Genomic DNA, 55,431 nt, shown 5'->3' with positions numbered 1-55,431 from the left:
AGGTGCTGCAGCTCCGAAGCCGGGCGCCGCTGCTCCGAAGCCAGGTGCTGGCGCCCCCAAGCCAGGTGCTGCAGCTCCGAAGCCGGGCGCCGCAGCGCCGAAGCCAGGTGCTGGAGCCCCTAAGCCGGGCGCACAGCAGAAGAGCTCTGCTAAAGGTGGCGAGCGTGGTGCTACGCCGCGCTCCATGCCGAAGCCGGGTGGCACCCGCCGTGTAGCTAATAACCCGTTCTCTACGGGTGGCTCTAGCGGTGACCGTCCAACCCCTGGGCCGCGTCCGGGTGGCTCGAAGGGCCAGCGTTCCGGCGCTAAGCCGGGCGATAACCGCGGCGGCAAGGGTGGCGGTCGCCCGCAGGGTGACGGAAACAAGGGCGGCGGCGGTCGTCGTCCATCGCCGGCCATGATGCCGTCCCACCCGAACCCGGCGAGCATGCCGTCCAAGTCTTCCGGTGGCGGAGGAGGCGGCGGCCGTGGCCGTGGCGGCCGTGGTGGCCCGGGCCACGGTGGCCCCGGTGGCGGACCCGGCGGTTTCCGCGGTGGTCGCGGCGGTCGTCGCGGTGGCACCGCTGGTGCATTCGGCCGCCCAGGCGGCGCTCCGCGTCGCGGCAAGAAGTCGAAGCGTCAGAAGCGCCACGAGTTTGAAGAGCAGCAGAAGCACGAGGTAGGCGGCGTACGCCTGCCTGACGGCGGCGGCAAGACCGTTCGCCTGCGTCGCGGTGCTTCCTTGGCTGACTTCGCTGAGAAGATCGGCGCAGATCCAGCAGCTTTGGTTCAGGCACTCTTCAACCTTGGTGAAATGGTGACCGCAACGGCCTCCGTTTCTGAGGACACCCTGCAGCTGCTGGGCTCTGAGATTAACTACGACGTTCAGGTCGTTTCCCCAGAGGACGAGGACCGTGAGCTGCTTGAGTCCTTTGACCTTCAGTTCGGCCAGGACGAGGGTGGCGAAGAGGCTCTGGAGAAGCGCCCGCCAGTTGTCACCGTGATGGGTCACGTCGACCACGGTAAGACTCGCCTGTTGGATACCATTCGTAAGACCAACGAAGGTGCGGGTGAGGCCGGCGGTATTACCCAGGGTATCGGTGCCTACCAGACCGTCGTTGACCTTGAGGACGGCCCGCGCACCATCACCTTCCTGGATACCCCGGGTCACGAGGCCTTCACCGCTATGCGTGCGCGTGGTGCGAAGTCCACGGACTTGGCTATCCTCGTCGTCGCTGCTGACGACGGTGTGATGCCGCAGACCGTGGAGGCTATTAACCACGCCAAGGCCGCAGATATCCCGGTCGTGGTGGCAGTCAACAAGATTGATAAGCCGGAGGCTCAGCCGGATAAGATTCGTGGTCAGCTCACTGAGTACGGCTTGATTCCGGAAGAATACGGCGGCGACACGATGTTCGTGGACATCTCCGCTAAGAACAACATCAACATCGATGAGCTGCTTGAGGCAGTTATTCTGACTGCTGATGCGGCTCTTGAGCTCACCGCGAACCCGGACATGGACGCTCAGGGTGCTGCCATCGAAGCACACCTCGACCGCGGCCGTGGTCCGGTGGCTACCGTCATCATCCAGCGCGGTACGCTGCGCATCGGTGATTCCATCGTTGTTGGCGATTCGCATGGTCGTGTTCGTCGCATGCTTGATGAATTCGGCCAAGACGTCGAAGAGGCAGGCCCGTCCCGTCCGGTACAGGTCCAAGGTCTCAACGGTGTTCCTGGTGCTGGTGACAACCTGCTCGTGGTCGAGGATGACCGCGTTGCACGCCAGATTGCCGCACAGCGTGACGCCCGCAAGCGTTCCGCTCTGCAGGCCAAGGCCCGCAAGCGTGTGTCCCTCGAGGATCTGGATGCAGTGCTCAAGGAGACCTCGACGCTCAACCTCATCCTCAAGGGCGACAACGCCGGTTCGGTCGAGGCCCTCGAGGATGCCCTGCTGGACATCGAGGTCGACGACGAGGTACAGCTCAACATCATCGACCGTGGTGTTGGTGCAGTGACCCAGACCAACGTTTCCCTGGCCGCGGCTTCCGACGCCGTCATCATCGCCTTCAACGTTCGTGCTGAGGGCAAGGCCACCGAGGAAGCTAACGCTGAGGGCGTCGATGTGCGCTACTACACCGTGATCTACCGCGCCATCGAAGAGGTGGAGGCTGCTCTCAAGGGCATGCTCAAGCCCATCTACGAGGAGCGCGACACCGGTGCAGCTGAAATTCGTGCGCTGTTCAAGTCCTCCGCTGTCGGCACCATCGCTGGTTGTATGGTCACCGAGGGCAAGGTCAAGCGCAATGGCAAGGTTCGCCTCGTGCGTGACGGCAACGTCATCACGACCGATGCAAAGATCGAGTCGCTGCGTCACGAGAAGGACGATGCCAACGAGATCAACGCCGGCTACGAGTGCGGTATGGTTCTGTCCTACCCGGACATCCAGGTAGGCGATATCATCCAGGCCTACGAAGAGGTCGAGGTTCCGCGCGACTAATCGCGTGTGACACTTACACTCGTTAGCAAAGCCCAGCCAGGATTCCTGGCTGGGCTTCAGCATTCTTTCCCCGCGGTTTTCGCAGGCCGAGGGGGATCGGTATCCTAGACTAGTTATCACGAGTAGAAGCTAAAGGAGCATCACCATGGTTGATCACGCACGCGCCGCACGCATGGCCAAGCGCATCCAGGCCATTGTGGCCAGTGCTATTGAACGCCAGATCAAGGATCGCCGCCTCGAACTGGTAACCATTACGGACGCCCGAGTCACCGGTGATCTGCATGATGCCACTGTGTTCTACACAGTTCGCGGTAAAGATATTGACGCTGAGCCTGACTTCGAGCAGGCGGCGGAAGCTCTGCACCGTGCCAAAGGGCAGCTGCGCAAGATCGTGGGTGATCAGCTCTCCGTGCGATTCACACCGACGCTGTCCTTCGAACTCGATACTGTCCCGGAAGCCTCCGCACACATGGAGGATCTGCTCGCCCGCGCCCGCGCGCGCGATGAGGAGCTGGCAAAACTCAAGGAAGGCGCGAAGCCAGCAGGTGACGCTAACCCGTACAAAACCTCGGAGAGAGAAGAGGATTAAGTGTCACGAACCAACTACCAAAGCGCAGTGGATGCTCTGGTCCAGGCCAGCAGCATCTGTATCATCACGCACCTGCGCCCCGATGCTGACGCTGTGGGATCCGCAGCTGCGTTGACGCTTGCATTGCGTCAGCGCGGCAAGGAGACCCGTACGGTGATTGGTCAACGCCGTGATATTTCCGCCAACCTCTTTTCCATTCCAACCGTGGATGAAATTGAGCTGGTCGATGATCTCCCTAAGGGCTATGACCTGTACGTCACCGTGGACTGCGGATCGCTGGATCGCACAGGCTCAGTAGCCGCCGAGATTGCTGAGATGGCGGCTGCCGGCCGAGTCTTGTGCATTGACCATCACGCGTCCAATGAAGGCTTCGGCTCCATCAACGTGGTAGACCCCGTGTGCGAGTCCACAACGGTGGTGCTTCTGGACATCCTCGACAGAGTCTCCATTCAGATCGATCGCGTCATCGCTCACTGCCTCTACGCAGGTCTCGTGACCGATACTGGTAATTTCCGCTGGGGTCGTCCTGCGATGCATGACATTGCGGCACGCCTCATGCTCTATGGGCTTGATACCAAACAAATTGCGCTCGAGCTTATGGACTCGAACACTGCCGATGATCTGCAGATGATCGGGCGAGTGCTCTCCGGACTCAGCATCGAAGAGGCAGGGGAGCACCGCCTTGCCGTCCTCTTTGTGCCTTATGAGGAGGTTGCATCCCACGCGGATTCCGCGATTGAATCTTTCGTGGATTACGTCCGTGCCCTCAAAGGCACGGATATTGGTGTCGTGTTCAAGGAGCAGGCTCCTCAGGTGTGGGCGGTGTCCCTGCGCTCTTCTGTTGTGAACTGCGCGGACGTGGCTCTTACATTCGGTGGCGGCGGGCATGTCCCGGCGGCCGGTTACACCGCACACGGCACGCCCGAGGAGGTCACCGCACAGCTAGTAGGTGCACTGACCTAAATGACCTCGGAGCAACCAGTCAAGGTCACAGCCGGTGAAGTCTTTCGGCTTGCTGTGCCTGCGCTCGGCGTTTTGGCGGCAATGCCGCTGTACCTTCTACTTGATACTGCTGTGGTGGGCCGTCTGGGCGCTTCCCAGTTGGCATCTCTAGGAGCGGCTGCCACGCTGCATTCCGTTGTGACTACCCAGCTCACCTTCCTGTCCTATGGCACCACGGCTCGCGCGTCGCGTCTGTTTGGAGCGGGCAAACGTGAGGAAGCAGTAGCTGAAGGTGTGCAGGCAACATGGGTCGCGGTAGGCGTGGGGCTGGTGCTGGCAACCATCATGTGGCTGTTTGCCGGTGTCTTTGCCATGTGGCTGACCGGTAGCCCAGAGACTGCTGAGGGCACCGCCCAGTGGCTGCGCATCGCCGCTTTCGCCATTCCTCTCACGCTGGTGGAAATGGCCGGAAATGGTTGGATGCGTGGTGTTCACAACACGCGGAAGCCTTTGTATTTCACCTTGGCTGGCATGATCCCAGGTGCCATCGCTGTTCCCATCTTCGTGCATGTGTGGGGGCTGCCAGGTTCAGCCGTCGCTACTGTCCTCGGCATGGGGATCATCGCGGCTTTTTTCGTGCGGGAGCTGCGCCGAGAGCACACAGGCTCCTGGGAAGTGAAGTGGGATGTTGTCCGTCGCCAGCTGGTGTTGGGCCGTGATCTTATTGTGCGGTCGATGAGTTTTCAGGTGGCCTTCCTCTCCGCGGCGGCAGTCGCCTCCCGTATCGGAACTGCCCAGCTAGCGGCACACCAGATCATGATGCAGATGTGGAACTTCCTCGCCTTGGTGCTCGATTCGCTTGCTATTGCTGCTCAAGCCCTCACTGGAGCTGCGCTCGGTGCTGGTTCCGCGCGTTATGCACGAACGGTGGGAACCAAGGTCACTCTGTACTCCACGACGTTCTCCGTGGCCTTGGCCGCTGTTTTGGCTCTCGGCGCTGGAGCGATCCCACGCATCTTCACCACGAGCCCGGAGGTCCTTGACGTGATCTCGGGGCCATGGTGGGTCATGACCTTCCTTGTGGTCATTGGAGGTGTGCTCTTCGCCCTCGATGGCGTGCTTTTGGGAGCGGGGGACGCTGCCTTTCTTCGCACGTTGACGCTGGCATCTGTGTTGCTGGGCTTCCTGCCTGGTGTGTGGCTGGCCTACGCCCTGGGTGCCGGCCTTGTTGGGGTCTGGGGAGGCATTGCAGCCTTCATCGTGATCCGCATGGTAGGCGTGGTGTGGCGCTTTTACTCCATGCAGTGGGCGCGAATCTAACCCTGTGGTAAAAGTAGAGGGAATGTTCGTGTGAAGGAGGCGCCATGACCACCCTGTGGGCCGTCTCTGATCTTCACGCCGCGGTGCGCGTCAATGGTGAGCGTATTGACGAGCTCGTCCCCCCAGACCCCAGCGATTGGTTGATTGTGGCGGGGGATGTTGCCGAGCGAATCGACCTCGTGCTCAGCACCTTGGCTCGACTGAAAAACCGCTACGCCACAGTCATCTGGGCCCCAGGCAACCATGAGCTGTTCTCTCGCGGCCAAGACCTCTACCAAGGGCGCAACAAATACGATCGCCTCGTTGAGGGCTGCCGCGAAATCGGCGTCGTGACTCCGGAGGATCCATTTCCAGTCTTTGGTGGGGTCACCGTCGTACCTCTCTTTACCTTGTACGATTACAGCTTCCGCCCACCCGGAACGACGGTGGAACATGCACTCGCCAGTGCGAAGCAAAAGCAGATCGTCATGACGGATGAGTTTGCCATCGCACCGTTCGTTGATGTGCGCGCGTGGTGCTGGGACCGGCTGGCTTATTCCATCAAGCGCCTATCCCGCGTGGAAGGCGAGACCGTTCTGGTCAATCACTGGCCCTTAGTGCAGGAACCGACGCTCTATATGCGCTGGCCGGAAGTCGCACTGTGGTGTGGCACCCGCCATACAAGGTCGTGGCCGCGGCGCTATAACGCTAAGGCCGTTATCTACGGGCACCTGCACATGCCGAACCGCACCAACATTGACGGCGTGGACCACATCGAGGTGTCTCTTGGCTACCCACGTGAGTGGCAGGCCCACGGCGAAGTACAGCAGTGGCCGTATCCGGTGCTGACTATTGATGAGGAAACAGGGAGGGCAGATCATGCTTGAGCCCTTCCTATTCCCGGAGTCCGCACGCTATTGCTACGTGCGCACGGATGAGTCGATGACGGACCTGCTGAATTACAACCATCTTTCCCCAGAGGAGCGCTCGGTGGTTTCTCAAGCAGTGGATATCCGCAAAGCGGAGTTCGGTGATGCGCGCTGGTGCGCACATCGCGCCCTCGAAGAATTGAATTACACCCGCGGTGAGCCCATCTTGCGCGGCGAGCGTGGCATGCCGCTGTGGCCGGAGGGTTTCACAGGCTCGATGACCCATACAGATGGCTTGCGCGCCGCCGTGGCCGCGCCGACGACCCATGTGCGGTCAATGGGCCTTGACGCGGAGCCAGCCGAACCATTGCCGGAGCATGTGCTCACCATGATTGCCAGGGCAGGGGAGATGCCGCAGTTGTCTCGCTTGCAGGATGCCGGTATCACCTGTCCGGATCGTCTGCTGTTTTGTGCCAAAGAGGCGACGTACAAAACGTGGTTTCCCATGACGCGGCGCTGGCTCGATTTTGACCAGGCGGAAATTGATCTCCGCCTTGATGGCACGCTCATTTCGTACATCTTGGCCCGGCCCACACCCGTTCCTTTCATCACGGGTCGCTGGATTATCCGGGAAGGCTACGTCATCGTGTCTGCCTCGGTCCCGGCACTCAACTTTGACTCCTAACGCTGCAGGTGAGAGCCAACGCTACAGGTTAGCTCCATCTCTTCAAGCTAGAGCGTCGACGGGCGCGCTACGAAAACCGTGGCCAAACGCTTGCCCTTCTCTTTAACGAGGGCGATCGAGCGGCCGTTCGGGTCCACGGCGGCATGAATGCCCTTCAGCCCACGCGGTTCGAGCCACTTTCCCATGGCCAGTGCTTGGGCTTCCTCCTCGGTGACGTCCAAGACCGGGTAGCTGCGCGCGAGCGCCTCGTCGAGGCTCAACGAGAGCACGGGGGATTCCTCCAGGGAGGCGAGGGGGAGGGCGTCAGCAAGCGTAAAAGGCCCCACCTCCGTGCGCCGTAGCGCGGTGAGGTGCCCGCCCACGCCCAGAGCCTCGCCGAGATCACGGGCCAGGGAACGAATATACGTTCCTGAAGAACATGCCACCGACACATCCAGATCCACATAGTCGCCGTCACGTCGGGTGTCCAGTACCTCGAAGCGGCTCACCGTTACCGGACGCGCGGGAATGTCCACATCCTCGCCGACTCGTACCCTTTCGTGGGCGCGTTTGCCATCGATCTTGATGGCGGACACGGCGGCGGGGCGCTGCATGATGTCACCAGTGAGGTTCTGGATTTCGTGGGCAATGGAAGCATCGCCAAGTGCAGCGGCGGATTCTCCCCACGTGCGCTCGCCCTCAGCGTCATCGGTGTGGGTTGCCATGCCCAGACGAATAGTCGCATCATAAGCCTTCGTCGATGCCACCATGTGTGCCAGGAACTTCGTACCGCGTTCTAGTCCCACCACGAGCACTCCCGTTGCCATCGGGTCGAGCGTGCCGGCATGCCCCACCTTGCGCGTGTGGAAGTAGCGGCGGAGCTTGCCAACGACGTCGTGTGAGGTCATGCCTGCGGGCTTATCGACGACCACCAGGCCGGAACGTGCGAGCGGATCAGTCATGCACTGCAGTCTAGGGCAAACGTAGTTGTGGGATAGCATGGTGTCCGTGGATATTTGGTACGGAATCGATAACATCCCCACGGACCTCGGTCCGACGTCGGTGACCATCGGAGTTTTCGATGGCCTGCATCGCGGCCATCAACAGCTTGTGACTAGGGCTGTCGAGTATGCGCGCGACCATAAGGAACGTGCGGTAATGGTGACCTTCGATCCGCACCCGGTCTCGGTGTTCCTTCCGGAACGAGCACCTGTGGCCGTCCTCACCATGGAACGACGCCTGCAGCTAGCGGAGGAGATGGGTATCGATGCGGTGCTCGTTATCGACTTCACCCAAGAGTTACGCGGTGCCCAGCCCCGAGAATACGTCGAGGATTTGCTTGTGGGACGTCTCTGCGCCGAGCACGTCGTAGTGGGGGAGAACTTCACTTTTGGTGCAGGTGCTGCCGGAACCGCGCCTGCATTGGCAGAGTTTGGCGCGGAGCTTGGCTTTAGCGTGGACATCGTGCCGCTGCTCAACGACGATGGGGAGCGCATCTGTTCCACCAACATCCGCGCTGCTCTGGATAGGGGCGACATTGCGCGTGCAAATTGGGCCTTGGGGCGCCACTTCTCAGTAACCGGCCCCATCGTTCGCGGTGCTGGGCGGGGCGGCAAGGAGCTGGGCTTTCCGACGGCCAACCAGTACTTCCCGGAATCCGTAGCTATCCCAGCTGATGGCGTCTATGCCGGCTGGTTCGTCATAGAACCGACGGGCGCGCCCGTCGAGGGTGATATGGAGCCTGGCGTTCCGTACCCAGCGGCCATTTCCGTGGGTACGAATCCCACCTTTGGTGATGAGGAACGCTCAGTTGAATCTTTCGTCCTTGACCGCGACGCCGATCTCTATGGCCACGAGGCCACCGTGCGTTTCGTGGACCACGTGCGCGACATGGAAAAATTCAACTCCGTCGAGGAGTTGTTGAGCGCAATGGCACGTGATGTGGAGCGGGTGCGCGAGATTCTTGCCCTGGAGGCCTAAGTGAAACTCATCCTGGATCTCGATACCGGCATTGACGACGCCCTCGCTCTGGCCTATGCGCTGGCACACCCTGACCTCGAGTTGATCGGTGTCACCGGAACGTATGGCAATGTTCCCGTGGGCCTTGGAGTACGTAACGCACTCGCCCTCCTTGAGCTCCTCGGTGCCGAGGACGTTCCCGTTTTCACCGGGCCAACCCGCGAGGGATTTTCAGTGGCCCCCATTTCTGCCTTCATTCACGGCCGCAATGGGTTAGGCGACGTGCTGCTTCCGCCACCCCGTCGCGCTGCACAGGGCGACGCCGTAGATTTCCTCATTCGCTCCGTCCAAGAACATGGAGAAGAGCTAGTCATTGTGCCTACGGGGCCGTCGACAAGCATTGCCGCCGCCATGCAGAAGGACCCTGAGTTCGCACGCAACGCCCGCATCGTCATGATGGGTGGAGCCCTTACGGTGCCCGGCAACGTCACCCCCTACGCCGAGGCCAACGTGTACCAAGATCCGCGGGCCACGGATTATGTTTTCCGCCATGCTCACGACCTCACGATGGTGGGCCTCGACGTCACGCTGCGCACGCTACTCACCACTGAGAACACGACACAGTGGCGCAATTCCCGTGTCGGGCGAATCTACGCCGATATCGTGGATTACTACATCCGCGCATACGCGACGACCTCGCCACATCTGGGAGGATGCGGCCTTCACGACCCGCTCGCTGTTGCTGTAGCTGCAGACCCGTCCCTGGTGACCTGCATCGATCTCAACTTGCGCTGCGAGGACACTGGACGCACCATTGGTGACCCTGAGCGCTTGTCCGCGCCAGCTACCACCCGCGTGGCGGTGGGGGTAGACACCGAGCGATTCCTCGCTGATTTGATGTCGAAGCTCACCAGCCTCTATACTTCTTCTTCGGCTTGCTGACTGCGGTTCACAGTAGTCACGGGCAGCGCTGTACAGCGCACTATTTCATGTGGACTGAAATACAATAGGAGATTTTCCATGGCTTTGACCACCGAGAAGAAGGCAGAAATCCTCAAGGAGTTCGGCCTGCACGAGACCGACACCGGCTCCACCGAGGCACAGGTTGCCCTGCTAACCTCCCGCATCAACAACCTGACCGAGCACCTCAAGGGCCACAAGCACGATCACCACTCCCGCCGTGGTCTGCTGCTCATGGTTGGTCGCCGTCGCGGCCTCCTGAAGTACTTGGAGGCTAACGATGTTGATCGTTACCGTGATCTGATTTCTCGTCTGGGTCTGCGTCGCTAAGCACGCACCCCACCAACCCCCGCACTGTCTGTGCGGGGGTTTTCTCATGCCATCTGGTAAAATTCTTGGGCGTTGTCAGAAACACCGAATCGAAGAGGCGACACCGAAGATCGCCAGGACACCTCCAAGGAGAGTCACAGAGATGAGCGCTAGAAACGCCAAGAACGTAAAGAACGCCGCCACCAACACCGTCGAGTTCGCTATCGACGATGAATATGGCATCACCGAGGCCATCGCCACTTTGGACAATGGCGACTTCGGCACCCGCACCATCCGTTTTGAAACCGGTCAGCTTGCTCGCCAAGCTGGTGGCTCCGTGACCACCTACCTGGACGAGGACACCATGCTCCTGTCCACCACCACGGCGTCTAACCAGCCGCGCGAAGGCTTTGATTTCTTCCCGCTGACCGTGGACGTGGAGGAGCGCATGTACGCTGCGGGCAAGATCCCGGGCTCCTTCTTCCGCCGTGAGGGACGCCCCTCCACCGAAGCTATCTTGGCCTGCCGCCTTATCGACCGTCCGCTACGCCCGACCTTTGTCAAGGGCCTGCGCAACGAGGTCCAGGTCGTTGTCACGGTGTTATCCATGGACCCGGAGGAGTACTACGACGTTGTCGCCATCAACGGTGCTTCTGCCTCCACGCAGCTCTCCGGCCTGCCGGTTTCTGGTCCGGTCGGCGGCGTGCGCATGGCACTCATCGCCGACGACAAGCACCCGGAAGGCCAGTGGGTTGCTTTCCCGAATAATGAGCAGCACGAGCGTGCGCTCTTCGAGATGGTCGTCGCTGGCCGCATCGTGAAGAAGGGCCGCAAGGATGACGTCGCCATCATGATGGTGGAGGCCGGCGCCGGCGTGAACGTGGCTGAGCGTATCAAGGACGGTGCTCCGGCCCCGCAGGAATCCACCGTGGCTGAGGGCCTCGAAGCCGCCAAGCCTTTCATCAAGACTCTGTGTGAAGCCCAGGCTGGACTGGCTGAGCGCGCCGCGAAGGAGACCCAGGAGTTCCCGCTGTTCCCGGCTTACAGTGACGACGTGTACGAGGCCGTCGAGAAGGCAGCTTCCAAGAAACTGGAGAAGCTGCTGACTATCCCGGGCAAGCGGGACCGCGACGACGCCACAAACGAATACATGGAGAAGGTAGAGGCTGATCTCCTTGGGGACTTCGATGATCTCGAAGAAGCTGATGCCTCCAAGCAGATCCGCAATGCCTTCAACGCTGTGATGAAGGATATCGTGCGCACCAAGATCCTCACCGAGGGCTTCCGCATCGATGGTCGTGGTGTCACCGACATCCGCGACTTGGGCGTCGAGGTCGACCTCATCCCGCGTGCCCACGGTTCCTCCCTGTTTGAGCGCGGTGAGACCCAGATTCTTGGTGTGACCACCTTGGACATGCTCAAGATGGAGCAGCAGATCGACTCGCTGACCCCGGTGGAGTCGAAGCGTTACATGCACCACTACAACTTCCCGCCGTACTCCACCGGTGAGACCGGCCGCGTGGGTTCTCCGAAGCGTCGCGAGATCGGACACGGTGCTCTGGCCGAGCGCGCACTGCTGCCGGTTATCCCGTCCCGTGAGGACTTCCCCTACGCCATCCGCCAGGTCTCCGAGGCTTTGGGCTCCAACGGCTCGACTTCCATGGGCTCTGTCTGTGCGTCCACCCTGTCCCTCTACAACGCCGGCGTGCCGCTCAAGGCTCCGGTCGCAGGTATTGCCATGGGCCTCGTCTCCGGTGAGGTTAAAGGCAAGGAGAAGTTCGTTGCGCTGACCGATATCCTCGGCGCCGAGGATGCCTTCGGTGACATGGACTTCAAGGTCGCCGGTACCTCCGAATTCATCACCGCCCTGCAGCTGGACACCAAGCTGGATGGCATTCCTTCGCACGTGCTTGCCGACGCCCTCGAGCAGGCCCGCGACGCCCGTTCCGCCATCCTTGAAACCATGGCTGAGGTCATCGAAGGCCCAGACGAGATGTCTGGCCTGGCTCCGCGCATCACCTCTGTGACCATCCCGGTGAACAAGATTGGTGAGCTTATCGGTCCGAAGGGCAAGACCATCAACACCATCACCGAGGAAACCGGCGCTGATGTCTCCATTGAGGAGGACGGCACCGTCTATGTTTCCGCCGCCACCGGTGAGGCTGCTGATGCTGCCATCGAGCGCGTCAACAGCATTGCTAACCCGCAGCTTCCCAAGGTAGGCGAGCGCTTCCTCGGCACCGTGGTCAAGACCGTGGCCTTCGGCGCCTTCGTCTCTCTGACCCCGGGCCGCGACGGTCTCGTTCACATCTCCAAGCTGGGCGGCGACGAGCGCATCGAGAAGGTCGAGGACGTTGTCAACGTGGGCGACAAGATTCAGGTCGAAATCGCCGACATTGATAACCGCGGCAAGATCTCCCTCGTCCCGGTCGAGGAGGACTAGTCCTCATCGGATGAGCGCTTGACGCTCCAGGCGCGCGGGGCTAGGAGGTCTGGAAGTCGACGACGACGCGCGGCGGGCCCTCGAGGAAGGTCACGGAGTAGGGCAGCTGGCGGTCGAGGCCGATGACGAACTGAGACTGCGCCTCAAAGGCGTTGACGAAGTTGACTCCGGTGACGGCGCCTGCGCCGGGGTAGGTGGTGAACTCGGCGTACTGCTGCTGGAGCTCAGGCGTAGACGGCCACGGGGTGCCTTCGATACCGAGGACGAGGGCGGTGGCCCCGTCGTAGGCGACGGGCTTGCCGGAGGCCTGGGCCGTGGGGGAGGTCGTGTACTGCGTGTACCAGCCGGGCTTTCCGGGGCCGGTGAATTCGATGACGACGCGATCGTAGCCCTCGTGCGAGCCGGCGCGCACGGCGACGGGGACGAGTTCGGCGCCTTCTGCTTGCGTGAGCGGCTGGTCCGCGAGCGACGGGGTGCCGAGGAAACCGGCGGGTGCGGAACCGGCGGTGTCTTTGGGATCGGTGCTCGTGGTGGGCGACTCCGGACTCGATGCCAGGGCGCTGGATTCGGTACTGGACGTTGCTGCACTAGTGGTTGCCGGGCTGGAGGTTGCTGCGGGGGAGGAGGCGGGGGCATCGGAAGGCTCGGTGCTTGAGCAGCCAGCCACGATTAACGGCAGCGCGAGGAGAGCGGAGTAACGGAAGTGGCGTGTGGTACTCATGTCTTCCAGTCTAGGCGGAAAGCGGGTTATAGTAGGGCGGTTTCAATAACGGCGTAGAAGTATGGGTGAGGTGCGAGTGCGGCAATGTGGCGTGGTGCTCGTGGGCCTGTTCGCTCTAGGGCTGGTGTGGCTGGTCGCAGTCGGAGACGTGGCCCGTTACCTTGCGCCACGGTTTAGCTGGCTCCTCATTGCAGCCGGTGTGGTGCTTTTCGGAGCGGCGATAGTTGCGCGGGCGGATCGGTCCGTGCCGCGCATGGCATGGTTGTTGCTTGTTCCTCTGGCGCTGGTGTGGCTCGCGCAGCCGCATCAGTTGGGCTCGACGGTCGCTCAGAATCACGCAGGCGCCCGGCAGCCTGCGGCCTCAGAGTTGCGCGGGAAATCTGCGTTCGCTCCGCTGGGGGAGACCGCGGGAATCCGTGAGTTGAACGTGCGCGCACACTTGGAGCCGGAGAACATTGCTGGCAAAAAGGTAACGGTGCGCGGGTTCGCCGTGCGTGCGGAGGACGGATGGCACCTGACCCGCTTCACCATTTCTTGCTGTGCGGCCGATGCCATGGCCTATGCGGTGCGGCTGGATACCAACGCCGCGCTGAGCGAGGACGCCTGGTATGAGGTGACCGGCGCAGTGAGTCCGGGCCAAGAACCGGTGCTCGCCGTGGCAGCTTCTCGCGACATCTCCGCTATTGGGGTGCCGGAGGATCCGTATGAGCACTAGAGTCCCGCACCACGCTGATCCGGAGCTTGGTGAAACCAGCGCGCGCCTGCGGCAGATCGGCGTGTGGTCTGTCGTCATTTGTGCCCTAGGCGTGGCCTTGCAGCTTGGGGTTGGGGGACCGTTACATCTGCACGGCGCGCTCGACGCTTGGGCCACGCTTCTGGTCGCCATTGTCTTCCAAGCCGCACCGTTCCTTGTCGCGGGCGTGGTTGTTTCTGCGGTGCTGGCTGTGCTTGTCCCGGATTCGGTATTCCTGCGTGCCGGGCGGGCTGGGGTGCCGGGGATGGCCGCGGCCGGGGTTATCTTGCCTGGCTGCGAGTGTTCCGCTGTGCCCGTGGCCGCAACGCTCATGCGCCGGGGTGTGCCTGCCAGTGGAGCCTTGGCGTTTATGCTGGCCAGTCCCGCTATCAACCCCGTGGTGCTCATTGCGACGGCCGTTGCTTTCCCCGATGCGCCAGCGATGGCGTGGGCGCGTCTCGCAGCGGGCCTGGTTGCGGCGTGCATCGTGGGCTGGGCATGGCAACGCGTGGGCGTTACAGTCGCCGAAAACTCCCGTCATGGCAGCCATGAGCATCACCTTGTCCCAGGCGAGCACCGATGGCGGCATGTTGCGGGACTCATCGTGGACGACTTCGCTTCCGCGGGTGGCTGCCTCGTGCTCGGCGCGATGATCGCAGCGACATTGAAGGTGCTCCTACCCGCACAGTGGCTGGAAACGCTGGCACGCCAACCCCTCCTGGCGATTGCTGCGATGGCGATGCTGGCCATCATCATGAGCGTGTGCTCTGAGGCGGATGCCTTCATTGCAGCCTCGTTCGTGGGAGTCAGTCCGGTTGCGCAACTGGTGTTTCTCACAGTGGGACCGATGGTGGATCTCAAGCTGGTGGCCCTGCAATGGGGCGTGTGGGGTCGCCGGTTCGTGCTCCGGTTTGTCCCTTTAGCTTTTGCTGGGGCGGTCGGTGGCGCGCTCGCGGTGGGACTGGTGGCGTTATAAAAGCGAGCGCGTGCGAGACGAGTAGGATGGCGAAACGAGTAAAAGTAGCCGTAATGCGTTGTATGGAGGTCGCACATGACAATCAAGGTCGGGGTTTTGGGCGCGAAGGGGCGCGTCGGGCAAGCCATCGTAGAGGGCGTGAACGCAGCGGACGACCTGGAGCTCGTTGCGGAGATTGACCGCGACACCCCGCTGCAGGAGCTCGTGGATAACGGCGCGGAGGTTGTCGTGGACTTCACGCAGCCGGGCGTGGTTATGGATAACCTCAAGTTCGTGGTTGAGCATGGCATCCACGCCGTGGTTGGAACGACCGGTTTTGATGCTGAGCGTTTGGCCAAGGTGGAGGAGTGGACTAAGGCCGCGGGGGCGGGTCACGTGCTCATCGCGCCGAACTTCGCCATTTCGGCCGTGCTTACCATGACGCTGGCAAAGCAGGCTGCGAAGTTCTTCGAGACCGCCGAGGTCATCGAGTTCCACCACCCGACGAAGCTCGACGCGCCGTCGGGCACGGCCATCCACACCGCGCAGGGCATTGCTGCGGCACGCAAGGAGGCCGGGTTGGGCGCCATGCCGGACGCCACGGAGCAATCCCTGGACGGCGCCCGCGGTGCGGACGTCGACGGCGTGCCGGTGCATGCGGTGCGCATGCGTGGCATGGTCGCGCACGAGGAAGTCATCTTTGGTGCGCAGGGCCAGTCGCTCACCATCCGCCAGGATTCCTACGACCGTTCCTCGTTTACCCCGGGCGTGCTCGTGGGCGTGCGCAACATCGCGGAGCACCCCGGCCTCGTGGTGGGCCTCGATAACTACCTGGATCTGTAATGGCGAAGGAAAAGAAGCTCGACGTCCAGCTCATCGCGGCCACGGCATTCCACGCGCCATCCGATGTGTCCTGGGCGCCGGATGATTCCGCCACGGACGCGGAGGCCTTGGTCGAGTTCGCGGGACGCGCCTGCTACGAGTCCTTCGATAAGCCGAATCCGCGCACGGCGACAAACGAGATGTATCTCCACCACATCATGGAGGTCGGCCACGATGCGTTGCTCGAGCACGCCACGGCGACGCTCTATATCCGCGGGATTTCGCGCTCCGCCTCGCACGAGCTCGTGCGCCACCGTCACTTCTCGTTTAGCCAGTTGAGCCAGCGCTTCGTCCACTCGGAGGAAGCGGAGGTTGTGCTGCCGAACTTGGTGGCGGCGGATCCGGAGCTCACGCGGTTGATGCTGCAGGCCGTGGACGAAACACGCTTCGTCTACGAGGAACTCCTGCGCTCGCTTGAGGACAAGCTCGAGGATGAGCCCAATGCGTTGCTGCGTAAGAAGCAGGCCCGCCAAGCTGCGCGCGCGGTGTTGCCCAACGCGACTGAGTCGCGGATTGTGGTCACCGGCAATTACCGGGCATGGCGCCAGTTCATTGGCGCGCGGGCGACGGAGCATGCGGACTCGGAGCTGCGGGCCGTTGCAGTGGAATGCTTGAAGATTCTGCGCGAGCAGGCTCCGACGCTCTTTGACGACTTCCACATCACGCAGCTGCCGGATGGGACGGAGATGGCGTCGAGCCCGTTCGCCTAAACAATTGGTCTACCTGCGCATCGACAAATCACCCCCGTTTCGCTGCAGAAAGTACCCCCGACCGGCCGCAGAGGCAGCTCGGGAACTTTCGTGCACAAGAGCAAAAGGATAGTGACAAACATATTGATGTGCGCTAGACCCACTCGGTGGGGATTTTCCTGGTTACCGCGCTTGTGAAGCCGCATGGATGGGGCACAGGGCGAATTGGCAGAAAACTGGGCAGTTTGGGGGGATCAAACTTTGGTGATGTGTAGGTCCAGAAGTTCACAGATTTGGGCGCTCTCATCGAAGGCTCTGCTCATAATCTGTTTCCCGGCTTCACGGGCTCCTTCATCCCCGTAAGGTTCAACATGTCGCAGTCAACCGGCTGAGGCAGAACACCAACCCGGTGGAAATACACCTTCCACCGACAACTTGCTTGAAGGAGCACAACCATGAAGAAGAACACCACTGTTGACATCACCCCCATGTCTGACGCGGAACTCGACGGAGTTCTCGGCGCTCGAGGTGAAGGCTGGGTTGTCACCGTCACCAAGGATTGCCATGCCAACACCAAGATGAAGTGGCTCGGCTGCTGCTAAACGGCCCCGAGCGGCAACTGCAAGCGCCACACGGCGTATGCAGTTGCTTCTTTCATTTCGTAGCTTCTCCCCAATCTTCAGAGAGGACCTCGACTATTTCCTCCGTGCTTACAGAACATATCCACAGTCTTGCGGCAGAGCTGTTGTGCAAGATGGATATTACCTCCGTCAGTCCCTTCGTCAGTACACTGCTTAAAAAGCGAATCGCCTGTGACTTCAACCGCCTGCGTTCGGTTCGAAAAGTCGAACAAGGCCTTAGCAACGACAGTCAACTCGCTCATCTTCTCAACTCGGATGCACAGCTTGTTGCAGACACACGCCAACGCGCCCTTGAGGAATTTCAGTATGAGGTCCATCCTCGCCTCGCCGGTATCGACCACAGCGTGGCGATCGAGTCGATGACTGAATGCGGCGATCCACATACATCAGGGATCACTCTGCGCATAGGACTCTCGGACGGGAGTACGTGGTACAGGAAAGGCGCCGTTAGCAAAATTGAACGCGACCTCTGCCATGCCTATGACATCGTTAGTCTGCCGTCCCCATTTCGCGGTTGGCCCACTATTCATACTGAACGCTCTACCTGGCAGAAAGCAGTAGATCACGCCTGGTCCACTGACCTAGAGTCGTACTTCTTCAACTATGGCGCCATGGTTGCCATCATGAGCTTCATGCACGTCTCTGACTTGCATCACGAGAACTTGATCTGCAATGGTCACTTTCCAGTTCCTGTGGATTGTGAAGTGGTTAATTTAGGCTTCATTCATTCCCCCACCGTGAGGAATGATGCTCAACGCCTCGTCGACGGCATCATAGCTAGCTTTCCTACCAGCACAGGGATGGTTCCACTCAACCATTCTGCCACCTTGTTTGGACCTGGAATTTCGCCCTTGGAAAGTGATGTTAATGAATCCGTGTTTCCCTATTTCGATGATGTGCAACAGCGATTCATGTTGAACGTTGAAACCACGTCCGCGATAACACATCTTCCCGTCGCTAAGACGCAACTGTCACAGACTGCATCGCGAGAGTACGCGAACAGCATTCTGAGGGGGTTCGACCTGGCGAGTGCCCGCCTTGTCCGCCATGGAAGAGAACTCAAAGAAAGTCTTTTCCATGAGGACAACACACAACGAAGAGCCCTCATTCGACACACGACGGGATATTCCGCCCTCATCAGCCAAGCGTTCTGTCATGCCCCCGACGACCCGAACAGCGCAATTGCCGACACCATCTTCCGGACCTCGAAGCATTTGTCGCCAGAGGTAAAAACGCAGGAAATTGAATGCCTCCGGGACGGAAGAATTCCGAGATTTACCGTGGATGTGGTAGACGGAAGTCTGTGGGAGGCTACCACCAACGTCCGGGAACCTGTCATCGCCGAAGCGCTGGGTGCGCACCGCCATCTTTGGGCACAGCCACAGAATTTTCAATACTGGCGCTCATCATCACGAGATTTGTTGAGTTATTGCCTTGGGCTCACCACGCTGTCCAACGCATTACCTGGGTCGACACGTCTGCGCAACGAATACGTTGACAATTTGGCGATGATACAACCGGCACAGGAACGCCTAATACGGCACATCGAGGGGGATAGGATCTCTTCGTTTCGGGACAAGTCTCACGCGTGGATCTCAGTGACAGTGGACTCTGAAGAAGCAGTGGCGGTCAGCGCCATTCCGGACGATATGTATTTCGGATCTGCTGGGGTGATTAAGGCGCTGCGGCGAACTACCAAGCTCACACGGGAAGACTCCGAGGAGTATTACGCCCAGCTCAACCAGGCGTTGCAAAATCATCTTGATGACCCTGCTCACCACGTCGGTTACTACAAGGGTGTGCTCGGAATCGGAAGCGAACTGAAACGCTTGGCACCTCTTGCTAATCAGAGATTCCCCGAACACGAGTTCCTTGAACTTGTCATCGCCGAGAGCTTGGACTCTATTGGGACTAGCCAGCACTGCCTCGACATGCTCATGGGCGCTCCAGGAGTTATATATGCACTAGCGGGAAACTCTGATTGCACACTGGTTCCATTGGTCAACGCACTGGTCGAAATGATTCTTGACCATGATGGATCCGAACTCGTGAACCAGAAGTTCTTGGTCGACAACGTTAGTTTTGCACACGGTGCCTCAGGAGTAATTGCCGCATTAGCACAATATGCGCACCTTAATTCCAGTGGACCGCGCCTCGAGACAGCGGTGTCCAAGCTTTTGGACCTAGAATGTGAGCTGGGCCGAGGTTCTCTCAACGACTCTCGCTATGGTGACGATATTGACTCATTACAATGGTGCAACGGCTCCGGAGGGGCCTTGATCTCGCGAGCCCTACTCGCCGAAAGCCCCCTGCGCGCAGTGAAGGACCATGTCGAAAGTGACATTGCGTCTCACCTTCCGAACCTGATTGCTCACGGCAACAGCCTCGGCAACGATTGCGTATGCCACGGCGTTGCCGGATCCGTACTCATCCTGGAGTTTCTGCAAGCGCGACTGCCGGCTTATCGTCAGCAGCTGATAGACGCGACGGCAGCATTCCGGCGCGAATTGGCAGGGCAGGTTGCCACATCCGGCGCGCTTAATGCGACAGGAATGTCGCAGCACTCCAAGGGACTCCTAGTGGGAGCGGGTGGCATCCTCTGTGCACTTAAACCGAACAATTCTGCGGGCATCATCACCCCCGAGTGGTAAAGGAACGAATACATGGCATACAAACTCAATGTGACGAACGTGGGCAAGTCTTTCGGCACCCACCACGTCCTCAGGAATATCGACATGACAGTGCCAGAACAAGCAGTATATGCACTGCTCGGCGTGAACGGTGCCGGGAAGAGTACCCTCATGAAGGGGCTCGTCGGTATGCAACCGTTCAATCACGGAAAATTTGAGTTCTCAACTGCCGAAGGTCTGCCAGGACAGCCCACGAACGTCGGCTCGCTCATTGAGAGCCCTAAGTTCTACCCAGCTCTCAGCGCCCTCGAAAACCTTACCTACCTGGCACGATTGTTTGGAGTAGACGCCTCCAACGCGCGAGAGTTGCTGGATACAGTAGGACTCGACCCATCTCTGGCACGACCGATGAAGAATTATTCCCTCGGCATGAAGCAACGATTCGGGATAGCGCTTGCGTTGCTGGGACAACCGGAGTTTCTCATCCTCGATGAGCCAACGAATGGTCTTGACCCGCAAGGAGTCGTCGAAATTCGCAAGCTTATTCAACAACTCCCTGCCACCCACGATGTCACCATCATGGTTTCCAGTCACATTCTGTCGGAGATGCAAAACGTTGCAACGCATGTGGGAATTCTTGACCAAGGCAATATTCGCTACTCCGGTCCTATGAATGACCTATTGGCAGGGGAAAAGACCCTGGTGGAGTCGCCCGATCCGACGGCCCTGGAACGCTGGCTACGCGATCACAGCCTAGCTTTTAGCTCTGCAGGAGAGGGCCGCTTTTGGCTTGAGTCCACAGTGGACTTGCCAGGACTCATCGCAGCAGTTAGTGCTGTTGGCATTCCTCTCCAGTCCGCGTGCCTCTATGCGCCGACGTTGGAAGAGAAGTTCTTCGAGATGACTCTCGGAGGTGGCAGCGTTGGATAAGTATTCGACAAATCTGCGTAAAGCATCAATCATGACTGTTCTTGCCGTGGTCGCTACCGTGGCGTGGATGATGGTTGCCAATGTCGGGCTCCGTGGCGGAAACAATCCTGCGGCGGATTCCTCAGCAGGCATGATTAGTCAAGCAAGTGCTGTTGCGCTCTTCACGATGCCGCCGGTGGTGTTCGCAATCGTTCATGTTTTCGTTTCAGAGGAGCAAGAAAACGGGATTTGGGGCGTCGTCAGGGCGCGGAATGGGAAAATCGGTCGTCTTTTGGTTTCACGGCTCGGCACGGCGCTACTGTTCCTTCTTGTGTGGGCACTCGGATATGCCGGCGCACTCGCGGCGCTTGTTGCCTTTCATTACTCGTTGGGTGAGTCCATCGATGTATTCCCTTTCTTCTGTGCTCTCTTGGTCTCCGTGATCAGTACCGCGTTTGTCATTGCGACGGCTCACCTGAGACTGGGCGGACTTGTGCCCGCCGCAGTCGCTGCACTTGCTCTATCGGTGGTTGGCGTTTCTCTCATTGGCGAAACCTCGCTGGTGTGGGCAGTCTTCCCTATGGGAGCTTTGATCTCTGGAGCTCCCTTCAGAGACGTCGATCCGGCACAGCCTCTCTTGGGCTACGAGCTCAATCCAGATGCCATGCTCGGGCTCGGGATTTCGCTTGCCGCCGCAGCGTTGTTGGCCCTCGGGATCTTCGGATATTTGAAAACTCAGCTTGGGAAAGAGAAGTAAATCATGAATTTCTATTGGCTCGAACTCAAAAAGGCCCAGCCTCTATGGGGCTACCTCGCGGGAGCAGTAATTATCGCGGGCGTGGCAGCCCTGACGTCCGTGGCCTTCATCGCTGACAACGGGGACGTAATCCATCCGGAGCAGATAGCCGAGAGCGCGTGGGCTTCCGCGGCAACGCAGATCTATGCGTTGTTCATTGGTCCGGTAATCGTTGCGATTCTGGCGGGCACCCTTGTTAAAGCAGAGTTTCAAACGCAGGTCGTGGACATGCTCCGCGCGAGAGGAAAGAATGCGTCCCGCAAGATCGTTGCGCTTATCGTCTCCCTCGTTGCACTGGGCCTCGTGCTCTCCATCGCGCTCGTGGTGGGGTGGCTTATCGCCACATCGTTGAGCGATGTCGGTCCTGAGTTTGCGGCGACTACCGTTACAGTTTTAGCTTTGCGTAATATTGTTGCGGTGGTTGCTTGGGGATTGATTTGCGCCGCTATCTACATCAAGACCGGTGATTTTGGAATTGGCTTTAGTACTTGTTTGGGACTAACAATGCTCAGCGCCGTCTTGCTCGTCAAGTTCGCGCGGTGGGCCACGTATAATCCCCTCGGAGTCATTACCTCGGCAGTTGGCTATCCATTTCTCGACCTTTCAGTAGGTTCGTGGTTGGTTCTGGCTGTCAGTCTTGCACTCGGCGTTGGTGCCACGGTCGTGGGATGGCGCGCATCTCTTGTCATGGATCAGAATGAGGTTTAAATGCTCTCTGCTCCTCGAATGGTTTACCAGCAAACCGAAAACGATTGTCTTCTGGCTTGCTACACTTCCGTGCTATCGGCGATGGGCAAACGCGTCGAGCTCGCTGAGCTCATTGATTACAACGATTTAGGTGCCGATGGCCTGTCGATCTCTGCACTGCGTCGACATGAAGTCGATCACGGTGTCACGGTAAGCGGATTCTGGGCTGTCCCAGAACAGTTGGCTTCGCTTCGGAAACTGAAGTCTTTGCTCATCGCGCATCAAAAGCATGGACATTTTGTAGTGCTTAGAGTAGGGAAGTCCACCAGTTATGTCATGGATCCAGCCTACGGCCCGCGCCGAGTCCCCAACACGGAACTTGCGAGCATGCTCAGCGGAGCGTTCGTGCAGATAACCCCCAACTACAAGGAACGGTTTTCCCCACTCGGATCGGCGAGATTTAGACCAGCCCTTGCCCGCCTCATTCGTCAGTTCAGCGCGCGTAGCGCCGCCGTGTTTATTCTAGGGCTGGTGATCTCACAGGCCGCCGTCATCGTGGCCAGCCAAATTCCGTTGGCAATCCTCGAATCGTCCTCACCCGCCTTGCCAGCGTTCGTGGCCGTGGGGACGATTGTTATCGTTGCCCTCACGAGCGGATTGTTACAGTTTCTGGGGATGAAGGGACTTGACCGGAGTTTTACCCGAAGATACGTCCCGAAGCTCTTCACCGGAGCGCTTACCAGAGAATACGCTTACTATTCGGTGGTTTCCACCGCAGCGCTAGTTCAAAAATTGAATCTGCGAGGCCAGGTGCGTGATGACTTACTAAGCAGAGCTTTGCCTTCACTGCTAGGCATCGTGGGTTCTACAGTGGTGGGAGCTTACCTGTTGTGGATATCGCCCTTGGCATTTGCTGGCGTCGCAACGTCCTATGTGTGCTTCCTCCTGGTGTCTTGGCGGATGGCCAGCGTGCGCGCCGAGACGCAGACAAAGTTAACTCAGCGCTATATAGAGTTTGCGACGCAAGCTACCGTCGACATCAATAACGTCGCTGACATCCTTGTCAAGCAGTCGGCATATCGGCGGATTGGACGCTGGAATTCCACTGAGAGGGGAATTCGAAAACTAGGGATACGGCTCTACGGCCTCGCGATTTCAGAGTCCACCATCATCATGGTGTTTTCAGTAGCAATTACGACCTGGGTGTCGGTGGTGGGATGGTATGGGCTCCAAGCAGGCACTTTGGCAACCGGTGACATCCTGTCTATCCAGGCGCTCTGTGCCCTCATGATGGGTTTTGCTCCGAGCTTCCAAGGCCTTATTAGCGGCCTTAGTGAGGTCGGTGCCGTGGCTGAACAGAATGAGGATCTCTTCACCCCAGAGACGAAGTCGAGTCTGGTTAGCGGCGATACAAACGGTGCCCTGATGACAATCGACGAGTTTAATATGTGCCATGGCAAAGGCGACCTGTTTAATTCCGGCATTACTACACGAATATACAAGGGGGATCGCATTGCAGTCGTAGGAGAATCCGGGGTGGGGAAGTCTTCGCTGATTGCAGCGTTGGCAGGGCTTTCAGCGCACTCAGGTCAGATAATGCTGGATTCTTCGGTCAATCATGGCGATATCAGTGTTGAGCTCCCCGGAATGTCGTTAGGCCAGGGCAGCGTGCGCGAGCTTTTCAATGAGCACTGCGCTCCTGGAGACCGCGTTGAGGATCACGTGATCTGGGAGCTTCTGGACGTGGTGGGCTTGGAGGATGTGGTGCATCGTCTACCCGAGCAATTAGATTCCCGGATAAAGGTTAATGGCGGCAATCTTTCCACAGGCCAGAGTCAGCGTTTGCGGTTAGCGATCTCGTTGGTGCAGGAACCCATGCTTGCGTTGTGGGATGAGGGTCTATCACACCTTGATTCAGAGACATCATTAAGGCTTTTGCACAAACTCTCGCACTCACCGCGGTTTAAAGGACTCACCCTGATTGCTGTAACCCATGACGAGCGCACGTGCGCGGCGATGGACCGTGTGTGGCGGATTACTCCGGAGGGGTTGTTTGAATCCTCGCCGCCCCAGTAACCGACCCTGCTGCATGGGACTTAGGGGGCCTCGTGGCGTGAACTTCCCAGCTAAAGGGAGCTTGCTTCTGAGGCCTTGTACAGCTGCTACTTCTGGCTTGGGCCGAGCATGGTTACGACCAGATCAAGTCGGGACCTGGCGTCGAACTGGTGAATGAGCTTCGAGACACGCTTCTTTGTCGCCGACTCCGAGTAGTGCATTGCCGCGGCAATCTCCATGTTGTTTTTGCCCTGACAAAGGAGCTTAAGCACGTCCTTGTCCGCCTGGGACATTGGGGAGGAGGTAGAGGTCAACGTATCGATGAGAGGTGAGGGGCGGGAGTGTGCAGGCTGCGTGCCGGGAATTTTTTCAATAAGGTGGTGGACCGCGTTCGGGGAGACCACGAGGCCGCCTGTGGCGGCGTCACGCACGGACTGGATGACCGATTCTGGGGTTTGACTCTTGAGAATGTATCCCGAGCCGCCGTTAGCCAGAACCTTCATAACCGTTTTATCGTTGTCCAGTGCAGTAATGGCCACGAACACGGGCGGGTAAGCCAACCCCTTGATTTCTTTGAGTAAAGCTAGACCATTCATGCTGGGCATATGGATGTCAGCCAATACTACGTCGACAGGTTCGTGCTGCAGCAGCGCGAGTGCGTCCTGGCCGTTGGGCACAGTTGCGACGACAAGGAAGTCGTCGGTTGTTGAGAAATAGCGTGATAGCGCTTGCAGGGCTATGTGGTCGTCATCGACGATGAGGAGCCGGTACGGGGGTTGAGACATTGAAACGGAAGTACCTTTTCTGTGCGTCTATTTGCACCATACGGCGTGACCATTGCGGCACGAGAAGATCTCCTCGACGCTGGCAATAGTCGACTGCCGGGCCTGCTGAAAATCCGGGGTAAGGTTTCGGGCGTAAGCAGCAGCGGCAGATTCTGTGTCTGCATGGGCGAGCGCGGGGGTTCCTGCGACAAGCAGCGACGCGAGAGCAGGGACGATGACGGAACGGATGTGAAGGCGTTTCATGGAACTGACTCCTTGAGGTGGCTGTTAGTTGGGGCAGAATGGTCAACCGCGCGAGGTGAACAGGCTTAAGGTTAAACCAAAAATCCTGCCGTGGTGCGTAACAAAAAGGTGTGGGTACTTTAGTTACCTTTGGGTACTAAAGGGCCTCTTTTTGAGTGGGATAGTCCACCGTGAAATCCACTCGTCGCCGTCGGGACCACAGGAGAAAGAGCCGTGGTGATCCGTCACTTCCTTGTGGATTTCTGTTAGCCCGAGACCGGTGCTGAGATATGACTGGGATTGCGCATTACCCAAACGGTTGCGTACTTCAACCAGTAGGGTGTTGTCCGTCGCGGAGACGTCGACATGCACCGTGCTACCGGGGGCGCCGTACTTGGAGATGTTGGAGGCTAACTCAATCATGATAGGCGTCGTAAACGTAGGAACTGAGGCCAGCAACTTCGGGGTAAGCCCGGAGTTGGTCACCTCGACCTGGAAGTCGTGGCTGCGTAAGAGGGCTGCAAATTCTTCGAGCTGTTTCTCAAAGGTTGTGGGTACCTCTAAGAGTGCATCTTCGGTATCGGACGAGTCGAGTACACGGATGAGTTCTCGGACCTGAGTGATCGCGTTGCGATTTTCCTTGGAAATGAACCGAAGTTTCTCTCTGAGGGTAGGGCTGATGTTGGGTTCTAAAGCAAGGCCTTCGGCTTGGAGGACAGATGATGTGAGTGCTCGTGCGACTGAGTCATGCAAGGTCTGAATAGTTGCCTGACGGTGACGCTGCATGGCCGTTTCATAGCGGATGCGTTCTGCTTCGTGTGTGGATTCTCGCACTCCTTGAACGTAGCCGCCCACTAGGGGAGCGAAAATGAAAACCCCTAGGAGAACGCTTCCGATCAACGAGTCCGGAATGAATTGCTTGTGTTCGAGGTCAATAGTGCCGAAAAATTCGGCGGCAATGGCGTACGCAACGCCGCCGAGCAAATGCCCCTTGTAGCCTAGGACTCCGGCGACTATTCCCAAGGTCACTGGTGTCAAGATACTGCCCAATCCACTAAACGAGGAGACCGCGATTGTGAGAAATATAGCGGCTACCGCGGAGCTCGCTGGGGTGCGTGGGGCAGCTACGATGGTGCTGAGGCTTGCGATGAGCATCATTGTTCCCGCTAGGTGGCTTTCGCAGGCGGCCAATGCGAATACCGTCAGGGTCAGTACGACAAGCGTGACGCGCCACATGGTGGCCGGAATCGTTTTCAAGTGCATGGTGTAAGAGGATTGTGGCTTTACATGGTGATCGGATGAAGCTGGGCGCGGTGGTCCGACTTATTCGAGGTACGAATAACAATGATTACACAACTATCAGAATGTATCTCGTCGCGTGACATTACTGAGAAGACCGACTATTTCCACTCCTCCAAGTCTCGGCGAGTGAGTCTGGCACGCCGGGGAGGATGGGAAGATCCGAGCCGATCGGATTACGCCACTCGCCGCCCGATGTCTACATGAGGGCCATGGGCGGGTACTCTTGTACCCCATGAGCACAGGTATGACAGCAAAGAATGGCGTTGAGACGTTCGGACGCGTCGGAGTTGCTATGGTCACCCCGTTTGACGGTGATGGCAACCTCGATCTGCCGGGCGCGCGACGCCTTGCCGCTCACCTCGTCGACAACGGGATCGATCACCTGGTCATCTCAGGCACGACGGGCGAGTCGCCGACGACGACGCCGGCGGAGAAAGTAGACCTGCTCAAGGCCGTCAAGGCCGAGGTTGGCGCCCGCGCGAAGATCTGCGCGGGCGTCGGTACGAACAACACGGCCGTGTCCATCGAGATGGCACGCGCCGCCACTGAGGTAGGCGTTGACAGCCTCCTCGTCGTGGCACCGTACTACTCCAAGCCCTCCCAGGAGGGCGTCTACCGCCACTTTGCTGCCATCGCGGATGCAACGGATACTCCGATCTGCGTCTATGACATCCCTGGCCGCTCTGGCATTGCCATCGAGGCAGATACTCTGCGTCGCTTGGCGGAGCTACCCACCATCCGTGCCGTCAAGGACGCCAAGGGCAACCTTGGACTTGGCGCCGAACTCATGCGAGAGACCGGCCTGGCCTGGTACTCCGGCGACGATCCGCTCAACCTGCCCTGGGTCGCCCTGGGTGCATCGGGCTTTATCTCCGTCGTCGGCCACGCCGCGCCGCAGGCTCTCGCAGAGCTTTATACTTCGTTTGAAGCCGGCGATCTGGCGCGTGCGCGCGAGATTAACGCCGAGATTTTGACCCCGCTCATTCACGCACAGGCGCGTCTGGGTGGAGCAACCATGGCAAAAGCGGCCCTGCGACTGCAGGGCATTGATTGCGGAGAGCCGCGTCTTCCGGTCCTCGGAGCGAATGAGGACGAGATTGCTGCTCTGCGCCTAGATATGGAAAAGGCTGGAGTACTTTAAGAATGACTGAACCCCAAAAACGTGCCCGGAAGGTGACCCGCAAGGCGGGCCCGCCGGCAGAAACCAACGAAGCGGCCTCGAACGAGGCGGCTTCGCCGGTTTTCCAGGCTCCCTCCGAGCAGGCTTCTGCGGCGAATAACAACGCCTCCAACGAGGCTCACTCCTCGTCCTCCAACGACGACGAGGGCAACGGCCGCCGCCGCTCGCGCGGTTCCCGTGGCGGCCGTGGCCGCGGCGGAAACAACCGTGGCAACAACGGCAATAACAACAACGGCAAAGACAACGGTGGTGCCCAGAACCACGGCGGCAACAATCGTGGCCGTGGTCGCGGCGGCAACAATGGCGGCAAGAATAATGGCCGCGGCCGTCGCAACGTACCTAAGTCCATGCAGGGCGCGGATTTGACCAAGCGTCTGCCGGAGCCGCCGAAGCAGCAGAAGGATTCTCTGCGTATCTATGCCTTGGGCGGTATTTCCGAGATCGGTCGAAACATGACCGTCTTTGAGTACCAGGATGAGATGCTCATCATCGACTGTGGTGTGCTCTTCCCGTCCTCCGGTGAGCCGGGCGTGGACCTGATTCTCCCGGACTTTGGTCCGATTGAGAAGAAGATTCACAAGGTCAAGGCACTCGTCGTAACCCACGCGCACGAGGATCACATTGGCGCTATCCCGTGGCTTTTGAAGCTGCGCCCGGATATCCCGATCGTGGCATCGCGCTTCACCATCGCGCTCATTGCTGCAAAGTGTAAGGAGCACCGCCAGAAGCCGAAGTTCGTTGAAGTCAACGAGAAGTCTGATGTGAACTACGGTCCGTTCCGCTGCCGCTTCTGGGCAGTGAACCACTCGGTCCCGGACGCACTTGGTGTCATGCTCGGCACCCCGGCTGGCAATATCATTCACACCGGTGATATCAAGCTGGACCAGACCCCGCTGGATAACCGCCCGACTGACCTCCCAGCACTGTCGCGTTACGGTGATGAGGGCGTGGACCTCATGCTGTGTGACTCCACCAACGCCAACATCCCGGGTGTTTCTGCTTCTGAAGGTGACATTCCGGCGACCTTTAAGCGTTTGGTTTCTGGAGCCAAGCAGCGCGTGATCATCGCGTCCTTCGCGTCGAACGTGTACCGCGTGCAGGCGGCTATCGACGCCGCCGTGGCCGCCGGCCGTAAGGTTGCGTTCAACGGTCGCTCGATGATGCGCAACATGGAGATCGCGGAGAAGATGGGCTTCCTCAAGGTCCCGCGCGGCACGATCATCCCGATCGATGAGGCCGCCAAGATGGCTCCGCACAAGGTGCTGCTCATCACTACCGGTACTCAGGGCGAGCCGATGGCAGCGCTGTCCCGTATGGCACGCCGCGAGCACCGTCAGATCACGGTACGTGATGGTGACCTCATCGTCTTCTCCTCTTCCCTGATTCCGGGTAATGAGGAAGCTGTCTTTGGCGTCATCAACATGCTGTCCCAGATTGGTGCTGAGGTCATCACTAATAAGGAAGCTAAAGTTCACGCCTCTGGTCATGGCTACGGCGGCGAGCTGCTGTTCCTCTACAACGCAGCACGTCCGAAGAACGCCATGCCGGTTCACGGTGAGTGGCGTCACTTGCGCGCCAACAAGGAGCTCGCGATTTCCACGGGTGTTGCCCGTGACCGCGTAGTCCTGGCACAGAACGGTGTTGTGGTCGATCTGCGCAATGGTCGCGCTGAGGTAGTCGGCCAATTGCCAGTGGGCAATCTTTACGTTGATGGTGTGTCCATGGGTGACGTCGACGCAGATACCCTCGCAGACCGCACCAACCTTGGTGCCGGTGGCGTTGTGTCCATTACCTGTGTCATTGACAACCGCACCTCCCGCCTGCTGGAGCACCCGACGGTCTCCACGACTGGATTCTCTGATGATGACCGCGGCATCGTGCCGGAGGTTGCGGAGATGGTGGAGAATTCCATGAATGATCTCGCAGCCGAAGGGGAGAACGACACCTACCGTATGGTTCAGAAGATCCGCCGCAAGGTGGCGAAGCTGATGTCGTCCAAGTACAAGCGTGAGCCGGTCATTTTGCCCACGATTGTACCGACCAACTCGGATATCCTGCTCCCGGATGATGACGAGGTTGAAGCCTCCCGCGAGTCGCTCTAAAGCGTCCGCGATCGCACCCCAGCGTTCCTACTCCAGGCAGGTATGCTGGGGTGCATGTCGTTTTCATCTGCTGAGCGCACCAAGATGGTGGCGCTGTTTCATGAGCTAGGCCCCGATGCGCCGACATTGTGTGAGGGGTGGACTACCCGTGACCTCGCCGCACACCTGTGGGTGCGCGAAAACAGACTGGATGCCTCTGCAGGTCTATTCATACCGGCGCTGAAGCCACGCTTGGACGCGGTGACCAAGGAAGTACTCGAGCGTGATTACGATGAGGTTGTTGATGACTGGGGGAAGGGCGCACATAAGTTCAACCCGCTTCGCTATGTAGATAAGGTTCTTAATACAGCAGAGCACTTTGTTCATCACGAGGACATTCGTCGGGCAAATGGACGCACCGAAGCGCGGGACTTTTCTGCCGCGACACAGAACGAACTTCACCTTCCTTTGAAAATGATGGGGCCGAGTTTTCTGTCGAAGTCGACGCTTCCGGTAGTGCTGGAGGCAGAGGGCTTCCCGCCCATCGTGACGGCGGATAAGCACGGTGTGGCCGATAAAGGCGATGCAGTAGTGCGGGTTCGCGGAACGGTGTCCGAGGTTCTGCTGTGGGCTTTTGGTCGCGATGCTGCACAGGTGCAGATTGTGGGCGATGAGTCCGCGATCGTTAGGTCAAGTCTATAGACTGAACTCGACAAAAAGATCGCCACACGCGTGTGGCTTATGTTGTTAATGGTGTGTTTGCTACTAGAGTGGCAGACATGTCTGTCAAAAACGCTCCGTCTCGCGCTTCCGGTCGAGGTCGTGCCGCTGATCGTTCGCGGCCGTCCGGCCGAAGCACTTACTCGTTGACGTCTGCTCATCGCGCTGCCGAGACCTCTGATGAGAGGACCGGCAGCGCCTTTCGTGCCGTGGGGCGCGGGTTTGGAACGGTTTTTGGCGCAACTGCTCGCGGCATGGGCGGTATGGCCCGGGGCGTCGGTCATGGCCTTGCAGGGCTCAAGCCCGTGGGGCAGGGCGGTCGGGACGAGGATGTCTACGACGATGATTATGATGCCTATGACGCAGAGGCGTACGAGGATTACGACGAGTTGAGGGAGCCAGGGGAAATTTCTGGGCGCGCGAAGAACAAGAAGGCTACACACACCACAACTGAGCAACTTGCAGGTAAGGTCCCTCAGAAGAAGAGCAAGGTGACCCGCGCGCGGGACGTCGATGAGGATTCCGCCACGACCGTTCTGCAGCGCCCTTCCCGCCAGGAAGCGAGCATTCGGGTATCCAATCCGGATGCGGTTGCTCTCGTTCTGATTGGCGTCGCCATTATCTTGGCATGCGCTACCTGGTTCCAGATTGCCGGCATTATTGGTGAATACCTCACTGACGCCGTGCGCTATGTCATTGGCGCCGGCGCCTATGTTCTTCCGGTGGCGTTGCTGGTAGTAGCCATTGCACTCATGATGGATCTCTCCGGGCCAGCTGGGCATTTCAAGCCGCGTGTTGTCGGCGGCACCTCGCTCATTGCGGTGTGCATGCTAAGCCTCATACATATTTTTGCTGGACTTCCGGACTTGACCTGGAAGGATAATGCTGCTGGTGAGGCCGGTGGCGCTATTGGTTTTGCGATTGGTGAGTTGCTCGTCGCGGCATTTTCCAGTTATGTCGCGGTTCCATTGCTGTTCCTTCTCATCGTCTACGGGGCGCTCAACATTACGGGAATTACCCTGCGTGAAGCTTATGACTTTGTGGCGGCACAGTTCTCCGCCTTGGTAAGCGGCCTGCGTGATCGTAAGCGAGGCGGGGAAGAAGAGCTGCTTGTCGGCGATTCGGAGGACGATTACGGCTACGTCAGCGATGATATCGATGCTATTGCTGAAGGTCGTGAGCGGCCGGTCCGTCAATCCTATACTCCACGTCCCCGCCCGCGCCCAGCGAAGACTTACCCGGTAGCGGAGCCCGGTGAGAACGCTACGGTGTCTTTTGACTCGGCTGCTGCTCAGCCTGTTCACCACGAGCCGGTGCAGCATGGTCGCCCGTCCTTCGACAGTGAGCCGACAACCAAGCTTGGTGACACTGACGAGTTCCCAGCCGTGCCGGAACCCACCGAACCCCAAGCAAAGCGCGAGCCCACACCAGAGCCAGAGCCCAAACCTCAACCTAAGCGTGCGCGTGTCGACGTCGGTGGGGCGGCTGGTGCGGCATTGGGTGCGGCGGCAGCGGGGGCGTCGGCAAGCGCAGCTCAACCTGGTGCAGCCAGCGACGATGTTGTTTCCGCTGCGCACTCCGAAGCCGTGCGCTTGTTCCAGCAGCGCTCCGGGCGTGATGCGACGACCGGCGCCAAGGTGGACGAGCCAGCCCGGACCGAAGCGCAGACAGCCCCCGTGGAACCTACTGGTGCGGAGGATACCGCTCTGGGCGGTGGCTACGATGTCCCGACCACGGAGCTTCTCACCGCGGGTAAGCCCGCAAAGGCTCGGACTGAGGCCAACGACCGAATTATCGAAGCCATCACTGATGTCTTTGAGGAGTTCAAGGTCAACGCCCAGGTCACTGGCTTTAGCCGTGGCCCCACAGTGACCCGCTACGAGATTGAGCTAGGACCAGGTGTCAAGGTTTCGAAAATCACGAACCTGCAGTCCAACTTGGCGTATGCCGTCGCTACGGACAACCTGCGCCTGCTGACCCCGATTCCGGGCAAATCTGCTGTGGGTATTGAGGTTCCCAATGCCGACCGCGAGATGGTGCGTTTGCGTGATGTGCTGGATTCCCCGGCGCTGCGTGCGGACAATGACCCGATGCTCATCGGGTTGGGCAAGGACATCGAGGGCCAGTACACCTCCTTCTCTGTTAAGAAGATGCCGCACCTGCTCGTGGCTGGTGCTACCGGCTCTGGTAAGTCGGCATTTGTGAACTCCATGCTGGTGTCGCTGCTGACGCGCGCAACACCGGAGGATGTTCGCCTCATCTTGGTTGACCCGAAGATGGTCGAGCTCACCCCTTACGAGGGCATCCCGCATCTCATCACTCCCATTATCACGCAGCCAAAGAAGGCTGCGGCCGCCTTGCAGTGGCTTGTGGAGGAGATGGAGCAGCGCTACATGGATATGCAGGCTGCCCGCGTGCGCAAGATTGAGGACTTTAACCGCAAGGTCCGCAGCGGCGAGTACCAGGCCCCGGCCGGATCTCAGCGTGAGATGCGCCCATACCCGTACATCGTGTGTGTCGTCGACGAGCTCGCCGATCTCATGATGACGGCGCCGAAGGAAATTGAGGACTCCATCGTGCGCATTACTCAGAAGGCGCGTGCGGCCGGTATCCACCTGGTGCTGGCAACCCAGCGCCCATCTGTTGATGTTGTCACGGGTCTTATCAAGACGAACGTGCCTTCCCGCCTGGCATTTGCCACGTCCTCGCTGACTGACTCGCGCGTCATCCTGGACCAAGGCGGTGCGGAGAAACTCATTGGTATGGGCGATGGCCTCTTTATTCCGCAGGGAGGCCGCCCAGTGCGTATGCAGGGTGCCTTCGTCTCTGATGACGAGGTACAGGCGGTTGTCGACGCCGCAAAGGCCCAAGGCACCCCGAACTATACCGAGGGCGTTACCGACGATAAGACGTCCGAAGCGAAGAAGGAGATCGACGAAGAGATTGGTAAGGACATGGACGACCTCCTTGAGGCCGTTGACCTTGTCGTTACCTCCCAGTTGGGCTCCACATCGATGCTCCAGCGCAAGCTTCGTATCGGTTTCGCCAAGGCCGGTCGCCTCATGGACCTTATGGAATCGCGCGGCGTCGTGGGCCCCTCCGAAGGATCAAAGGCGCGTGAAGTTCTGGTGAAACCGGAGGAGCTCGACACCATCATCTGGATGATTAAGGGCGCGGATCCTGCAGAGGCCCCGAAGGAGATCCAGGACGCTGAGGGCGCTGAGGCATCCGCGGACGGTACTGCTGAGGGAGATGGGGCAGTGCTTGGCGACGACACCCGGACCGTCCAGATCAACGCCAACCCCTCCGCCGGCGCGTTCTAGATTCCGTGTAGGATAGGACAGGTCCTGGAGGGGAGTACCCCATTGTTTCGGCGCTGATCGTCAACACGGCAACTGCACGACAGTTCCCGGTCGCGCCGGCTAGCTGAGTTATGAGTGAGCTTAGCTAGCGGGGGAGACCTCCGGTCTCTGTTGTTATGCCGACCGGAGGGATAGTGCGCTATGCATGTACCTGTATGGGTCTGGGTCATCACCATTGCAGTGATCCTGGGCTTTTTTATTTTCGATTTCTACAGCCACGTACGCTCGCCGCACGAGCCGACCATTAAGGAGTCTGGTGGCTGGACTCTGTTCTACATGGGTGTCGCTGTCGTGTTCGGCGGCGTCGTGTGGGTGTTGTGGGACCATGAACATGCCGCACAGTTCTATACGGGTTGGATTACTGAGCAAGCCTTGAGTGTGGACAACTTGTTCGTCTTCTCGCTCATCATGGGTTCGTTCAAGATTCCCCGCAGGTACCAGCAGAAGGTACTGCTTATCGGTATCGTCTTGGCGCTGGTGTTCCGCCTCATCTTCATCATGTTGGGTGCGGCTATTATCGCAGCCTGGTCTGATGTGTTCTATCTCTTCGCCATCTTCCTCATTTACACCGCGGTGAAGCTGCTCATTGATGAGATCAATGACGCTCCTGAGACCGACCCCAACGACATGGTGGTGGTGAAGTGGCTGCGCAAGGTTGTCCACGTGACCCCGCGCTACCACGGTGACAAACTCACGCACCGTGAGGAATCTGGTGAGAAAAAGGGAAAGTTTGCGCTGACCCCGTTGTTTGTGGCGCTGGCTGCCATCGGTCTCATTGACGTAATGTTTGCGTTCGACTCCATCCCAGCCATCTACGGCATTACCTCGGAGCCGTTCTTGGTCTTTACCACGAATGCTTTCGCGCTGATGGGTCTGCGCCAGATGTTCTTCCTGATCGACGGCTTGCTTGATCGCCTGGTGTACCTGCCTTATGGACTGGGCATTATCTTGCTCTTCATCGGTGTGAAGTTGCTTTTCCACGCCCTGCACGAGAACAATCTGCCATTCATCAATGGTGGTGAGGATGTCAGCGCCATACCGGAGATTTCCACGCTGATGTCGCTGCTTGTCATTGTGGGTGTGCTTGTCATTACGGTTGTGCTTTCCCTATGGAAAGACAAGCGCGACCAAGCGCAAGGTGGTGTAGTCATTTCCCACAATCACTACGACTGGGATGACTTTGGAAACAAGATCGTCCGCAACAAGAAGGGTGAGTTCCTCGGTAAGGCGGAGGAACTACCAGAGAACCAGCTGCCGTAAACCTAGGCAGCTGGTGGGGGTGTTTTAGAAAGAGTTGATGACGGGGTTCCACTCACGGAAGGCGCGGGCAGTGACCGCGCCTTCCGTGTAGAAGGGATCCTGATCCATAATTTCGATGACCTGGGCAACCTCGACAGACTCGTCCTCAAACTGCAGGACAATGAGCGCGCCGCCCTTGGAATCAGTGAAGGGGCCAGAACCGCATACCTGGCCCTTCGCATGAAGAGCGCCGATGAATTCGCGGTGCTTGGGGCGGGCCTGGGCGATGATCGGGTTGGACGGATTGTAGTCGTAGGACACTGCGAAGTACTTCATGCTGATAATGCTAGTGCGCAGTGCGGGGATCTGTGGTCTGTTTAAAGCGTAGGGGCGATGCGGGACATGAGCCATGGCGTCACGGCCCTTCGTGACGGGTGTACACGGTAAGATGAGCCGTGTGAACAAGTCTCAGGATGCGCGAAACCAATCTCATGCCACGGATGTTAACCCCGAGGTGTCTAATTGGAACCTGCCGAATATCCTGACGAGTCTGCGAATTCTCTTCATCCCACTCTTTGCTTGGTTGGTGCTTACTGGGCACGGCTGGTGGGCGTTCGGCTGCTTCGTGCTTCTCATGATCACGGATAAGTTGGACGGCGATATCGCGCGTTCGCGGGGGCTCATCACAGACTTTGGCAAGATTGCTGATCCCATTGCAGACAAGGCCTTGATGACCGCAGCGTTTGTCTGTCTCAATATCACTGGGGCCTTGCCAGTGTGGGTGACCGTTCTCATTCTCGTCCGCGAGTTTGGAATCACCATCTGGCGCTTCTTTTTGCTGCGCCAGGGCAAGGTGGTACCTGCTTCCCAGGGCGGGAAACTTAAGACTGCGCTGCAGACTGTGGCTGTGGCTCTCTACCTGTGCCCGCTTCCGGGCTGGATGGACATCCCCAGCTTCATCGTGATGCTTGCGGCCGTCATTGTGACTGTGGTGACGGGTGTTCAATATCTCGTCGATGGATGCAAGGAAAATCAGTGAGTCTAGCAGCGCAGCTTGTCGCAGCCCTGCGAGATCGTGGTGAGACGGTAGCTTTCTGCGAATCGCTGACCGCAGGTCTAGCAGCCGCCACTGTAGCGAGCGTACCTGGAGCCTCAGCGGTCCTGCAGGGCGGATTGGTGACGTATGCGACTGAGGTGAAAGCGCACTTCCTCGGCACCAGTGTTCAGCACCTGGAGAAGCAGGGGGTCGTGTCCGCAGAGACGGCTATCGAGATGGCGCGGGCCGCTTGTGAGGAGACCGGCGCTGACTGGGGAATAAGCCTCACAGGAGTAGCTGGGCCCGATCTACAGGAAGGAAAGCCGGCCGGAACTGTCTTTGTGGGGATGTGCCGGAGGGGCGAGGCGAAGCGTGGTGTTCTTTTCGAACTCGAGAATGCCGGGCGCAATGTGGTACGTGAGGCGGCCGTTGACGCAGCCTTGAGCCTACTTCTATCAACTATCCAAGAAAATTAGGAGAACTCGGGAACAAGCACGGCCGCTCATGCGTTATACGAGGTGATGAACACTTCAGTTGCACTTCTTGACAAGCCTACTCAGACCACAGTGCGGTCCGCAGAGCGGACCCCAGAGCCTTTGCTGCGTGAGGCCTTGGGGATCACCCTCCGCGCCTTCCGCGCGGACAAAGGCGTGACCTTGCGTGAACTCGCCGGTGTTGCGCGAGTGTCCCCGGGATACCTCTCGGAATTGGAGCGCGGCCGCAAAGAGGTGTCCTCCGAACTTCTTGCATCCGTATGTCATGCGTTGGACGTGAGCGTGTCCGATGTCCTCATTGAGGCTGCTGGCTTCATGGCGCTGCCCTCGATGGATGAGGAACTGGCGTCCACGGCGCCTGCGGCATCCGAACTTTAGTGAGCTGTGGCTCAGCCTCGACCATAAACTCTGACGTAATTCATTCCACTTCGCTACTATTGAGCGGGTAGAAAACACTCGTGCAGAGTGGTTTAACCGTTAATGTGAACATTCCCAACTGCTGAGAAAGGCCCCTTTTGACATGGCGAACCCATTCGTAAAGGCGTGGAAGTACTTGATGGCTCTCTTCGATTCCAAGATCGAGGAGAACGCCGACCCGAAGGTCCAGATTGAGCAGGCCATCGAGGAAGCGCAGCGCCAGCACCAGGAACTCTCCCAACAGGCAGCCGCCGTGATTGGTAACCAGCGCCAGCTGGAGATGCAGCTCAACCGTCGTCTTAGCGAAATTGAGAAGCTGCAGCAGAACACCCGTAATGCCCTGAACTTGGCTGACAAGGCTCGTGCTGAAGGTGACGCACAGAAGGCGACTGAGTACGAGAACGCCGCTGAGGCTTTCGCTGCTCAGCTTGTGACTGCTGAGCAGTCCGTGGAGGACACTAAGAAGCTGCATGACCAAGCCCTGCAGCAGGCCGAGCAGGCCAAGAAGGCCGTTGAGCGCAACGGCATGGCTCTGCGCGAGAAGGTCAACGAGCGCTCGAAGCTGCTGTCCCAGCTTGAGCAGGCAAAGATGCAGGAGAAGGTTTCTGAGTCCCTCAGCTCCATGAATGAGCTCACGGCCAATGGAAACACTCCGTCCCTCGATGCCGTTCGCGACAAGATTGAGCGCCGCTACTCCAAGGCTCTGGGCCAGGCTGAGCTGGCAGAGAACTCTGTGTCGAACCGTATGCAGGAGATCGAGCAGGCTGGTGTGCAGCTAGCTGGCCACTCACGTCTTGAGCAGATTCGTGCGGAGATGAATAATCCGAAGGCCGTGGAGGGTAACTCCCAGCAGGCTATCGGTGCGAACGGGAACAACGCACAGTCGAGCGCCGCGGATGACGCTGTCCAGGCTCGTCTGCGTGAGCTGCGCGGCGAATAAAGGTGCCTTGAGGTTCTAGTCGCCTACGCCGCGTGCTTGGAGGGCCTCGCCCATGGCGCGGGCGCGGCGAATGGAACGAATAATCACCGGGGTGCCGAATGCGGTCAGTGAGGCCGTGGCGCCCCGGGCTTTTCGTGCGTCGAGCACTTCGAGCACCGTGCCTAACATGAGGGGGAGTAGGCGAATGGTCAGAGACATTGCAAGGGTGATGTTCTCCACGGGGACTCCCCACCGGCCTAAGGGGGCAAGGGCGCGGTCAAAGGAATCCATCATTTCGGAAACCTTCGTGGTAAGCGTCAGGAGGATGGCTGCGGTCACAGCGGCGTAGACCGTGAGAAACATGATGGCCGCCGATGTGAAATCCTTTTGCCACCACTGAAAAGCTGCGAGTGCTACGAGCAAGTAAAGCGGGGGCGCAAGTTGTCCTGCTGCGACGCGCAGGGGGATACGCGCTATGGGGAAGAACAGGAGGGGAAGAACAAGGCTCACTACTGCCCACGGTATCGTGCGCACCCCGAAGGTAGTCACAAGAACGAATGTGACGAGTGCGATGAACTTCGCCGCTGCTGGGAGGCGGTGAATGACGGTGTCAGCGTCGACATAGAAGCCGAGGGGGATGTTTCTTGGCATGATGCTAAAGCGGGCGGGAGGCCATGAGGTCGGTGTAGAAGGGGATGACCTCCTCTGGGGATCCATCGGCGGCGACCTTGTGGTTATCGATGCACAGGACACGGTCGAAGTCGGAGAGGAAATCAAGATCGTGCGTCACCACGATGAGCTGCTGTTCAAGTCGGGCGAATTCGCGGCGAATACGATCGCGGTTGCGTAGGTCGAGCAATGTGGTGGGTTCGTCAGCGATGATGACCGTTGGTTCCATGACGAGAACTGCGGCCAGCGCGAGTAGCTGCTTTTGCCCGCCCGAAAGCGTGTGTGGAGATTGCTCGGCGAGTGGGGCGAGACCGAAACGCTCGAGCGCGGCGTCAACGCGCGCCGCGCGTTCGTCTTTAGGTAGCTTGAGCCGGCGCAGAGAAAAGTCCACGTCATCACGCACATTGGGCATAACGATTTGGTTCTCGGCATCGGAAAAAACGAAGCCCACCTTTCGGCGTATGTCTTTGCCGTGCTTGGCGGCGTCCATTGAATCTACCAGGACTTCCCCTGTTGTAGGCTCTCCGAGACCATTGATGAGGCGCACAAGCGTGGACTTGCCGCCGCCGTTGGCGCCGATGATTCCAATTCGTTGTTCGTTCAGGGTAAGCGAGATGCCGTCAAGAATCTGCTTCTCATCGAAGGCGACGGATACGTCGCGGAACTCAATCTGTGGCACGGCAGTGCTCTAGCGATGCGTCGACTGAGCGCGGCGTCCCATGAGATCTGGGAAGGCGGCGTGGACACCGATGGCGATAACGACCATGACAACGACCTTGATGAGATCCGGGACGATGAAGGGGACTTGGGCCAGGATGGCCGCACCGAAGGACATCCCAGAGCGGACCATAAGTCCAATGCTGCCACAGAAATACTGGATGGCCAGGCCGACGATACCGGCGATGGCGAGCGTGACGGTCATACCAGTTTTATTGCTCGGAGCGCGGTAGGCGATGAGGCCGGTGATCGCTGGGGAGATGATGTAGCCCACGAGGTAACCCACCGTCGGTCCTGCAATGGCGCTCAGTGCACTACGCCCACCTGCAAGGATGGGCAGGCCGACGAGGCCCAGCACCATGAAGAGGAGTCCCACGAAAAGGCCACGGCGCCCACCCAAAACGAGGCCCGCGAGGATGATTACTGCATTCTGCAAAACAATGGGCACACCGGCGGTCGGCGTTGGGATGGAGACAAAGGCGAAGACAATGATGAGCGCAGTGAAGACGGCGACGTACGCAATGTCGAGAGCGACGGAATTCTTTTTCATGGACCAAAGCTTATCCAGAGTGATAAGTGTGCAGCAAACGGACACTTTTGAACACTGTTCAAGCTTTGCTTTCGGAAAACGGAACTACCCCAAAAGGGGTAGTCTTGAGGCGTGAATAAAGCTCAACCGCTAAGAGTTATGTGCGCAGGTGTGGCTGCCTGCGTTGTCAGTACCGTGTTGACGGGTTGTTTCATGTTCAACTCTTCAAACATTATCGATAACATCGACGCCGCTGCGGGCGTAGAGGATGGGGAACCTGGCAGGGTGTCAATGGCGGTCGGCGATATCTTCGATTCGTCCTATCAGCGTGTCATCTTTATTTGCTCAGGTGCCACCGAATGGGATGTAGATGAGGCAAGTGGCGGCACGTGGCAGGGTGGCTCCGACGACGAGGATAAATGGAGTCCGCCATCGCGGGGCCAGGTGGAAATCTATCGTGACGTCAACGATCCAGGTTTTTCGAAATATGTGACGACTAAGGCTTCGCAGAAAGACCTCGATGTGTGTGGGACCATGGGTGGCGTTGTGGCAGTGCTTCCTGCGGATGAACAGGTGACCTTTGTGCGATCCGAACAAGATGGCCCTTGGGTGAAGCAGTAGCCGTTCGACACACCATCGGGGAAGTGGGAAATCGAACACATGTGTGTGTATTGTGTGGGTGGAGTCCGGCAGGGGCGATAGAGTTTCGGCGTGGCTTGGAACAAGGGCGAAATCGCACTTGTTGACAGGCCTGGGAACCGATTCCCTCGCACTGAAGTCTAAATAGGTAACTCCCGTGCATTCGTCACGGGTCCGATAAAAGCAAGAAATACACCACAGTTAGAACGCTCGACATAGTGAGGAAGTAAATGGCTACTAAGAAGAAGTCCTCGGCAGCAAACAAGGGTGACGATCGTCAGAAGGCCCTTGACGCCGCGATGTCCATGATTGAAAAGGATTTCGGCAAAGGCGCGGTCATGCGTCTGGGGGACGATGAACGCCCGCCAATTCAAGCCATTTCCTCCGGCAACACCGCCATCGATATTGCTTTGGGTGTCGGTGGTTTCCCGCGTGGACGCATCGTGGAGATTTATGGGCCAGAGTCCTCGGGTAAAACCACTGTGGCCCTCCACGCCATCGCATCTGCACAAAAGGAAGGCGGCATCGCGGCATTCATCGATGCTGAGCACGCGCTTGATCCGGAATATGCACGTCTTTTGGGTGTCGATACGGACAATCTTCTGGTGTCCCAGCCTGACACGGGTGAGCAAGCGCTGGAGATTGCGGACATGCTGGTGCGTTCCGGTGCTATTGACATCATCGTGATTGACTCCGTGGCGGCCCTGACGCCGAAGGCAGAGATCGAGGGCGAGATGGGTGATAGCCACGTCGGCCTGCAGGCTCGGTTGATGTCCCAGGCGCTGCGTAAGATGACTGGCGCGCTGTACAACTCCGGTACCACCGCCATCTTTATTAACCAGCTGCGTGAAAAGATCGGCGTGATGTTCGGCTCGCCGGAGACCACCACCGGTGGTAAAGCGCTGAAATTCTATGCGTCCGTGCGCTGCGATATTCGCCGTATTCAGACTCTCAAGGATGGCCAGGACGCCATTGGCAACCGCACCAAGCTCAAGATCGTGAAGAACAAAGTGTCCCCGCCGTTCAAGATCGCTGAGTTCGACATCATGTATGGCGAAGGAATCTCCCGCGAATCCTCCATCATTGACTTGGGCGTTGAGCATGGATTCATCAAGAAGTCTGGATCATGGTTTACCTATGAAGGTGACCAGCTGGGGCAGGGCAAGGAAAAAGCCCGTAACTTCCTCAAGGAGAATCCGGATTTGGCGGATGAGATTGAGAAGAAGATCTTCGTCAAGCTTGGTGTAGGTGCCGCTGCCGCTGAGGCAGGGGAGGATGTTGCCATGGATGTGCCCGGCGCAGACGATCCGCTGACTGATGAGGCAGTGGATTTGGTTCCGAACGTCGATTTCGACGACGACTAGGCCCAGAGATATAGATGGTTCAACCGTCGCCCGAGAAAATAGAGAAGCTCCGCCGCGCACTTGAAGACTATGAATCAGGTGCTGTTGGTGGGCATCTCATCGACGTTGAGGCTGAAGAGTCTAAGGCCGACGTGAGGTCACGTGCACTTGGTCTTTTGGACCAGCGAGCGCGCTCCCGTAAGGAACTTCATGACCGACTCATCGCAGCTGAATTCGAGCCAGATGTGATCGATGCGGTGCTTGATGACCTCGCAGAAGTTGGCCTCATCAATGATGCAAGTTTCGCGCGTGAGTGGGTACGCCAGCGGCATGTGCGCCGTGGTAAATCCGCACGAGCTTTGAACTTGGAGCTCAAGGATAAGGGCGTGGAGGCCGCAGACCGTGCCGCGGCCTTGGAACAGGTCACCGAGGATTCCGAGGAAAGCGTAGCTCGCCAGGTGGCGGAGAAGAAGGCCCGAACGTTAAAGAAGGTGCCGGCGGATCGTCATGAGCGCGACAAGTTCTTGCGGCGCATCGTGGGGACGTTGGCGCGCCGCGGTTACAGCCAAGGGCTGACGATGCGGGTGTCCATTGAGGTGCTGGATGCCCGCATCGCCGAGCTCTCTTGAGTGTCAGTTCTCCTGAATATGTCTGTGTAGAGTCCTTATTCGGCGGGGTTGCGGATTTCTTTGTAGCTCTCCGAGTGCCAGTCCACGTTAATGTTGTCCTTGGTATCGAGGCCTTGGTCTCGCTGCTCAGGAACTTTTGCCACGATATTTCTGCGGGCACGGCCAGCACGTAGCTGGCGCTCGATGCGCTCAGCAAGAAGGCTCAAGCCCCAGTTGATGAGAATCATGATGATTGCCACAACGACGAGCGAGGCTACGTAGTTCTTGTTGTAGGACGCTGACTGGATTCCGGAGCGCACCACCTCGATGTAGCCGATCTGATAGCCCAAAGCCGAGTCCTTCAGTGCAATGATCATCTGCGAGATCAGGGCCGGAAGCATCGCGGCTACGGTTTGGGGCAGCAGGATCGTCACCATTGTTTGGTTATGCGAGAGACCCAACGCGCGCGCCGCTTCCGTTTGCCCCTTCGGTAGTGACTTGATCCCCGAGCGCAGGATCTCAGCCACGACAGAGCCGTTGTACAACGTGAGAGCGAAAACCACGGCACTAAAAGCCAAGTGCTTGGACGGCACCACGTTGTAGATGGCAAAGAGCTGATAGGCAAAGATCATGAGCAGAAGCACCGGGATGGCGCGGAAGAATTCCACAACCACACCGCACACGCCGCGGATGATGGCATTCTCGCTCAAACGGCCAAGGCCAAAAATCACACCGAAGATGATCGCGAAGATGATCGAGGCCACCGCCGAGAAGATAGTGCCGCGAAGGCCGGGGAGCAGATAGGTCGTCCATGTTTGGCTGTTGAGAAACGGGGTCCATAACTCAGACGCGAGCTGACCGCGCCCAGCCAACGTGGACAATACCCAATACAGCGCTGCTGCTCCCAGCACCAAGGTGAGGATCGTGTAGATAAGGTTTCGACGCTTACCTTTCGGACCAGGGGCGTCATAAAGCACAGTTGCGCGTACAGCCATTACTTCTTCACCGCCAAGGTCTCAGAAAGCTTGCCCAGGCCAAGGCCCATGGGCAGGGTCAGAATGATAAAGCCCACCGCGAAGATGAAGAAGATGAGGAACAGCTGGCTCGCGTGCATCTCAATCGTCGACTTCATGAGCAGGGAGGCTTCCGCGACGCCGATAGCGGAAGCGATGGTTGTGTTCTTTGTCAGAGCGATGAGCGTGTTGCCCAACGGAACGATGGCTGCGCGGACTGCCTGGGGAAAAATGATTGTGTTGAAGGTCTGCGAGAAACTCAACCCCAATGAACGAGCTGCCTCAGCCTGACCAAAGTCCACCGTGTTAATGCCGGATCGCAGTGACTCCGCAACGAAGGCTGAGGTGTAGAGAATGAAGCCAACAATAGCGAGGCGGAAATTGTTGTCCACGAGGAAGGTCGAAGAATCCCTGCTTGCCAAGGTCAAGCCCAAATTCTGGTACAAGCCGAAGGAGCAGAACAGGATGATAAGTGTGAGCGGGGTATTGCGCACTATGGTGATGTACGTGGTGGCAATCCAGCGCAAGATGCCTACTGGGGAAACACGCATGGCTGTAAGGATGGTGCCCACAATCATTGCGCCTAGTGCGGACCAAAAAGTCAGCTGGATGGTGAGCCAAAAGGCTGGCCATAACTCAGGGCCGAGTGTAGCCCACATGGAGTCCATAAAATTCTCCTACTTACGAGTCTGCGCCGAGGGGTAGCCCCGGCGCAGACTATGCGGTGGATGTGACAGGTCGCTTCTGGCCTTTAGGAGTCGAGGAAGGACAGGTCACCGATGGTGGCTTCGTCGATGCCCTCACCCTTGTCCAGGTTTGCGGAAACGAGTTTGTCGAATTCGCCAGAGGAGTGCAGCTCCTCCAATGCCTTGTTCACGGCGTCGGTTGCTTCTTGGTCATCCTTCTTCAGGCCCGCGCCGTAGTACTCGTCCGTGAAGGGCTTGCCGTCCTTTTCCAGCTCTACGACCTTGAACTTGCCCGGGTTCTGCGCTGCGTAGCCGTTGAGGATGGTCGCGTCTGTGGTCATCGCGTCAACGTTGCCCTGGCTCAAAGCTTCCACACAGGAGGAGTAGGTGTCGTACTCCTGTAGCTGAACACTCGGTAGGGCTTCCTTGACTTTCTGGGCCGGGGTGGATCCGGTGACCGAGCAGAGAATCTTGCCGTCGAGGCCATCGAGGCCGGTGATCTCTTTGTTGTCTTCCTGAGTTAGCAGTGCCTGGTGAGTGATGAGGTACGGGCCGGCGAAATTCACCTTCTCGGCGCGGGACGCGTTGATCGAGTAGGTCGCGGTGATGAGGTCAACCTCTCCGTTCTCAATGAGAGTCTCGCGCTGTGCAGATGGGGTCTCACGCCACTCGATCTCCGGCTCTTCCCAGCCATTCTCCTTAGCGATGTGATTGACCACGTAGGTGGCGATATCTACGTCGAGTCCGGTCATGGAACCGTCGCCTTCACGTAGGCCGAGTCCCGGCTGATCGAATTTGGTGCCTAGGGTGACGTTGCCCGACTCAATGTGGGCGAGCAAACCCTCGCCGCCGCCGGCAGAGTCGGAGGAATCGCCGCCACAGGCAACGAGCAAGGAGCTTGAAGCAGCGAGAGCAGCAACGGTGGCAGTGATGCGGGAAATGGAACGAGACATGAGGTTCTCCTTAGATAGAACAGTGGGTGGATGAGTTGAAAAAGAGCGAGGTGGTCGTGGTGTTTAGTGCTGAAGGATCTTGCCTAGGAAGTCCTTGGCGCGGTCTGACTGCGGGTTAGTGAAGAAGGAGTCAGGATCCGTGTCCTCGACGATGCTTCCGTCCGCCATGAAGAGAATGCGATCAGCAGCGCGGCGCGCGAAGCCCATTTCGTGGGTAACCACGACCATGGTCATGCCTTCCTTGGCAAGGTCCGTCATGACATCGAGGACTTCGTTGACCATTTCGGGGTCGAGTGCCGACGTAGGTTCGTCGAACAGCATGACCTTGGGGCGCATCGCTAGGGCGCGGGCGATAGCCACGCGTTGTTGCTGGCCGCCAGAAAGCTGAGCGGGATACTTTTCTGCCTGGTTGGCAATGCCGACGCGCTCAAGGAGCTGCATGGCCAGCTCTTCGGCTTCCGCCTTCTTCATCTTGCGCACCTTGATGGGGCCCAAGGTGACGTTGTCTTTGATGGTTTTGTGCGGAAAGAGGTTGAACTGCTGGAATACCATGCCCACGTCCGCGCGCAGTTTGGCTAGGTCGCGGCCTTCCTCGGGGAGGAGGGTGCCGTCGATGGAGATGCTCCCTTCCTCGATGGTTTCAAGGCGGTTGATGGTGCGGCACAGTGTAGATTTGCCGGATCCGGACGGGCCGAGCACAACCACCACGTCGCCGCGGCCGATCTCCAGGTTGATGTTGCGGAGTGCGTGGTAATCGCCGAAGTACTTGTTGGCTCCGGAAATTTCAATCATGGGGCGCGAAGTGTCATCCATGCCACACCACCCTGGTATACGTGAACTGAATCATAGTTAGAAGAATAAGGTGCGGGGAGAGAGTGATGGAGGAACTTTGTGTAACGAATACATAACGCTTGGCAAGCCTTCTCTCATTATGAGTAGCTGCACAGGGCCGTTAGAATGTCCCCACGTGAGCACCCCTGTAACTGAAAACCAGCCGCGCACCTACGAGGTGCGCACTTTTGGCTGCCAGATGAACGTGCACGATTCCGAGCGCATTTCCGGCCTGCTTGAAGAAGCCGGCTACACGGCCGCGCCTGCCGACGTTGAGCCGGACCTCGTTGTCTTTAATACCTGCGCAGTACGAGAAAACGCCGACAAGCGTCTTTATGGCACTCTCGGCGCCCTCAAGAAGACCAAGGAAAACCACCCGGGGATGCAGATCGCCGTTGGTGGTTGCCTAGCACAGAAGGATAAAGACACCGTATTGGACCATGCCCCGTGGGTCGATGCCGTCTTCGGCACGCACAATATGGCGGCATTGCCTGCGTTGCTCGAGCGCGCTCGCCATAATGACGAAGCTCAGGTCGAAATTGTTGACTCGCTTGAAGCTTTCCCGTCCGTGCTCCCGGCGAAGCGCGAGTCCGCTTACGCTGGCTGGGTGTCGGTCTCGGTGGGCTGCAACAACACGTGCACGTTCTGCATCGTTCCTTCCCTGCGCGGCAAGGAAGAAGACCGTCGGCCCGGTGACATCCTTGCGGAGGTTCAGGCTCTGGTGGACCAAGGCGTTTCTGAGGTCACGTTGCTGGGACAGAACGTCAACGCCTATGGCGTGAACTTCGCTGACCCGGATATGCCGCGTGACCGTTTTGCCTTCTCTAAGCTGCTACGCGAGGTAGGCAAGATTGAAGGGCTGGAGCGCCTGCGCTTTACCTCCCCGCACCCGGCTGAGTTCACCTCAGATGTTATCGATGCGATGGCAGAGACTCCGTCCGTGTGCCCACAGCTGCACATGCCCCTGCAATCGGGTTCGGATAAGGTGCTCAAGGACATGCGCCGCTCCTACCGCACGAAGAAGTTCTTCGGCATCCTCGATGAGGTACGCGAGAAAATGCCGCATGCGGCGATTACCACCGACATAATCGTGGGCTTCCCCGGTGAGACCGAGGAAGACTTCGAAGCCACGATGGACGTGGTGCGCCGCGCCCGGTTTGCCTCGGCATTCACGTTCCAGTATTCGCCTCGCCCGGGCACCCCTGCAGCGGAGATGGACAATCAGATCCCTAAGGAGATCGTCCAAGAGCGTTTTGAGCGTCTCGTGGCTCTGCAGGATTCTATCCAAGCAGAGGAAAATGCCACGCTGGTTGGCACAGACGTTGAACTTTTGGTTCAGGCAGAAGGTGGCCGCAAGAACGATGAAACCCACCGCATGTCTGGTCGCGCGCGCGATGGACGCCTCGTTCACTTTGCGCCTGTCGACGCCTCCGGGAAGGACATCTCCGCCGAAATCCGCCCTGGCGATGTTGTGCACACCACGGTGACGGATTCGGGCTCCTTCTTCCTCGTTGCTGATTCTGGAGTGACCGAGCATCGTCGTACCAAGGCCGGGGATATGTCGGCCGCTGGTCAGACCCCGACTACAGCGCCGATTGGTGTGGGGCTGGGCCTGCCGGGCGTCGGCAAGCCAAGTGCGCCTGCTGGACCGGTGGATGCCTGTGGCTGCTAGCGAAGAGTAGGCTCCGAAGACATGAGTGATGATGTGACCACCGCACAGGATGCCATCGCAGCCGAGCGCCGCGCGGCCAAGACCATCGAACTGGGCGCACACCGCTATGCGCTGATTGCAGCGGTTGTCCTGTGGGTGGCCTATCTGTTACTTCCGTACGCCGGAGCGGCTCGCGGATGGGAAGCTTTGCTGATGGGAACAACAGCTGAGGGCGTGAAAATGTCCATCGTTGAGGCCATCAGCGCGTGGCTGGCGCTGGTGGGCATCGGTGTGTTCACCACCGCCACGGTTATGACGCGGCGTACCACGCTGGCGCTCGTAGCGTGGATGATGGTGACCATCTCTTTCTTCTCTAACCTGTGGGGCTTCTGGTACCGCGGCAGCGCGGCGGACGGGGCCTCCATCGGAATGTACGTAGGCGCGCTGGCGACGTTCGTGGCCTTCCTCGTCTACTGCCAAGTGGCCCTTCGTCGCAGTCCTGAGCAGCTTGCCGCGCAAGAGCGCGTGCGAGAGGCCTCCGGAAAACTCGATCAGATAGGAATCCTGCAGTCCGAGGCCGCCACAGATGTCCCTGCCGAGCAGAACCCGCTGCTCATCGATAATCGCCGTTCCCAGGCAGCCTCCCGCCATCGCCGTAGCCTTCACGAGCCCAAGGACTCCAACGACGTGGAATAATACGGGGAATAGTCGCTGATATCTCCGCGTTGTGGAGTGCATGGCTACACTTTTTGATTCCCTTGAGCTGGGAGCCTTGACCCTCCCTAACCGTGTGACGATGGCAGCGCTGACTCGCTCCCGCGCTGGGCGTGACGGTATTCCCACGCAGTTGCACGAGACCTACTACACGCAGCGAGCCTCGCTCGGTCTCATCGTCACCGAAGGTGTCTTTCCGGCAGTGAGCGGCCGTGCTTTCCCTGGCCAGCCAGGTATCGAAACCCCAGAGCAGAGTGCCGGTTGGCGTCGGGTTGCAGACTCCGTTCACAAGGCAGGTGGGCGTATCTTCATGCAGGTGATGAATGGCGGGCGTTTGTCCCACACGAGCCTTCTAGAGGGTGCTGAGCCGGTCGCGCCATCGGCGCTGGCATCTGGCACTGCGGTGCGCGACTTCGAATCTCGGAAGGAGTGCCCTGTGCCGCGAGCACTTGAGAGTGATGAGATTCCTCGCATCATCAATGAGTTCCGTCAAGGTGCACGTAACGCCATCGATGCTGGCCTCGACGGCGTGGAAATTCACGGTGCCAACGGGTACCTCCTTCACCAGTTCTTAGCCCCGAGCTCCAATCACCGCGATGACGCCTATGGTGGTACACCAGAGAATCGATTTAGACTCGTCGAGGAAATTGTGCGAGCCGTGGCAGAGGAGATTGGGGCAGACCGAGTGGCGATTCGCCTGTCCCCGCAGAACAACATCCAAGGCATTGAGGAGATGGACCCCGCTGACGTGCTTGCCACCTATGGCGGGCTTCTCGACGCCACCTCAGACCTTGGCCTTGCCTATGTTTCCTTCCTTCACGCGGATCCCACGGGTGAGCTGGTGAGCGAGCTGGTGACGCGTGCGCGCGCGAATGGGCGCACCCGCGTCTTCCTCAACTCTGGGTTCGGGCAGGTAACCCAGCACGAGGAAGCTGCGGAACTCATGCAGCACGGCGACGCTGTTGCTGTTGGCCGCCTCACCATTTCCAACCCTGACCTGGTACGCCGCTGGAAAGAAGAGCTACCAGTCACGGCGCCGGACGAGTCCACCTTTTACACGGGTGGTGAAAAAGGCTACACCGATTACCCGTTTTACAGGGTGAGCTCGTAGGCGCTGCTGGCCGAGATAGCGTGGGCGCCCAGCCGTGCATAGAGCGCGTTCATGGCGGGATCAGCATCCGCGACGGAGCAATAAGCACGACGCACCATGGGCCAATGCTCGGCCACTGCATACTGGGCATGCTGCTTGGCCTTGGTAGCAAGTCCTTGTCGGCGATGCTCGCGGTCCGTTACCGTCAACGTCCACTCGCAGACCTCAGGGTCGGCATCACCGTGCCGTGAGAGTTCGGTAAGCGCAACGACACGTCCGTTGTCAATGATCCCGACCAGCAACGTATGTGCGCCCCGGGAGCGCAGTCGTGCGTGTGCTTCAGCGAGGCGCTGTCGCGTCCAGACAATGGGCTCCACACTCAAGTCGCCGAAAATGGCGTCGGTGGAGGCAAGGGTGAGCAGACGAAGGACATCATCGAGCATCTCGTCTGGGATGTCATAATCAGCCCACACCTGGGCCCCAAGAACCGGGGGAGTAGGACTGATGTCGACGTACATCTGGTGCTCTGCGTGCTTCTGCTTAAACCCGAGCTCGAGGTAGGCCTGCGACATCGGGTCATAGGTATAGTCCGCATCCGGTGGATAAAGCATGCCCACCTGGACGGTGCTGCGCCCCAGATGGCGGGTTAAGAGAAGGGCTTCCTTGGCCAGCGCCCGAGTTACTTCGAGGGCCTCGGGCTCAAGATCTTCACCGGGCATGGGTAGAAGGTCAGCAGCGAGAACGCACTCGATGTCGGCGTTTTCCGTCTCTTCCAATAGTGGGAGAGAGATGTGGATAAAACCATCGAAATCAATTTCCGGGCTAGGCTCGGCCGCCGAAATGACAGGAAGGCCGAGTTCACCGGCTTCTCCGAGGGCGGAATCTGTCAAACCAAAGAGCAGTGTGCGGGACTCTGTTGAGCCTTGCAGACGCTGAAGAACTCGGCGCGGTGAACCACTAGCGGCAGGGTCGCCGCTGGCTTCTTGTGCAGCGAGGTTGGCATCAAAGACGAAGCTGCGAAGGCAATCTGCCGGCTCAGCGGTGGCCGAGCCCGGCGGGGCGACAATCTGGACAAACACCTCAGTGTGGAGCTGCGAAACGTTCTACTTGTCGTTCACAGCAGCCGCGGCTGCGTCCGCGAACTCCTGCCACTGCGAGGCCTGGGCGCGCAGGTCCTCAGCCTTCTTGGCGTTGCCCTTGGCCTCCGCGGCCTCTGCCTGGGCGTTGAGGTCATCTACCTTGGACTGGAACTGTGCCACACGTGCCTGGGCTTCTGGGTCGGTACGGCGCCACTCGGATTCTTCGGCATCGCTTACGCGCTTCTCCAGTGCAGAAATCTTTGCCTCGTACTCGCGAACCTGATTGCGCGGTACGAATCCAATTTCCTCCCACTTCTCCTGCAGCTCGCGCAGTTTGGCTTTGGCAGCGTCGATGGACTTGGAGGGGTCAATCTGGGCGTCATACTCCGCAATGAGTGCGTCCTTGGCAGCGGCATTCTCAGCGAACTGCTTATCGCGCTCGTCATTGACCGCATTGCGGGCGTTGAAGAAGTGATCCTGGGCGGCACGGAACTTCGCCCACAGCTTGTCGTCCACCTCACGCGGGGCACGGCCGGCGGCCTTCCACTCCGTCATGAGATCGCGGTACGCGCGGGCGGTTTCTCCCCAGTTGGTGGAGTCCTTAATGGCTTCGGCGCGCTCGACCAGCTCTTCCTTCTTTGCACGGGCAGCAGCGCGGTTGCGATCCAGCTCGGCAAAGTGGGAACCACGACGGCGGTTAAAAGAATCACGGGCGCGGGAGTAGCGCTTCCACAGGGCATCATCGGTCTGGCGGTCGATGCCGCGGATCTGCTTCCACTCCTCCAGGATGGCGCGGATACGGTCACCGGCGGCCTTCCACTCGGTGGAGTTCGCAGCTATCTCCTCCGCTTCAGCGGCCAGCTTTTCCTTCTTCGCAATCGCTTCCTCGCGGCGGCGGGCCTTGTCTGCCTGAGCTTGCTCACCGGCCTCAACGGAGTGCTCGATGACCGCTGCTAGGCGCGTGTCAAGAGCAGCGATATCGCCGATGACGGCTTGCGTAGGAAGAGATTCGCGCAGCTCTGCCGCGGTGGTTTTGATGGAGGAAGCATCGCCCGGGTGAGCCTTAAGGCGGGATTCGAGCAGTTCGATCTCGGTAGAAAGATCGTCATAACGTGCTCCGTAGTGTGCCAAGCCCTCTTCTGGGGTGCCGGCCTGCCATTCACCAATTTTGCGTTCGCCTTCTGGGGCGTTGACAAAGACCGAACCATCAGCATCGACGCGGCCCCACTGTGCGGGGTCATTCTTCAGGGGCTGAGCGGGGCGTGCCGCTGGTGCAGAGGGCTTAGGGCCGGGACGGGCGCCCTTGCGGGGCATTGCTCCAGGAGTAGGGATAGCGGACATGGTAGGAAACCACCTTCGGTACAATCGCGCCGCGCGACACGGCTGCCAGAACTTATGTCACACAACACTACCGTTTGAGCCGCGCAGCCGCGTGTTAACCCCAAACTTTTGACCTTATAAGATGGGGAATGATGCAGAATCTCATGATTATGCCGGCTTCACCGGCGCTAGCGGAAGAACTCTCACCGAGCGACGATGCCTCCCGAGCACTCCTCAGGGCGGCATGCGAGCTAGTCCGTGACGCCGCACGCGTTATCACCGGCGGGTCCGTGCCACTTCAGGTGGACATCGTAGGCTCACAGGATGCGCGTTGGCGCACGGAGCTCACCGGTAGCCTGCAGGCTTGGGGCGCCCCGCAGGTCACGGTGGGCGGCGGCAACTATCTCCCTGAGCTGATGGCTCGCTATGTGCTCACCGCGGCAGTAGGAGCCGAGGGCTTTGAAGTCACAGATTCTCGAGCCGACATTGAGGACATTGAGGAAGGGCGACTTACCGTGGTGTGTGTCGATGGCTCTGCAGGGCTCACCGACCGCGCTCCTCTCGCACTGGTGGACGGTGCCCGTGATGCTCACCTGTGGTGTGAGTCAGTGTTGTCAGGGGCGGATAGCCACTGTGATGAGGAGAAGCTGCACGACGCCGGAGTTCTCGAAACGTCGTTGTGGGCGCAACTAGCTACCGTGCATCCGCATTATGCGGAGCTGCGGGCAGCCGATTCCACCCTGGGGGTAGGTCGTTATGTGGCGGGGTGGCAACGCTGATGACAACGTCGACGCGTACCCCCATTGCGGTGGTGGGACCCACCGCTTCTGGAAAGTCAGCGCTGGGCGTGGCTTTGGCCCACGAGCTGGACGGAGAGGTGGTCAATGTTGATTCCATGCAGCTCTACCGAGGGATGGATATCGGAACCGCGAAGCTGACCTTGGAGGAGCGCGAGGGAATTCCACACCACCAGCTAGATGTCTGGGATGTGACCGAGACAGCTTCGGTCGCCCGATATCAGGCCTCTGCTATTGCTGATGTCGAGGACATCCTCGCACGCGGCAAGACCCCCATCCTTGTGGGTGGATCCATGCTCTACGTTCAGTCGCTGGTCGATGATTGGCACTTCCCGCCCACGGACCCAGAGGTGCGCGCTCGCATCGAAGCACGCCGCCGCGACATTGGGACGGATGCTTTGCATGCCGAACTCGCCGAGGTCGATCCCGCCGCCGCAGACATCATCGAGGACAAGGACCCTCGCCGCACCGTTCGAGCGTTAGAAGTCATCGAGCTCACCGGCAAGCCATTCAAAGCCAGCCAGCCTCCCAAAGATGCACCGCCGCGCTGGGGTACGCGCATCCTGGGCCTACGCACCGAAGCCAGCTGGCTCAACCCTCGCATTGAATTGCGCACCCGACGGATGTTTGACAAAGGCCTCGTGGAGGAAGTGGAACGGCTGCAAACACAGGGCCTTATCGCGGACTCTACAGCTGGGCGCGCCATCGGCTACGCCCAAGTGCTCCAAGCCCAGCGCGGAGAGCTCACGTGGGAGGAAGCCGTGGAGCGCACCATCACCGGCACACGGCGTTATGTGCGCCGCCAACGCGCCTGGTTCAACCGGGATAAGCGCATCTCATGGTTGGATGCGCTGGGTGATACGCGGGACGAGGCCTTGCGCGTCCTCGCGAGCCGTTAGACTCTTAAAGCATGAACTTTGCCAAGGGACACGGAACCGAAAACGACTTCGTCATTGTTGAGGGAACCCAGCCGCTTTCGGCGGAAAAGGTGCGGGCACTGTGTGATCGCCGTGCCGGCATCGGCGGTGACGGCGTTTTGCGCGTCATCCGTGCGGGAGAGCTGCTCGCAGCCGGTGAAATTGAAGAACTCGCGCCGGGAATCGATGACCAGGACTGGTTTATGGACTACCGCAACGCCGATGGCTCGGTAGCGGAGATGTGCGGTAACGGAACGCGCGTCTTTGCCCACTGGGTACGCTCCCGCGGATTGGTCGGGGAGGACACCTTCACCGTAGGAACCCGCGCTGGGGCGAAGCAGGTCACTGTGCATTCGTGCACGGAGGCCGAGGCGGACGTGAGCGTGGAGATGGGGCCGGCAACGGTGACGGGAGTGTCCACCGCATCGATGGCGGGGGAGAGCTTCGCCGGACTAGGCGTGGACATGGGAAACCCCCACTTGGCCGCAGTGCTTCCGGGCCTGAGTCCAGAGGCGTTGGCGGAGAAGACACTGGAGCAACCGGTCATTGATACTGAATTTTTTCCAGCAGGTGTCAATGTCGAACTCGTGACGCCCCTGCAGGACGGTGTTATCCACATGCGCGTGTTCGAGCGCGGTGTGGGGGAGACCCGCTCCTGCGGTACCGGTACGGTGGCGGCGGCATGCGCCGCGCTTGCCGATGCCTCCCATGCCACCGGCTCCGTGCGCGTCATCGTTCCTGGTGGCGAGGTGACGGTTGATATCACTGAGGAAGGCTCGACACTCACTGGCCCGTCGCGCATCGTGGCCACCGGCGAGACCACGCTGTAGTGGCTGAGGCGGGCTCAGCGTGAACGAAGCTTGGCGCTTATTTGTAGTCTGTGCCTAATGCCAGTGCGGCGCGGCGCGCGGACAGCCAGCATTCCTTGAGTTCGGCTGCACGCTCATCTGCAACCTTGAGCAAAGACTCCAACTCGCCCGTTTCGATGTCCGGGGCGTTGACTCGGGCATTGAGGCGACGAAGGAACCGCTGCGCGCCGTGCATCTCATAGTGGAAGGCTTCGATGGATGGGTTGGTACAGTCAACGTCGACAAGCGCAGGGCGGTGTAGCGTGCGATCCGCCAGCGCATCAGAATCCTCACTCGTTGCGAACGTGGTGTAATCCTCGATGACGTCGGTGATGTCCTCTACCGTCAGCGCAATTGATGCGCGCAGCGCGGCGTGTTCGGAAGCATTCGGGCGGGAATCTGCAAAGAGCCACAGCGCTCCGCAGACGAGAACAGCGAGAATAACTCCCTGCAGCTTCAGCGTCACTACCAGCACCACGGCCGTAACCGCGGCGAGGAGCAGGGCGAACCCACGACGCTGAGATGCAGAAAAGTTCATAGTTTCAACTTTACGGCAAAAGCCCTAGAGATGAACCCTCTAGAGTTGAGCCTTAGTGACCGCCGCAGCCGCAGCCGCCGGACCCACAGCCACAACCGCCTTCACCACCGCAGCCGCCAGTCGGCATGGCGATAGACGCTGTGAGCATGGCCGTGCCAGCCAGGACAGAATCCTTGTCCGGCAGCTCCCCGAAGCTTTCCGGAAGACACAGGTCGAAGGGGAAAACACCATCCATGACAAGGTGCATGAAGCGCTGTCCCGTGAGCTGGTTGTGGCGCCACTCAGACTCCATAACGCGGGCAGCAAACGTGCAACCAGGGGTAGGAGCCGCAGCACCAGATCCGGAGGCGACGATCTGAGCACCTTCCGACTCGAAGGTAGCGGGGAAGGAGCCTTTCTCCGCTTCATAGGCTTCGGTGCTGTCAAAGCGAGCGACATCGAGGCCCATGGCGGTGAGTTCCACTTGTTGCCACTGCTGCGTGTCTTCGTCGACAAGCAGCGGACCCTGTGCCAAGTTTGCCGTA

Annotated in this window: 55 protein-coding genes (1 of these 55 running past the window's edge); 38 read left to right on the top strand and 17 right to left on the bottom strand. The window is 59.1% G+C overall.

Annotated features, from left to right (window positions below):
• The 6 genes from infB to HMPREF3149_RS00705 form a co-directional block, all read left to right on the top strand.
• Positions 1-2,476, top strand: a 2,476-nt coding sequence (gene infB, locus HMPREF3149_RS00730; RefSeq protein WP_246819905.1) for a translation initiation factor IF-2, incomplete at its 5' end; no start/stop codon positions are given.
• Positions 2,477-2,621: 145 nt separating this feature from the next.
• Positions 2,622-3,065: a 30S ribosome-binding factor RbfA gene (gene rbfA, locus HMPREF3149_RS00725; RefSeq protein WP_042531309.1), complete on the top strand. Its 444-nt coding sequence runs from the start codon at positions 2,622-2,624 to the stop codon at positions 3,063-3,065.
• Entirely contained in the window at positions 3,066-4,028 is a 963-nt protein-coding gene (locus tag HMPREF3149_RS00720) for a DHH family phosphoesterase (protein ID WP_042531307.1), read from the top strand. It begins immediately after the preceding gene.
• Positions 4,029-5,327, top strand: coding sequence for an MATE family efflux transporter (locus HMPREF3149_RS00715; RefSeq protein ID WP_070535752.1), 1,299 nt, complete (start codon positions 4,029-4,031; stop codon positions 5,325-5,327).
• Positions 5,328-5,371: 44 nt separating this feature from the next.
• The gene (locus HMPREF3149_RS00710) at positions 5,372-6,193 is read left to right on the top strand and encodes a metallophosphoesterase family protein (protein ID WP_070535749.1); all 822 of its coding nucleotides are present in this window, start codon (positions 5,372-5,374) and stop codon (positions 6,191-6,193) included.
• The gene (locus HMPREF3149_RS00705) at positions 6,186-6,860 is read left to right on the top strand and encodes a 4'-phosphopantetheinyl transferase family protein (protein WP_042531302.1); all 675 of its coding nucleotides are present in this window, start codon (positions 6,186-6,188) and stop codon (positions 6,858-6,860) included. The genes HMPREF3149_RS00710 and HMPREF3149_RS00705 overlap by 8 nt, the downstream gene beginning before the upstream one ends.
• 47 nt (positions 6,861-6,907) lie before the next feature.
• On the opposite strand, the gene truB is transcribed toward HMPREF3149_RS00705, so the two are convergent.
• On the bottom strand, positions 6,908-7,801 hold the full coding sequence (gene truB, locus HMPREF3149_RS00700) for a tRNA pseudouridine(55) synthase TruB (RefSeq protein WP_070535746.1): 894 nt from the start codon (positions 7,799-7,801) through the stop codon (positions 6,908-6,910).
• 37 nt (positions 7,802-7,838) lie between these two features.
• Here truB and HMPREF3149_RS00695 point away from each other — a divergent pair, with 37 nt between their 5' ends.
• The 4 genes from HMPREF3149_RS00695 to HMPREF3149_RS00680 all read left to right on the top strand — a co-directional run bounded on the left by HMPREF3149_RS00695 (position 7,839) and on the right by HMPREF3149_RS00680 (position 12,510).
• Complete coding sequence (locus HMPREF3149_RS00695; RefSeq protein ID WP_070535743.1) at positions 7,839-8,819, top strand: bifunctional riboflavin kinase/FAD synthetase; 981 nt, start codon at positions 7,839-7,841, stop codon at positions 8,817-8,819.
• Positions 8,820-9,740 carry a nucleoside hydrolase gene (locus HMPREF3149_RS00690; protein WP_070535740.1) on the top strand — a complete coding sequence of 307 codons (921 nt, stop codon included), beginning with the start codon at positions 8,820-8,822 and terminating at the stop codon, positions 9,738-9,740. It abuts the gene before it with no gap.
• 78 nt (positions 9,741-9,818) lie between these two features.
• Complete coding sequence (gene rpsO, locus HMPREF3149_RS00685; RefSeq protein ID WP_042531292.1) at positions 9,819-10,088, top strand: 30S ribosomal protein S15; 270 nt, start codon at positions 9,819-9,821, stop codon at positions 10,086-10,088.
• 142 nt (positions 10,089-10,230) lie between these two features.
• Complete coding sequence (locus HMPREF3149_RS00680; RefSeq protein ID WP_070535736.1) at positions 10,231-12,510, top strand: polyribonucleotide nucleotidyltransferase; 2,280 nt, start codon at positions 10,231-10,233, stop codon at positions 12,508-12,510.
• Positions 12,511-12,550: 40 nt separating this feature from the next.
• On the opposite strand, the gene HMPREF3149_RS00675 is transcribed toward HMPREF3149_RS00680, so the two are convergent.
• Positions 12,551-13,231, bottom strand: coding sequence for an AMIN-like domain-containing (lipo)protein (locus HMPREF3149_RS00675; RefSeq protein ID WP_070535731.1), 681 nt, complete (start codon positions 13,229-13,231; stop codon positions 12,551-12,553).
• A 61-nt stretch (positions 13,232-13,292) separates the two neighbouring features.
• Between HMPREF3149_RS00675 and HMPREF3149_RS00670 the strand changes: the two genes are divergently transcribed.
• The 10 genes from HMPREF3149_RS00670 (at position 13,293) to HMPREF3149_RS00630 (ending at position 24,229) form a co-directional block, all read left to right on the top strand.
• Positions 13,293-13,946: a TIGR03943 family putative permease subunit gene (locus HMPREF3149_RS00670; RefSeq protein ID WP_083280730.1), complete on the top strand. Its 654-nt coding sequence runs from the start codon at positions 13,293-13,295 to the stop codon at positions 13,944-13,946.
• On the top strand, positions 13,936-14,940 hold the full coding sequence (locus HMPREF3149_RS00665; protein ID WP_070535724.1) for a permease: 1,005 nt from the start codon (positions 13,936-13,938) through the stop codon (positions 14,938-14,940). Before HMPREF3149_RS00670 ends, HMPREF3149_RS00665 begins: the two co-directional genes overlap by 11 nt.
• Positions 14,941-15,015: 75 nt before the next feature.
• Positions 15,016-15,762 carry a 4-hydroxy-tetrahydrodipicolinate reductase gene (gene dapB, locus HMPREF3149_RS00660; RefSeq protein WP_070535721.1) on the top strand — a complete coding sequence of 249 codons (747 nt, stop codon included), beginning with the start codon at positions 15,016-15,018 and terminating at the stop codon, positions 15,760-15,762.
• Positions 15,762-16,511, top strand: coding sequence for an FAD-dependent thymidylate synthase (gene thyX / locus HMPREF3149_RS00655; protein ID WP_070535718.1), 750 nt, complete (start codon positions 15,762-15,764; stop codon positions 16,509-16,511). Before dapB ends, thyX begins: the two co-directional genes overlap by 1 nt.
• Before the next feature lie 434 nt (positions 16,512-16,945).
• Positions 16,946-17,092 carry a lacticin 481 family lantibiotic gene (locus tag HMPREF3149_RS12860; protein ID WP_083280729.1) on the top strand — a complete coding sequence of 49 codons (147 nt, stop codon included), beginning with the start codon at positions 16,946-16,948 and terminating at the stop codon, positions 17,090-17,092.
• A gap of 104 nt (positions 17,093-17,196) precedes the next feature.
• Positions 17,197-19,782: a lanthionine synthetase LanC family protein gene (locus HMPREF3149_RS00650; RefSeq protein ID WP_070535715.1), complete on the top strand. Its 2,586-nt coding sequence runs from the start codon at positions 17,197-17,199 to the stop codon at positions 19,780-19,782.
• Between the two features lie 12 nt (positions 19,783-19,794).
• On the top strand, positions 19,795-20,691 hold the full coding sequence (locus HMPREF3149_RS00645) for an ATP-binding cassette domain-containing protein (RefSeq protein WP_070535712.1): 897 nt from the start codon (positions 19,795-19,797) through the stop codon (positions 20,689-20,691).
• Positions 20,692-20,722: 31 nt separating this feature from the next.
• The gene (locus HMPREF3149_RS00640) at positions 20,723-21,427 is read left to right on the top strand and encodes a hypothetical protein (protein ID WP_070535710.1); all 705 of its coding nucleotides are present in this window, start codon (positions 20,723-20,725) and stop codon (positions 21,425-21,427) included.
• A gap of 3 nt (positions 21,428-21,430) precedes the next feature.
• A complete protein-coding gene (locus HMPREF3149_RS00635) occupies positions 21,431-22,174 on the top strand; it encodes a hypothetical protein (protein WP_070535708.1) in 744 nt (247 codons plus the stop codon).
• Complete coding sequence (locus tag HMPREF3149_RS00630; protein WP_070535706.1) at positions 22,175-24,229, top strand: cysteine peptidase family C39 domain-containing protein; 2,055 nt, start codon at positions 22,175-22,177, stop codon at positions 24,227-24,229.
• 86 nt (positions 24,230-24,315) lie between these two features.
• On the opposite strand, the gene HMPREF3149_RS00625 is transcribed toward HMPREF3149_RS00630, so the two are convergent.
• The 3 genes from HMPREF3149_RS00625 to HMPREF3149_RS00615 all read right to left on the bottom strand — a co-directional run bounded on the left by HMPREF3149_RS00625 (position 24,316) and on the right by HMPREF3149_RS00615 (position 26,478).
• Positions 24,316-24,993, bottom strand: a complete 678-nt coding sequence (locus HMPREF3149_RS00625) for a response regulator transcription factor (RefSeq protein ID WP_070535704.1) — start codon at positions 24,991-24,993, stop codon at positions 24,316-24,318.
• Between the two features lie 27 nt (positions 24,994-25,020).
• Positions 25,021-25,236 (bottom strand): hypothetical protein, encoded by a 216-nt coding sequence (locus HMPREF3149_RS00620; RefSeq protein ID WP_070535701.1) that lies wholly within the window; start codon positions 25,234-25,236, stop codon positions 25,021-25,023.
• A 123-nt stretch (positions 25,237-25,359) separates the two neighbouring features.
• A complete protein-coding gene (locus HMPREF3149_RS00615) occupies positions 25,360-26,478 on the bottom strand; it encodes a sensor histidine kinase (protein WP_070535698.1) in 1,119 nt (372 codons plus the stop codon).
• Positions 26,479-26,749: 271 nt separating this feature from the next.
• On the opposite strand from HMPREF3149_RS00615, the gene dapA reads away from it, so the two are divergent.
• The 5 genes from dapA to HMPREF3149_RS00590 all read left to right on the top strand — a co-directional run bounded on the left by dapA (position 26,750) and on the right by HMPREF3149_RS00590 (position 35,120).
• Positions 26,750-27,658, top strand: a complete 909-nt coding sequence (dapA, locus tag HMPREF3149_RS00610) for a 4-hydroxy-tetrahydrodipicolinate synthase (RefSeq protein ID WP_070535695.1) — start codon at positions 26,750-26,752, stop codon at positions 27,656-27,658.
• A gap of 2 nt (positions 27,659-27,660) precedes the next feature.
• Positions 27,661-29,799, top strand: coding sequence for a ribonuclease J (locus tag HMPREF3149_RS00605; RefSeq protein ID WP_083280728.1), 2,139 nt, complete (start codon positions 27,661-27,663; stop codon positions 29,797-29,799).
• A gap of 42 nt (positions 29,800-29,841) precedes the next feature.
• Positions 29,842-30,480 (top strand): TIGR03085 family metal-binding protein, encoded by a 639-nt coding sequence (locus HMPREF3149_RS00600; RefSeq protein ID WP_070535693.1) that lies wholly within the window; start codon positions 29,842-29,844, stop codon positions 30,478-30,480.
• 77 nt (positions 30,481-30,557) lie between these two features.
• On the top strand, positions 30,558-33,821 hold the full coding sequence (locus HMPREF3149_RS00595) for a DNA translocase FtsK (protein ID WP_070535691.1): 3,264 nt from the start codon (positions 30,558-30,560) through the stop codon (positions 33,819-33,821).
• Positions 33,822-34,001: 180 nt separating this feature from the next.
• A complete protein-coding gene (locus tag HMPREF3149_RS00590; protein WP_042531271.1) occupies positions 34,002-35,120 on the top strand; it encodes a TerC family protein in 1,119 nt (372 codons plus the stop codon).
• Positions 35,121-35,144: 24 nt separating this feature from the next.
• Here HMPREF3149_RS00590 and HMPREF3149_RS00585 read toward each other — a convergent pair whose 3' ends face one another.
• On the bottom strand, positions 35,145-35,435 hold the full coding sequence (locus HMPREF3149_RS00585) for a YciI family protein (protein WP_042531269.1): 291 nt from the start codon (positions 35,433-35,435) through the stop codon (positions 35,145-35,147).
• Positions 35,436-35,547: 112 nt separating this feature from the next.
• Between HMPREF3149_RS00585 and pgsA the strand changes: the two genes are divergently transcribed.
• From pgsA to HMPREF3149_RS00565, 4 genes are all read left to right on the top strand, one after another.
• Complete coding sequence (gene pgsA / locus HMPREF3149_RS00580; protein ID WP_141741426.1) at positions 35,548-36,138, top strand: CDP-diacylglycerol--glycerol-3-phosphate 3-phosphatidyltransferase; 591 nt, start codon at positions 35,548-35,550, stop codon at positions 36,136-36,138.
• Entirely contained in the window at positions 36,120-36,611 is a 492-nt protein-coding gene (locus tag HMPREF3149_RS00575) for a CinA family protein (protein ID WP_210385387.1), read from the top strand. The genes pgsA and HMPREF3149_RS00575 overlap by 19 nt, the downstream gene beginning before the upstream one ends.
• A 45-nt stretch (positions 36,612-36,656) precedes the next feature.
• Positions 36,657-37,007, top strand: coding sequence for a helix-turn-helix domain-containing protein (locus HMPREF3149_RS00570; RefSeq protein WP_070535683.1), 351 nt, complete (start codon positions 36,657-36,659; stop codon positions 37,005-37,007).
• Positions 37,008-37,149: 142 nt separating this feature from the next.
• Positions 37,150-37,986, top strand: a complete 837-nt coding sequence (locus tag HMPREF3149_RS00565) for a PspA/IM30 family protein (protein WP_070535681.1) — start codon at positions 37,150-37,152, stop codon at positions 37,984-37,986.
• Positions 37,987-38,001: 15 nt separating this feature from the next.
• Here HMPREF3149_RS00565 and HMPREF3149_RS00560 read toward each other — a convergent pair whose 3' ends face one another.
• Genes HMPREF3149_RS00560 through HMPREF3149_RS00550 form a run of 3 tightly spaced genes read right to left on the bottom strand, consistent with a single transcriptional unit; the run spans position 38,002 to position 39,901 of the window.
• Positions 38,002-38,616, bottom strand: a complete 615-nt coding sequence (locus tag HMPREF3149_RS00560) for an energy-coupling factor transporter transmembrane component T family protein (protein WP_070535678.1) — start codon at positions 38,614-38,616, stop codon at positions 38,002-38,004.
• A 4-nt stretch (positions 38,617-38,620) separates the two neighbouring features.
• Positions 38,621-39,313 carry an energy-coupling factor ABC transporter ATP-binding protein gene (locus HMPREF3149_RS00555; protein ID WP_070535675.1) on the bottom strand — a complete coding sequence of 231 codons (693 nt, stop codon included), beginning with the start codon at positions 39,311-39,313 and terminating at the stop codon, positions 38,621-38,623.
• Positions 39,314-39,322: 9 nt separating this feature from the next.
• Positions 39,323-39,901: a biotin transporter BioY gene (locus tag HMPREF3149_RS00550; protein WP_070535672.1), complete on the bottom strand. Its 579-nt coding sequence runs from the start codon at positions 39,899-39,901 to the stop codon at positions 39,323-39,325.
• Positions 39,902-40,012: 111 nt separating this feature from the next.
• On the opposite strand from HMPREF3149_RS00550, the gene HMPREF3149_RS00545 reads away from it, so the two are divergent.
• The 3 genes from HMPREF3149_RS00545 to recX all read left to right on the top strand — a co-directional run bounded on the left by HMPREF3149_RS00545 (position 40,013) and on the right by recX (position 42,491).
• Positions 40,013-40,501 (top strand): hypothetical protein, encoded by a 489-nt coding sequence (locus HMPREF3149_RS00545; protein ID WP_141741425.1) that lies wholly within the window; start codon positions 40,013-40,015, stop codon positions 40,499-40,501.
• 248 nt (positions 40,502-40,749) lie between these two features.
• Complete coding sequence (gene recA / locus HMPREF3149_RS00540) at positions 40,750-41,883, top strand: recombinase RecA (protein ID WP_070535667.1); 1,134 nt, start codon at positions 40,750-40,752, stop codon at positions 41,881-41,883.
• A 14-nt stretch (positions 41,884-41,897) separates the two neighbouring features.
• The gene (recX, locus tag HMPREF3149_RS00535) at positions 41,898-42,491 is read left to right on the top strand and encodes a recombination regulator RecX (RefSeq protein ID WP_070535664.1); all 594 of its coding nucleotides are present in this window, start codon (positions 41,898-41,900) and stop codon (positions 42,489-42,491) included.
• 35 nt (positions 42,492-42,526) lie between these two features.
• Here recX and HMPREF3149_RS00530 read toward each other — a convergent pair whose 3' ends face one another.
• From HMPREF3149_RS00530 to gluA, 4 genes are all read right to left on the bottom strand, one after another.
• Entirely contained in the window at positions 42,527-43,465 is a 939-nt protein-coding gene (locus HMPREF3149_RS00530; RefSeq protein WP_070535661.1) for an amino acid ABC transporter permease, read from the bottom strand.
• On the bottom strand, positions 43,465-44,151 hold the full coding sequence (gene gluC, locus HMPREF3149_RS00525; protein ID WP_042531246.1) for a glutamate ABC transporter permease GluC: 687 nt from the start codon (positions 44,149-44,151) through the stop codon (positions 43,465-43,467). Before gluC ends, HMPREF3149_RS00530 begins: the two co-directional genes overlap by 1 nt.
• Positions 44,152-44,234: 83 nt before the next feature.
• A complete protein-coding gene (locus HMPREF3149_RS00520; protein ID WP_042531244.1) occupies positions 44,235-45,122 on the bottom strand; it encodes a glutamate ABC transporter substrate-binding protein in 888 nt (295 codons plus the stop codon).
• Positions 45,123-45,185: 63 nt separating this feature from the next.
• Positions 45,186-45,914, bottom strand: coding sequence for a glutamate ABC transporter ATP-binding protein GluA (gluA, locus tag HMPREF3149_RS00515; RefSeq protein ID WP_168162169.1), 729 nt, complete (start codon positions 45,912-45,914; stop codon positions 45,186-45,188).
• 139 nt (positions 45,915-46,053) lie between these two features.
• Here gluA and miaB point away from each other — a divergent pair, with 139 nt between their 5' ends.
• Genes miaB through HMPREF3149_RS00500 form a run of 3 tightly spaced genes read left to right on the top strand, consistent with a single transcriptional unit; the run spans position 46,054 to position 49,429 of the window.
• The gene (gene miaB / locus HMPREF3149_RS00510) at positions 46,054-47,625 is read left to right on the top strand and encodes a tRNA (N6-isopentenyl adenosine(37)-C2)-methylthiotransferase MiaB (RefSeq protein WP_083280727.1); all 1,572 of its coding nucleotides are present in this window, start codon (positions 46,054-46,056) and stop codon (positions 47,623-47,625) included.
• 21 nt (positions 47,626-47,646) lie between these two features.
• A complete protein-coding gene (locus HMPREF3149_RS00505) occupies positions 47,647-48,300 on the top strand; it encodes an Rv2732c family membrane protein (RefSeq protein ID WP_070535658.1) in 654 nt (217 codons plus the stop codon).
• Positions 48,301-48,340: 40 nt separating this feature from the next.
• Positions 48,341-49,429: an alkene reductase gene (locus HMPREF3149_RS00500; protein ID WP_042531239.1), complete on the top strand. Its 1,089-nt coding sequence runs from the start codon at positions 48,341-48,343 to the stop codon at positions 49,427-49,429.
• Here the strand turns inward: HMPREF3149_RS00500 and HMPREF3149_RS00495 are convergent.
• Entirely contained in the window at positions 49,411-50,487 is a 1,077-nt protein-coding gene (locus HMPREF3149_RS00495) for a GNAT family N-acetyltransferase (protein WP_070535657.1), read from the bottom strand. The genes HMPREF3149_RS00500 and HMPREF3149_RS00495 overlap by 19 nt on opposite strands.
• Before the next feature lie 24 nt (positions 50,488-50,511).
• A complete protein-coding gene (locus HMPREF3149_RS00490) occupies positions 50,512-51,828 on the bottom strand; it encodes a DUF349 domain-containing protein (RefSeq protein WP_070535654.1) in 1,317 nt (438 codons plus the stop codon).
• Positions 51,829-51,959: 131 nt separating this feature from the next.
• Between HMPREF3149_RS00490 and HMPREF3149_RS00485 the strand changes: the two genes are divergently transcribed.
• The 3 genes from HMPREF3149_RS00485 to dapF are packed head-to-tail and all read left to right on the top strand — an operon-like array spanning position 51,960 to position 54,351.
• Positions 51,960-52,586, top strand: coding sequence for a hypothetical protein (locus HMPREF3149_RS00485; RefSeq protein WP_042533298.1), 627 nt, complete (start codon positions 51,960-51,962; stop codon positions 52,584-52,586).
• The gene (miaA, locus tag HMPREF3149_RS00480) at positions 52,586-53,503 is read left to right on the top strand and encodes a tRNA (adenosine(37)-N6)-dimethylallyltransferase MiaA (protein ID WP_070535651.1); all 918 of its coding nucleotides are present in this window, start codon (positions 52,586-52,588) and stop codon (positions 53,501-53,503) included. The genes HMPREF3149_RS00485 and miaA overlap by 1 nt, the downstream gene beginning before the upstream one ends.
• An 11-nt stretch (positions 53,504-53,514) precedes the next feature.
• Positions 53,515-54,351 carry a diaminopimelate epimerase gene (gene dapF / locus HMPREF3149_RS00475; RefSeq protein WP_042531232.1) on the top strand — a complete coding sequence of 279 codons (837 nt, stop codon included), beginning with the start codon at positions 53,515-53,517 and terminating at the stop codon, positions 54,349-54,351.
• 37 nt (positions 54,352-54,388) lie between these two features.
• Here the strand turns inward: dapF and HMPREF3149_RS00470 are convergent, their stop codons facing one another.
• Complete coding sequence (locus HMPREF3149_RS00470; protein WP_042531230.1) at positions 54,389-54,907, bottom strand: hypothetical protein; 519 nt, start codon at positions 54,905-54,907, stop codon at positions 54,389-54,391.
• Between the two features lie 52 nt (positions 54,908-54,959).
• Positions 54,960-55,431, bottom strand: partial view of a hypothetical protein gene (locus tag HMPREF3149_RS00465; protein ID WP_070535648.1) — the 3' portion only. The gene runs 317 nt beyond the window's last position; 472 of the gene's 789 nt are visible here — the last part of the coding sequence; its start codon lies off the right edge, out of view — the gene reads right to left on this strand; its stop codon occupies positions 54,960-54,962.

Source organism: Corynebacterium sp. HMSC05E07 (genome assembly GCF_001807225.1).
GTDB classification, from domain to species: Bacteria; Actinomycetota; Actinomycetes; order Mycobacteriales; family Mycobacteriaceae; genus Corynebacterium; species Corynebacterium singulare.
Note: the sequence above shows the minus strand (reverse complement) of the source record. Positions and strands in the feature narration are given on the sequence as shown.

Excerpts from the sequence above, each read along its gene's own strand:
- rbfA (WP_042531309.1), top strand. The coding sequence starts at position 2,622 with ATGGTTGATCACGCACGCGCCGCACGCATGGCCAAGCGCATCCAGGCC.
- HMPREF3149_RS00715 (WP_070535752.1), top strand. The coding sequence starts at position 4,029 with ATGACCTCGGAGCAACCAGTCAAGGTCACAGCCGGTGAAGTCTTTCGG.
- HMPREF3149_RS00710 (WP_070535749.1), top strand. The coding sequence starts at position 5,372 with ATGACCACCCTGTGGGCCGTCTCTGATCTTCACGCCGCGGTGCGCGTC.
- HMPREF3149_RS00705 (WP_042531302.1), top strand. The coding sequence starts at position 6,186 with ATGCTTGAGCCCTTCCTATTCCCGGAGTCCGCACGCTATTGCTACGTG.
- truB (WP_070535746.1), bottom strand. The coding sequence starts at position 7,801 with ATGACTGATCCGCTCGCACGTTCCGGCCTGGTGGTCGTCGATAAGCCC.
- HMPREF3149_RS00695 (WP_070535743.1), top strand. The coding sequence starts at position 7,839 with ATGGTGTCCGTGGATATTTGGTACGGAATCGATAACATCCCCACGGAC.
- rpsO (WP_042531292.1), top strand. The coding sequence starts at position 9,819 with ATGGCTTTGACCACCGAGAAGAAGGCAGAAATCCTCAAGGAGTTCGGC.
- HMPREF3149_RS00680 (WP_070535736.1), top strand. The coding sequence starts at position 10,231 with ATGAGCGCTAGAAACGCCAAGAACGTAAAGAACGCCGCCACCAACACC.
- HMPREF3149_RS00675 (WP_070535731.1), bottom strand. The coding sequence starts at position 13,231 with ATGAGTACCACACGCCACTTCCGTTACTCCGCTCTCCTCGCGCTGCCG.
- HMPREF3149_RS00670 (WP_083280730.1), top strand. The coding sequence starts at position 13,293 with ATGGGTGAGGTGCGAGTGCGGCAATGTGGCGTGGTGCTCGTGGGCCTG.
- HMPREF3149_RS00665 (WP_070535724.1), top strand. The coding sequence starts at position 13,936 with ATGAGCACTAGAGTCCCGCACCACGCTGATCCGGAGCTTGGTGAAACC.
- dapB (WP_070535721.1), top strand. The coding sequence starts at position 15,016 with ATGACAATCAAGGTCGGGGTTTTGGGCGCGAAGGGGCGCGTCGGGCAA.
- thyX (WP_070535718.1), top strand. The coding sequence starts at position 15,762 with ATGGCGAAGGAAAAGAAGCTCGACGTCCAGCTCATCGCGGCCACGGCA.
- HMPREF3149_RS12860 (WP_083280729.1), top strand. The coding sequence starts at position 16,946 with ATGAAGAAGAACACCACTGTTGACATCACCCCCATGTCTGACGCGGAA.
- HMPREF3149_RS00645 (WP_070535712.1), top strand. The coding sequence starts at position 19,795 with ATGGCATACAAACTCAATGTGACGAACGTGGGCAAGTCTTTCGGCACC.
- HMPREF3149_RS00640 (WP_070535710.1), top strand. The coding sequence starts at position 20,723 with ATGACTGTTCTTGCCGTGGTCGCTACCGTGGCGTGGATGATGGTTGCC.
- HMPREF3149_RS00635 (WP_070535708.1), top strand. The coding sequence starts at position 21,431 with ATGAATTTCTATTGGCTCGAACTCAAAAAGGCCCAGCCTCTATGGGGC.
- HMPREF3149_RS00630 (WP_070535706.1), top strand. The coding sequence starts at position 22,175 with ATGCTCTCTGCTCCTCGAATGGTTTACCAGCAAACCGAAAACGATTGT.
- HMPREF3149_RS00625 (WP_070535704.1), bottom strand. The coding sequence starts at position 24,993 with ATGTCTCAACCCCCGTACCGGCTCCTCATCGTCGATGACGACCACATA.
- HMPREF3149_RS00620 (WP_070535701.1), bottom strand. The coding sequence starts at position 25,236 with ATGAAACGCCTTCACATCCGTTCCGTCATCGTCCCTGCTCTCGCGTCG.
- HMPREF3149_RS00615 (WP_070535698.1), bottom strand. The coding sequence starts at position 26,478 with ATGCACTTGAAAACGATTCCGGCCACCATGTGGCGCGTCACGCTTGTC.
- dapA (WP_070535695.1), top strand. The coding sequence starts at position 26,750 with ATGAGCACAGGTATGACAGCAAAGAATGGCGTTGAGACGTTCGGACGC.
- HMPREF3149_RS00605 (WP_083280728.1), top strand. The coding sequence starts at position 27,661 with ATGACTGAACCCCAAAAACGTGCCCGGAAGGTGACCCGCAAGGCGGGC.
- HMPREF3149_RS00600 (WP_070535693.1), top strand. The coding sequence starts at position 29,842 with ATGCTGGGGTGCATGTCGTTTTCATCTGCTGAGCGCACCAAGATGGTG.
- HMPREF3149_RS00595 (WP_070535691.1), top strand. The coding sequence starts at position 30,558 with ATGTCTGTCAAAAACGCTCCGTCTCGCGCTTCCGGTCGAGGTCGTGCC.
- HMPREF3149_RS00590 (WP_042531271.1), top strand. The coding sequence starts at position 34,002 with ATGCATGTACCTGTATGGGTCTGGGTCATCACCATTGCAGTGATCCTG.
- HMPREF3149_RS00585 (WP_042531269.1), bottom strand. The coding sequence starts at position 35,435 with ATGAAGTACTTCGCAGTGTCCTACGACTACAATCCGTCCAACCCGATC.
- pgsA (WP_141741426.1), top strand. The coding sequence starts at position 35,548 with ATGAGCCGTGTGAACAAGTCTCAGGATGCGCGAAACCAATCTCATGCC.
- HMPREF3149_RS00575 (WP_210385387.1), top strand. The coding sequence starts at position 36,120 with ATGCAAGGAAAATCAGTGAGTCTAGCAGCGCAGCTTGTCGCAGCCCTG.
- HMPREF3149_RS00570 (WP_070535683.1), top strand. The coding sequence starts at position 36,657 with ATGAACACTTCAGTTGCACTTCTTGACAAGCCTACTCAGACCACAGTG.
- HMPREF3149_RS00565 (WP_070535681.1), top strand. The coding sequence starts at position 37,150 with ATGGCGAACCCATTCGTAAAGGCGTGGAAGTACTTGATGGCTCTCTTC.
- HMPREF3149_RS00560 (WP_070535678.1), bottom strand. The coding sequence starts at position 38,616 with ATGCCAAGAAACATCCCCCTCGGCTTCTATGTCGACGCTGACACCGTC.
- HMPREF3149_RS00550 (WP_070535672.1), bottom strand. The coding sequence starts at position 39,901 with ATGAAAAAGAATTCCGTCGCTCTCGACATTGCGTACGTCGCCGTCTTC.
- recA (WP_070535667.1), top strand. The coding sequence starts at position 40,750 with ATGGCTACTAAGAAGAAGTCCTCGGCAGCAAACAAGGGTGACGATCGT.
- recX (WP_070535664.1), top strand. The coding sequence starts at position 41,898 with ATGGTTCAACCGTCGCCCGAGAAAATAGAGAAGCTCCGCCGCGCACTT.
- HMPREF3149_RS00530 (WP_070535661.1), bottom strand. The coding sequence starts at position 43,465 with ATGGCTGTACGCGCAACTGTGCTTTATGACGCCCCTGGTCCGAAAGGT.
- gluC (WP_042531246.1), bottom strand. The coding sequence starts at position 44,151 with ATGGACTCCATGTGGGCTACACTCGGCCCTGAGTTATGGCCAGCCTTT.
- HMPREF3149_RS00520 (WP_042531244.1), bottom strand. The coding sequence starts at position 45,122 with ATGTCTCGTTCCATTTCCCGCATCACTGCCACCGTTGCTGCTCTCGCT.
- gluA (WP_168162169.1), bottom strand. The coding sequence starts at position 45,914 with ATGATTGAAATTTCCGGAGCCAACAAGTACTTCGGCGATTACCACGCA.
- miaB (WP_083280727.1), top strand. The coding sequence starts at position 46,054 with ATGAGTAGCTGCACAGGGCCGTTAGAATGTCCCCACGTGAGCACCCCT.
- HMPREF3149_RS00505 (WP_070535658.1), top strand. The coding sequence starts at position 47,647 with ATGAGTGATGATGTGACCACCGCACAGGATGCCATCGCAGCCGAGCGC.
- HMPREF3149_RS00500 (WP_042531239.1), top strand. The coding sequence starts at position 48,341 with ATGGCTACACTTTTTGATTCCCTTGAGCTGGGAGCCTTGACCCTCCCT.
- HMPREF3149_RS00490 (WP_070535654.1), bottom strand. The coding sequence starts at position 51,828 with ATGTCCGCTATCCCTACTCCTGGAGCAATGCCCCGCAAGGGCGCCCGT.
- HMPREF3149_RS00485 (WP_042533298.1), top strand. The coding sequence starts at position 51,960 with ATGCAGAATCTCATGATTATGCCGGCTTCACCGGCGCTAGCGGAAGAA.
- miaA (WP_070535651.1), top strand. The coding sequence starts at position 52,586 with ATGACAACGTCGACGCGTACCCCCATTGCGGTGGTGGGACCCACCGCT.
- dapF (WP_042531232.1), top strand. The coding sequence starts at position 53,515 with ATGAACTTTGCCAAGGGACACGGAACCGAAAACGACTTCGTCATTGTT.
- HMPREF3149_RS00470 (WP_042531230.1), bottom strand. The coding sequence starts at position 54,907 with ATGAACTTTTCTGCATCTCAGCGTCGTGGGTTCGCCCTGCTCCTCGCC.